This is a genomic window from Rhizobium sp. BK275 (genome assembly GCF_014193555.1).
GTDB lineage: Bacteria > Pseudomonadota > Alphaproteobacteria > Rhizobiales > Rhizobiaceae > Rhizobium.
This window is the reverse complement of sequence record NZ_JACHZL010000002.1, coordinates 622,107-679,777: the sequence shown is the minus strand read 5'-3', so window position 1 is coordinate 679,777 and position 57,671 is coordinate 622,107. Positions and strand designations below refer to the sequence as shown.

General features: G+C 59.6%; 47 protein-coding genes and 1 tRNA gene (1 of these 48 only partly in view). 19 read left to right on the top strand and 29 right to left on the bottom strand.

Translation table 11 applies throughout. The features are described from left to right. The 5 genes from FHT82_RS09220 to FHT82_RS09200 all read right to left on the bottom strand — a co-directional run. Positions 1-397, bottom strand: partial view of an ABC transporter substrate-binding protein gene (locus FHT82_RS09220; RefSeq protein ID WP_183728771.1) — the start only. Its footprint begins 1,199 nt before the window's first position; only the first 397 of its 1,596 coding nucleotides appear in the window; its start codon is at positions 395-397; the stop codon falls past the left edge of the window. A gap of 347 nt (positions 398-744) precedes the next feature. After that, positions 745-1,224, bottom strand: coding sequence for an iron-responsive transcriptional regulator RirA (gene rirA / locus FHT82_RS09215; RefSeq protein ID WP_183728768.1), 480 nt, complete (start codon positions 1,222-1,224; stop codon positions 745-747). Between the two features lie 111 nt (positions 1,225-1,335). Continuing rightward, positions 1,336-2,391: a M48 family metallopeptidase gene (locus tag FHT82_RS09210; RefSeq protein ID WP_183728765.1), complete on the bottom strand. Its 1,056-nt coding sequence runs from the start codon at positions 2,389-2,391 to the stop codon at positions 1,336-1,338. After that, on the bottom strand, positions 2,381-3,439 hold the full coding sequence (locus FHT82_RS09205; protein ID WP_183728762.1) for a DUF898 family protein: 1,059 nt from the start codon (positions 3,437-3,439) through the stop codon (positions 2,381-2,383). The genes FHT82_RS09210 and FHT82_RS09205 overlap by 11 nt, the downstream gene beginning before the upstream one ends. 167 nt (positions 3,440-3,606) lie before the next feature. After that, positions 3,607-5,103, bottom strand: coding sequence for a CoA-acylating methylmalonate-semialdehyde dehydrogenase (locus FHT82_RS09200; RefSeq protein ID WP_183728759.1), 1,497 nt, complete (start codon positions 5,101-5,103; stop codon positions 3,607-3,609). Positions 5,104-5,276: 173 nt separating this feature from the next. On the opposite strand from FHT82_RS09200, the gene FHT82_RS09195 reads away from it, so the two are divergent. Then, positions 5,277-5,588 carry a putative quinol monooxygenase gene (locus FHT82_RS09195; protein WP_183728756.1) on the top strand — a complete coding sequence of 104 codons (312 nt, stop codon included), beginning with the start codon at positions 5,277-5,279 and terminating at the stop codon, positions 5,586-5,588. Then, a complete protein-coding gene (locus tag FHT82_RS09190) occupies positions 5,588-6,469 on the top strand; it encodes a LysR family transcriptional regulator (protein ID WP_183729231.1) in 882 nt (293 codons plus the stop codon). Before FHT82_RS09195 ends, FHT82_RS09190 begins: the two co-directional genes overlap by 1 nt. Here the strand turns inward: FHT82_RS09190 and FHT82_RS09185 are convergent. From FHT82_RS09185 to FHT82_RS09165, 5 genes are all read right to left on the bottom strand, one after another. Beyond that, complete coding sequence (locus tag FHT82_RS09185; RefSeq protein ID WP_183728753.1) at positions 6,466-6,636, bottom strand: hypothetical protein; 171 nt, start codon at positions 6,634-6,636, stop codon at positions 6,466-6,468. The two genes, FHT82_RS09190 and FHT82_RS09185, sit on opposite strands and share 4 nt — an antisense overlap. 30 nt (positions 6,637-6,666) lie before the next feature. After that, complete coding sequence (locus FHT82_RS09180; RefSeq protein WP_183728751.1) at positions 6,667-7,104, bottom strand: DUF4174 domain-containing protein; 438 nt, start codon at positions 7,102-7,104, stop codon at positions 6,667-6,669. 113 nt (positions 7,105-7,217) lie between these two features. After that, positions 7,218-7,457, bottom strand: a complete 240-nt coding sequence (locus tag FHT82_RS09175) for a helix-turn-helix transcriptional regulator (RefSeq protein WP_183728749.1) — start codon at positions 7,455-7,457, stop codon at positions 7,218-7,220. Between the two features lie 224 nt (positions 7,458-7,681). Next, a tRNA-His gene (locus FHT82_RS09170) sits at positions 7,682-7,758 on the bottom strand. Positions 7,759-7,889: 131 nt separating this feature from the next. Further along, positions 7,890-8,339, bottom strand: coding sequence for a phasin (locus FHT82_RS09165; protein ID WP_183728746.1), 450 nt, complete (start codon positions 8,337-8,339; stop codon positions 7,890-7,892). A gap of 213 nt (positions 8,340-8,552) precedes the next feature. Between FHT82_RS09165 and FHT82_RS09160 the strand changes: the two genes are divergently transcribed. Continuing rightward, positions 8,553-12,287, top strand: coding sequence for a PAS domain-containing sensor histidine kinase (locus tag FHT82_RS09160; protein ID WP_183728743.1), 3,735 nt, complete (start codon positions 8,553-8,555; stop codon positions 12,285-12,287). A gap of 276 nt (positions 12,288-12,563) precedes the next feature. Here FHT82_RS09160 and FHT82_RS09155 read toward each other — a convergent pair whose 3' ends face one another. Next, a complete protein-coding gene (locus FHT82_RS09155; RefSeq protein ID WP_183728740.1) occupies positions 12,564-14,516 on the bottom strand; it encodes an acetoacetate--CoA ligase in 1,953 nt (650 codons plus the stop codon). A gap of 162 nt (positions 14,517-14,678) precedes the next feature. Here FHT82_RS09155 and FHT82_RS09150 point away from each other — a divergent pair, with 162 nt between their 5' ends. Further along, on the top strand, positions 14,679-16,577 hold the full coding sequence (locus tag FHT82_RS09150) for an AsmA-like C-terminal region-containing protein (protein WP_183728737.1): 1,899 nt from the start codon (positions 14,679-14,681) through the stop codon (positions 16,575-16,577). 119 nt (positions 16,578-16,696) lie between these two features. Here FHT82_RS09150 and FHT82_RS09145 read toward each other — a convergent pair whose 3' ends face one another. The 5 genes from FHT82_RS09145 to FHT82_RS09125 all read right to left on the bottom strand — a co-directional run bounded on the left by FHT82_RS09145 (position 16,697) and on the right by FHT82_RS09125 (position 22,286). Continuing rightward, positions 16,697-17,515, bottom strand: coding sequence for an ABC transporter permease (locus tag FHT82_RS09145; protein WP_183728734.1), 819 nt, complete (start codon positions 17,513-17,515; stop codon positions 16,697-16,699). A 3-nt stretch (positions 17,516-17,518) separates the two neighbouring features. Then, on the bottom strand, positions 17,519-18,430 hold the full coding sequence (locus FHT82_RS09140; RefSeq protein WP_183728731.1) for an ABC transporter permease subunit: 912 nt from the start codon (positions 18,428-18,430) through the stop codon (positions 17,519-17,521). A 4-nt stretch (positions 18,431-18,434) separates the two neighbouring features. Then, positions 18,435-19,577: an ABC transporter ATP-binding protein gene (locus FHT82_RS09135; RefSeq protein ID WP_183728728.1), complete on the bottom strand. Its 1,143-nt coding sequence runs from the start codon at positions 19,575-19,577 to the stop codon at positions 18,435-18,437. Between the two features lie 88 nt (positions 19,578-19,665). Continuing rightward, positions 19,666-20,763 (bottom strand): polyamine ABC transporter substrate-binding protein, encoded by a 1,098-nt coding sequence (locus tag FHT82_RS09130; protein WP_183728724.1) that lies wholly within the window; start codon positions 20,761-20,763, stop codon positions 19,666-19,668. A 128-nt stretch (positions 20,764-20,891) separates the two neighbouring features. Beyond that, positions 20,892-22,286: an XRE family transcriptional regulator gene (locus FHT82_RS09125; RefSeq protein WP_183728721.1), complete on the bottom strand. Its 1,395-nt coding sequence runs from the start codon at positions 22,284-22,286 to the stop codon at positions 20,892-20,894. A gap of 180 nt (positions 22,287-22,466) precedes the next feature. Here FHT82_RS09125 and aceA point away from each other — a divergent pair, with 180 nt between their 5' ends. The 3 genes from aceA (at position 22,467) to FHT82_RS09110 (ending at position 25,210) form a co-directional block, all read left to right on the top strand. Then, positions 22,467-23,756 carry an isocitrate lyase gene (aceA, locus tag FHT82_RS09120; protein ID WP_183728718.1) on the top strand — a complete coding sequence of 430 codons (1,290 nt, stop codon included), beginning with the start codon at positions 22,467-22,469 and terminating at the stop codon, positions 23,754-23,756. Positions 23,757-23,769: 13 nt separating this feature from the next. Continuing rightward, positions 23,770-24,006, top strand: a complete 237-nt coding sequence (locus FHT82_RS09115; RefSeq protein ID WP_183728715.1) for a hypothetical protein — start codon at positions 23,770-23,772, stop codon at positions 24,004-24,006. Between the two features lie 106 nt (positions 24,007-24,112). Then, positions 24,113-25,210, top strand: a complete 1,098-nt coding sequence (locus tag FHT82_RS09110; protein WP_183728712.1) for a helix-turn-helix transcriptional regulator — start codon at positions 24,113-24,115, stop codon at positions 25,208-25,210. 7 nt (positions 25,211-25,217) lie between these two features. Here the strand turns inward: FHT82_RS09110 and FHT82_RS09105 are convergent, their stop codons facing one another. Continuing rightward, complete coding sequence (locus tag FHT82_RS09105) at positions 25,218-26,087, bottom strand: LysR family transcriptional regulator (protein ID WP_183728709.1); 870 nt, start codon at positions 26,085-26,087, stop codon at positions 25,218-25,220. A 14-nt stretch (positions 26,088-26,101) separates the two neighbouring features. Here FHT82_RS09105 and FHT82_RS09100 point away from each other — a divergent pair, with 14 nt between their 5' ends. Continuing rightward, entirely contained in the window at positions 26,102-26,419 is a 318-nt protein-coding gene (locus FHT82_RS09100; RefSeq protein WP_246698103.1) for a hypothetical protein, read from the top strand. Here FHT82_RS09100 and FHT82_RS09095 read toward each other — a convergent pair. From FHT82_RS09095 to FHT82_RS09080, 4 genes are all read right to left on the bottom strand, one after another. Next, complete coding sequence (locus FHT82_RS09095; protein WP_183728707.1) at positions 26,392-28,233, bottom strand: methyl-accepting chemotaxis protein; 1,842 nt, start codon at positions 28,231-28,233, stop codon at positions 26,392-26,394. The two genes, FHT82_RS09100 and FHT82_RS09095, sit on opposite strands and share 28 nt — an antisense overlap. 257 nt (positions 28,234-28,490) lie before the next feature. Then, positions 28,491-31,019: a HAMP domain-containing methyl-accepting chemotaxis protein gene (locus FHT82_RS09090; RefSeq protein WP_183728704.1), complete on the bottom strand. Its 2,529-nt coding sequence runs from the start codon at positions 31,017-31,019 to the stop codon at positions 28,491-28,493. A 308-nt stretch (positions 31,020-31,327) separates the two neighbouring features. Then, positions 31,328-31,471 (bottom strand): hypothetical protein, encoded by a 144-nt coding sequence (locus FHT82_RS09085; protein ID WP_183728701.1) that lies wholly within the window; start codon positions 31,469-31,471, stop codon positions 31,328-31,330. Between the two features lie 166 nt (positions 31,472-31,637). Further along, positions 31,638-32,819 (bottom strand): NAD(P)/FAD-dependent oxidoreductase, encoded by a 1,182-nt coding sequence (locus FHT82_RS09080; RefSeq protein ID WP_183728698.1) that lies wholly within the window; start codon positions 32,817-32,819, stop codon positions 31,638-31,640. Between the two features lie 129 nt (positions 32,820-32,948). Between FHT82_RS09080 and FHT82_RS09075 the strand changes: the two genes are divergently transcribed. From FHT82_RS09075 to edd, 5 genes are all read left to right on the top strand, one after another. Further along, positions 32,949-34,385 carry a glutamine synthetase family protein gene (locus tag FHT82_RS09075; RefSeq protein ID WP_183728693.1) on the top strand — a complete coding sequence of 479 codons (1,437 nt, stop codon included), beginning with the start codon at positions 32,949-32,951 and terminating at the stop codon, positions 34,383-34,385. Positions 34,386-34,394: 9 nt separating this feature from the next. Then, positions 34,395-35,690 carry an FAD-binding oxidoreductase gene (locus tag FHT82_RS09070; RefSeq protein WP_183728690.1) on the top strand — a complete coding sequence of 432 codons (1,296 nt, stop codon included), beginning with the start codon at positions 34,395-34,397 and terminating at the stop codon, positions 35,688-35,690. A 135-nt stretch (positions 35,691-35,825) separates the two neighbouring features. After that, on the top strand, positions 35,826-37,301 hold the full coding sequence (gene zwf, locus FHT82_RS09065; RefSeq protein ID WP_183728688.1) for a glucose-6-phosphate dehydrogenase: 1,476 nt from the start codon (positions 35,826-35,828) through the stop codon (positions 37,299-37,301). Positions 37,302-37,318: 17 nt separating this feature from the next. Continuing rightward, positions 37,319-38,017, top strand: coding sequence for a 6-phosphogluconolactonase (gene pgl / locus FHT82_RS09060; protein ID WP_183728685.1), 699 nt, complete (start codon positions 37,319-37,321; stop codon positions 38,015-38,017). Between the two features lie 68 nt (positions 38,018-38,085). Continuing rightward, positions 38,086-39,912: a phosphogluconate dehydratase gene (gene edd, locus FHT82_RS09055; RefSeq protein WP_183728682.1), complete on the top strand. Its 1,827-nt coding sequence runs from the start codon at positions 38,086-38,088 to the stop codon at positions 39,910-39,912. Between the two features lie 76 nt (positions 39,913-39,988). Here edd and FHT82_RS09050 read toward each other — a convergent pair whose 3' ends face one another. Next, positions 39,989-40,402, bottom strand: a complete 414-nt coding sequence (locus FHT82_RS09050) for a hypothetical protein (protein ID WP_183728680.1) — start codon at positions 40,400-40,402, stop codon at positions 39,989-39,991. A gap of 513 nt (positions 40,403-40,915) precedes the next feature. Here FHT82_RS09050 and FHT82_RS09045 point away from each other — a divergent pair. The 5 genes from FHT82_RS09045 to FHT82_RS09025 all read left to right on the top strand — a co-directional run bounded on the left by FHT82_RS09045 (position 40,916) and on the right by FHT82_RS09025 (position 46,469). Further along, positions 40,916-41,230: a helix-turn-helix transcriptional regulator gene (locus FHT82_RS09045; RefSeq protein WP_183728677.1), complete on the top strand. Its 315-nt coding sequence runs from the start codon at positions 40,916-40,918 to the stop codon at positions 41,228-41,230. Between the two features lie 180 nt (positions 41,231-41,410). Continuing rightward, positions 41,411-43,156, top strand: a complete 1,746-nt coding sequence (locus FHT82_RS09040) for a type I secretion system permease/ATPase (RefSeq protein ID WP_183728674.1) — start codon at positions 41,411-41,413, stop codon at positions 43,154-43,156. 3 nt (positions 43,157-43,159) lie between these two features. Then, positions 43,160-44,509: an HlyD family type I secretion periplasmic adaptor subunit gene (locus tag FHT82_RS09035; RefSeq protein ID WP_183728671.1), complete on the top strand. Its 1,350-nt coding sequence runs from the start codon at positions 43,160-43,162 to the stop codon at positions 44,507-44,509. 116 nt (positions 44,510-44,625) lie between these two features. Continuing rightward, on the top strand, positions 44,626-45,465 hold the full coding sequence (locus tag FHT82_RS30535) for a hypothetical protein (protein ID WP_183728668.1): 840 nt from the start codon (positions 44,626-44,628) through the stop codon (positions 45,463-45,465). Between the two features lie 179 nt (positions 45,466-45,644). After that, a complete protein-coding gene (locus FHT82_RS09025) occupies positions 45,645-46,469 on the top strand; it encodes a calcium-binding protein (protein WP_183728666.1) in 825 nt (274 codons plus the stop codon). Between the two features lie 515 nt (positions 46,470-46,984). Here FHT82_RS09025 and ugpC read toward each other — a convergent pair. The 5 genes from ugpC to FHT82_RS09000 all read right to left on the bottom strand — a co-directional run bounded on the left by ugpC (position 46,985) and on the right by FHT82_RS09000 (position 53,506). Then, entirely contained in the window at positions 46,985-48,085 is a 1,101-nt protein-coding gene (ugpC, locus tag FHT82_RS09020) for a sn-glycerol-3-phosphate ABC transporter ATP-binding protein UgpC (protein ID WP_183728663.1), read from the bottom strand. A gap of 21 nt (positions 48,086-48,106) precedes the next feature. Next, entirely contained in the window at positions 48,107-49,759 is a 1,653-nt protein-coding gene (locus tag FHT82_RS09015; RefSeq protein ID WP_183728660.1) for an alpha-glucosidase, read from the bottom strand. A 35-nt stretch (positions 49,760-49,794) separates the two neighbouring features. Further along, complete coding sequence (locus tag FHT82_RS09010) at positions 49,795-50,958, bottom strand: carbohydrate ABC transporter permease (protein ID WP_183728657.1); 1,164 nt, start codon at positions 50,956-50,958, stop codon at positions 49,795-49,797. Between the two features lies 1 nt (position 50,959). Then, positions 50,960-51,973 (bottom strand): sugar ABC transporter permease, encoded by a 1,014-nt coding sequence (locus tag FHT82_RS09005; protein ID WP_183728654.1) that lies wholly within the window; start codon positions 51,971-51,973, stop codon positions 50,960-50,962. A 171-nt stretch (positions 51,974-52,144) separates the two neighbouring features. Then, a complete protein-coding gene (locus FHT82_RS09000; RefSeq protein WP_183728652.1) occupies positions 52,145-53,506 on the bottom strand; it encodes an ABC transporter substrate-binding protein in 1,362 nt (453 codons plus the stop codon). Positions 53,507-53,801: 295 nt separating this feature from the next. Between FHT82_RS09000 and FHT82_RS08995 the strand changes: the two genes are divergently transcribed. Beyond that, positions 53,802-54,827 (top strand): substrate-binding domain-containing protein, encoded by a 1,026-nt coding sequence (locus FHT82_RS08995; RefSeq protein ID WP_183728648.1) that lies wholly within the window; start codon positions 53,802-53,804, stop codon positions 54,825-54,827. Here the strand turns inward: FHT82_RS08995 and folD are convergent, their stop codons facing one another. After that, a complete protein-coding gene (folD, locus tag FHT82_RS08990; RefSeq protein WP_183728646.1) occupies positions 54,828-55,727 on the bottom strand; it encodes a bifunctional methylenetetrahydrofolate dehydrogenase/methenyltetrahydrofolate cyclohydrolase FolD in 900 nt (299 codons plus the stop codon). 121 nt (positions 55,728-55,848) lie between these two features. Then, positions 55,849-57,621: a succinoglycan biosynthesis protein exop gene (locus tag FHT82_RS08985; protein ID WP_183728641.1), complete on the bottom strand. Its 1,773-nt coding sequence runs from the start codon at positions 57,619-57,621 to the stop codon at positions 55,849-55,851. Between the last annotated feature and the right edge of the window lie 50 nt (positions 57,622-57,671).

Below are 57,671 nucleotides of genomic sequence, written 5' to 3'. Positions count from 1 at the left end.
CTTCGACATATTTGTTCCACGGATTGTCCGACTTGATCTGGCGCTCGAACGAGAAAACCACGTCGTCGGCGGTGAGATCACGCGAGGGGGTGAAGAAGTCGGTCGTCTGGAACTTCACGCCGGGATGCAGCTTGAAGGTATATTCCTTGCCGTCGGGAGAAACCGTCCAACTGTCAGCGACACCCGGCTCGATCTCCGTCCCGCCGTGCTTGAATTCAACGAGGCGGCTATAGACCGTACGCGAAGACGCGTCGAAGGTCGTGCCTGCCGTGTAGAGGCTCGGATCGAAGCCTTCCGGCGATCCTTCGGCGCAATAGACAAGCGTCTTGGAATACGCGGCGGTAGCCATGACCGAGGCCAGGGCTGTCGCTGCGAGCAGGACAGAGAACTTTTTCATGATGTCGTTTCCCAGGTTTGTTCTTTTTTGATCTTTAGAGATCGGGCGCTCATTACCCCGATCGCCGGGCCGATGGAACGATATTTATTTGCTGAAAGCAACGGGATCCGCAGAAAATTTTTCCAGAAAAGCAATTTTAGAAATTTTCGGTCAAAAATAGGCCAAAATTTGCAAGATTGAGGCAGATTTAATCCGATTCTCGTCGCTTTTGGTATAATTTCGCGTCGTGAAACGACCTTGAAAACGGTTTCAAGGCACCTGATATATCAACAGTCCGTGAGCACCAATGAAAAACCACGGCCATCGAAAATGACCGTGGTCTATGAGGGTATCAGAGCATTCCGATATCAGGCGGCCGGCGCCGGAACAGCGGGCTTACGATGATCGTGGTCGCCGGTGAGGCCGAGCAGGAAATTGATCTGCGGCCGCGCCTTGACGAGGTCGTCGATCGAATATTCGGTCAGCACATCGAAAAAAGCATTCAGCGCCTTGCGCAGTGCCGAGTTCAGGCCGCAGCTGTCAACCAGCGGGCACTCGATCGCGCCGTCTTCAAAACATTCCGCCATGGCGAAGCTGTCTTCGGTAACCCTCACCACGTCGAAGAGGCTGATATCGGTCGCCGGCTTGCCAAGGCGCACACCGCCATTGCGGCCGCGCACGGTTTCGACAAGGCCCGCCTTGTTGAGCGGCTGCAAAATTTTGAAAAGGAAGAGCTCGGAAACTCCGTATGCCCTGGCAATTTCCGGAATCCGGCTCAAATGTCCTTCATTGGCTGCACAATACATCAACATGCGAACCGCATAGTTGGTCTGCTTCGTCAACCGCATGCCAATCTCCTGAATCGTCTTTACAAAGTGTATATAGTGGCTTTCGCAGTTTTGAACAATTCCAAAATATGAAATTCACATTCAGCTTAACTGAGGCCGATTGCCGCTGGCTTATCGGCCTTCAAGGCTCTTCGCGTAATCAAGGATCGCCTGCCGGCGCTCGGGCGTTCCCGGATGCGTCGACAACATGTTGGTGCCGGAGTGATCTCCGAGCTTGTCCGCGAGCTTTTCAAAAAAACGCGCGATCGCCAGAGGATCCATCCCGCTTGCCCGCATCAGTTCAACCGAGCGCTGGTCGGCCTGGCTTTCGGCGCTGCGGGAATAGGAGAGCGCCAGCAGACCGCCGCCCTGGGTCATGATATCTTCGACACCGGAACCGACATCGCCGGCGATCAACATCACGAGGGCAGCCATGCCGGCTGCGCGATAAAGCTGACGAAGGCTGTGCTTGTGTTCGACATGGCCGATCTCATGAGCAAGAACGCCGGAGATCATCTCATCATCGCCATCGGCGAGTTCGATCAGCTGATCGGTAATGACGATATTGCCATCGGGAAGGGCAAAAGCGTTCGGACCGATCGCACCGCCATCGCGGAAATTCAGCATATAGCCCGCGGCACCCTCCTTCGTTGCGCTGGCAATGCGCGAGAAGCGTTCCTTAATTTCCGTTTGGCGCTCCGGCGGCACCTCGCTTTTCGACAAGACGGTCGTATCGAGCGTGTTGAGGGTACCCGACGACATCATCTGCGGCACGACAGGCGGGGTCACCAGAACGGCAATCTCGACTAGGAGCGGAAGAGCAAAGCGATAGATGCCGACGGCAAGAAGGACGACAATTGCGGCAAACACGAAGATGCGCGGATGGAATTCTTCAAGCCTGTGAATCCAGCCGGCATGCCGACGCCCGGTCTTTTGCACAAATGCATCGATGGCCGCATTGTCGGTCGTTTCAAAGAGCGAGCCGTCTGCGAAATTGATCCGGCGTGGAATATCGCCGACCCTTGCGCTGATCGACAGGCTGGCAAGCGCGCTGCTGGAAAGCGTGTTTCCATCGATCGAAACAGCGGAGATACTATCGGGATGCGAGACGAGGGTCGCGATGACGCGACCGCTCGACCCCGGCGGATACCAATCGCCGCTGGCGATGGTTTGGCCGTCAGAAGCCAAAGTCGAAACCTTCCATGCTCATATATTCCGAGCCGATCGCGCCGCCGCTCTGCTGGACTGCGGTGACGACATCACCGATATCGCCATCGACGGCAATTGCCGTGTGCTCCACGACATAACGCGTCAAACGCACCGCTGCCCATGGGCGCATCAAGCCAAAGGTGCAGATCGTTACCACCAGATTCGACAATGTAATCCAGGCGTAACGGCCGCGTGACAGATCGCTCCTCAAGCGGTGCCGGCCGTCGATCATCATGGACGACCAGACGATATTATGGACTGCCGCGCGGTAGACGATACCTGCCAGCGCATAGACAATCAGGACGCCGAAGGTAACGAAATAAATCGAGCCGATCAACATCATCCCGACCAGATTAGCACCGGCCTGGGCAGCGACGGCTGCAGCAATCAGTCCTCCCAAGATTACGAGGCCGATGATCGTGATAATCGCCGGGATCATGAGCGCGAAGTAGAGCGATCCAATACGGGGATCGACAAAGAATTTGCGATCGCCATAACGGAGATTGTTGAACACGTAACGGTTCAGCCACCGGCTGGCGAAGGGTGCCAGCAGGCCGAGCGAAATAGCTGCCAGAAAACCGCCGACCATGACAGCGACGAAGGCACCGCCAACCGTGCCGACAAAATCAAATCGGACGTTGCGATAGCTCGTCACCCGCGCATTGAAGCGGATACCGCGCATCACCAGCCACGGCATCGCTATCAGCGCGACGATCAACGTGACAAATCCGAAGAGAGGATGAAGGCTCGCCAGAATATTGAGAACGATAATAACGCCAAAGACGATCAGCCGACCGATGAAGATCTGCTTGCCGGTGGCGTGATATTCGAAGCTGCTGCCAAGCAGGACGGTGTTTCCATAGAAATACCGGTTGCGGCGAACCTTCGCCCAGGCCGAATAGATGCCGAGCGTAACGACCGTCAAAAGGATGTTGACGATCCAGATGCCGAAATATTCCGATGCACGGCCGTTAAATTTTGCGCGCTCAAATGAATTGACGGCAGGCTTCGCCGTTCCAAAGTCCATGATATTTCCCCAAACCCGGCATTCGCAAGTGCGCCACGGAATCAACCGCGGCACACCTTGCATGTGAACATGGTTTGAGAAGCAAAAATAGGCGGAATTAACAACCAGCAATCGAACAAAAAGAGGGCCTCCCGGCCCTCTAATTGCAAATTCATGTGGCTTTCGGATCACTTCATCGTCGGCATGACGAATTCGGCATCGCCCTTGATGCCCGAGGGCCAGCGCGCGGTAATAGTCTTTGTCCGGGTCCAGAACTTGATCGAATCCGTACCATGCTGGTTGAGATCGCCGAAGCTAGAGGCCTTCCAGCCGCCAAAGGAATGGTAGGCAAGCGGTACCGGGATCGGAACGTTGATGCCGATCATGCCGATATTGATGCGGGAGGCGAAGTCGCGGGCAGCGTCGCCGTCACGGGTGTAGATCGCAACGCCATTGCCGTATTCGTGCTTCATCGGCAGGGAAAGCGCTTCCTCATAATTATGGGCGCGGACGACGGACAGAACCGGTCCGAAGATTTCCGTCTTGTAGATCTCCATCTCGGGCGTGACGTTGTCGAACAGGCAGCCCCCGACGAAATAGCCGTCCTCATAACCCTGCAGCTTGAAATCGCGGCCGTCGACGACGAGCTTGGCGCCTTCTTCGATACCCTTGTTGATCAGGCCCTGAATGCGGTTATAGGCGTCCTTGGTGACAACCGGACCCATATCTGCCTTGTCGTCCGTATAAGGACCGATGCGCAGGGATTCGATCTTCGGCACCAGCTTCTCGACGAGGCGGTTAGCGGTTTCCTCGCCGACCGGTACGGCAACCGAGACGGCCATGCAACGCTCGCCGGCCGAACCGTAGCCGGCACCCATCAGGGCGTTGACGGCCTGATCCATATCGGCGTCGGGCATGATGATCATGTGGTTCTTGGCGCCGCCGAAGCACTGGGCGCGCTTGCCGTTCATCGCAGCCGTTCCATAGACGTAGCGGGCAATCGGCGTGGAGCCGACGAAGGAGACGGCGCCGATGTCTGGATCGGTGAGGATCGCGTCGACTGCGGTCTTGTCGCCGTTGACGACATTCAGGATGCCTGCCGGCAGGCCAGCTTCGATCATCAGTTCAGCAAGGCGGATCGGCAGGGACGGGTCGCGCTCGGAGGGCTTCAGGATGAAAGCGTTGCCGCAGGCGATTGCAGGGGCAAACATCCACATGGGGATCATGCCCGGAAAGTTGAAGGGCGTGATGCCGGCGCCGATACCGACGGGCTGGCGCAGCGAATACATGTCGATCGCCGGGCCGGCGCCTTCGGTGAATTCACCCTTGGCAAGATGCGGGATGCCGCAGACGAATTCGCAGACTTCGAGGCCGCGGATGACATCGCCCTTGGAATCCTCAACCGTCTTGCCATGCTCGCTGGAGAGCAGCGTTGCAAGCTCATCCATGTGCTGGTTCAGGAGATCGACGAACTTGAAGAAGACGCGGGCGCGGCGCTGCGGGTTGGTGGCCGCCCACTTCGGCTGCGCAGCCTTGGCGTTTTCGACAGCGGCGCGCAGTTCCTCGACGCTTGCCAGCGCGACCTTTGCCTGTACTTCGCCGGTTGCGGGGTTGAAGACGTCGCTGCTGCGGCCGCTGGTGCCGGCGACCTTCTTGCCGCCGATGAAATGACCAATCTCACGCATGAGTGTTCCTCCTGATCTCTTTTGGATGGCACAACAATCGCACTTCAATTTACACAAATCAATGCGCTGGAATAAGCAACCGTTGTGCGTATATTATAGTTCTTTCGCTTTGGCGTGCGCTACTGCATCAAAACTGGAGCCGCACGCGGACAAGTCAAAGGGAGGTCGAACCGATGAGCGGGAAACCTGTCGTCAGGATGGCGGAACTGGAGATCGATCCGGGCACGATCGAAACTTATCGCGCGCTGCTGACCGAGGAAATCGAAGCATCCATCGCGCTGGAAGACGGTGTGCTTTCGCTGAATGCCGTTTCCATCAGAGATCATCCGAACAAGATCCGCATCCTCGAAGTCTATGCCAACAGGGAAGCATATGAAGCTCATCTGCAGACGCCGCATTTCCTTAAATACAAAATCGAGACGGCCGGAATGGTGAGAGCGCTGACCCTCATCGACGTCGATCCGATTGCGATGCGTTCAAAGTGATGAACTGGGATGACGTTCGCATTTTCCTAGCCGTCGCCCGCACCGGGCAGATCCTCGCTGCGTCGAAGAGGCTGGGGCTCAATCACGCCACGCTCTCGCGCCGGCTGACGTCACTGGAAGAGGCGCTGAAAACGCGGCTTTTCATCCGCCGGACGAATGGCTGCGAACTGACCGCCGAAGGCGCAGTCTTTCTTGCGTCGGCAGAACGGATGGAAACGGAAATGCTCGCCGCGCAGGCCAATCTCGGCCACACGGATACGGCCATTGCCGGAACGGTGCGCGTCGGCGCACCCGATGGGTTCGGAGTCTCCTTTCTTGCGCCGCGCATGGGCCGGCTGATCGAGCGCCATCCGGAATTGAAGATCCAGCTCGTGCCGGTACCGCGCTCCTTCTCGCTGTCTCAGCGTGAGGCAGATATCGCCATCACGCTGGAACGGCCGGAACAGGGACGGCTCGTCTCGTCCAAGCTGACCGATTATACGCTCGGCCTCTACGCATCGGGGGATTATCTGGCGCAGCGTGGAAAGCCCGAGGATATCGATGCCTTGAAGGCCCATCCGCGCATCGGCTATGTCGAAGACCTGATCTTCACTGCTTCCCTGAATTTCTCTGGCGAGGTGATGCGCAGCTGGGATGCGGGGTTCGAGATCTCGACTGCGATCGGCCAGACCGAGGCCGTGCGCTCCGGCGCCGGCATCGGTATCCTGCACGACTATATCGCCCGGCAATACCAGGAACTGGTGCGCATCCTGCCGCAGGTATCCATCCGGCGCGCCTACTGGACGACCTATCACGAAAGCGCGCGCGATCTGGTGCGCGTGCGCAGCGTCATCGACTTCCTTCGGGAACTCGTCGATGAGGAAAGGCAGATCTTCCTCTAAAAATGGTTTTCCAGATGCCTTGCCGGTTCCTCGTTCTCATCAGGATTGGGAAGCGGCGTTTCATCCGGCAGGCGATCAGGTTCCGGCTCCTTGATCGGCGGTTCCGGCTTCCAGCCCGGCGTAGGCATCGGCGGCTGGTCGGGGATAGGTTCGTTCGGGACGGACATGGCCGGCTCCTTTACGATTGCAATATTGAATTACTGGTCTTGTCTGACGGCTTCGGCAGCGCGCACCGGCATGCTGTCGATGATGGCGAAAAGTTCGCCTGCGCTGATTGGCTCGCTGACCTTCAGCTTCACGGTGCCATCCTTGCCAAGCAGGAAGGCTGCAAATTCGCCTGTGTCCGGCGCGTCCAGCTCCTGTCGGAGCGCCTCGCCGTTCAGCCCATCGCCGCTTCCGAAGAGCGGCTTTATGCTCGATCCGGCAAGCCTGAGAATAACCATATCCCGTTCCTCAAGAGCGACGCGATCGGCAAGCAGCTGGTTTTCCTGACGGGCGGCGCGGGAATTGTCCCGATCGGCAATCACAATGAAGACGCGGTTCTTCCATTGGAACCGTTCGAGACTTGCGACAGCCGCATAGGCGGCATTCGTCTCATCGATCTTGGTTGCGCCGTAAAGAAGGGTCTTGGACATACACATACTCCCGTCGACCGTTGAACGGCGCGGGAGGCGCAAGAGTTCCAACCATGTCCCGTAAAAAGGGGACGACGGCCGATCAGAAAATGCCGATCGGCCCTGTCGCCTCGTCAGATATGCAGAAAGGCGGAAATCGGAACCTGCAGGGCTGCAGCAATACGCCTCAGCTTTGCCGGATCGGCACTTTCGCCATTTTCGATTTCGAGGATTTCGCCATTGGCCAGACCGCAGGTCACTGCGAGATCTTCAATGCTGTAGCCAACCGCACTGCGCGCGCCCTTAACCGCAGCTGCCACGTCGATCGGGGAAACAGCGGTCGATTCCTCTATGTTCTGAACAGAAATGGACATCAAATTCTCCTTAATGCCTCGGTGGATTGTCCCTACCCCCAGGCGGCAGGCCGCCAGCATTTCGCAATGCAACGAAAACATTGGGCAATTGCTGCATCGCACCGCACATAAATAGGTAAACGAATGTTAACGGCAATAGCAAAATGCGAGCAGGCGTCATTTTGGCATCAAAAAGCGCCGATGCCGTGCATTGCCGAACAGGAAAACCAACTTATGGGAGAGAATGGTACGGTTGGGGGGTCTCGAACCTCCGACCTCAGGTGCCACAAACCTGCGCTCTAACCAACTGAGCTACAACCGCACAATGTCACGCTCGGCGCGACGGGGGTCACATACGAGGACTTGAACTTTAATTCAAGCCCCGATTTGCACTCAATATACAAAAAGGCTGAACGCGCAGTCCAGCCTTTATTGCCTATCGAGCATAGGAGATCAGGCGACCTTGAAGGATGCCATGACCTTTTCAGCAGCTTCCTTGGAAGGCTTTGCGACCTTCTCGGCAACCAGCTTGGTGGTTTCCTGCAGCGACTTCGCCTGCTCGACGGTCAGTTCAGCCTGCTTGCGCAGGAAAGAGGTCTGCAGTTCGACGAATTCGGCGACGGACTTGACGCCGAGAAGCGCTTCCATGTGGGAGAGCGAGCTTTCGGCATTGACGCGGAGCGCGTCGATCGCCTTGAGGCCGATTTCAACGCTGCCGGCCTGCGCGGTCTGTACCGTAGCTTCCAGCGTCTTGCCGGCTTCTTCGCCTGCGGACTTCAGCTTGGCATAGGCTTCCTTGGACTGCTGAGCACCCTTTTCGGCAAAGTCGCGGAAGGACTCAGCCAGCTTGCTCGGGTCGAAAGAGGCAATTGAAAAAACGTCGTCGGTCTTTATGGTAGCCATCGGATAGCGTCCTTTGAGATGGGCAGATCCCCTGCCGCAATAAATTGGATAAATCTTATATAGCGCATCTTATTGTGCATTGCAACATCATTGTGCGCTGCACAATACGTTAACCTTGCCGGCCGAAAGCTCCCCGCTCTTCTGGACCGGTCGCAGACCTGCAGTTATTAATAAGCAGTTAATTTCAAGAGGCCGAAAGCGACAGGTTCGATCATGCCCGCAGTCCAGTATCCGTTCATCGACATTGCTGTGCATGCGCGGGTGCGTGAACGATTCTCGCGTGGCGAGGCCATGGTGCTTTTCTCTGCAGATCTCACACGTTTGCTCTGGGCGAACGGTGCCGGCGCCGAGCTGTTTGGCCATGCAGCGGTTTATGACCTGCTCGATCAGGGCGTCGGCCATGCCGACATCACCTTCCGCCAGCTCGAGGCGGCTGCCCGCCAGCTTGGCGAGATCGGCGACCAGAAAACCTTCATCATCCGCATCGCCAAGGGCTTTCAGCGCGTTCAGGCGCCGGCGTCATCGGAGCTCATCCGTCTCGCTTCGGGCGAGAAGGCCATCCTGTTTTCCGTTCCGGTCTCCGCGCACTCGCTGACGGCAGGCGCAAGTGCTGCGCAGATGCTTCAGGGCCTCGATGACCCGGATACACATATGGCCGTGATCGGAGCGGAAGGCGAAGTCATTGCCGCTTCGCCAGGTTTTGCCTCGCTCGGCATCACACAGCAGGCGGCAAGGACGCTCATCACGCTTGCCGGCGCCCAACCGGACCGCCTGGTGAAGCGCCCGGTTGCGACCGGCCGTGGTTATTTGCCGGCTGCCGTTGGTAAACTCAACGACGAGCCGGCACTCCATCTTCTCTTCGCGGTCGAAACGGTGATCGGTCACCTCGACCCGATCGAACCCTCTGCCAATACTGAAGAGACTGCGCCGCAGGAAACTGCACCAGCAGAAGCCGCAGCGCATGAAATTCCTGGTGTTGCAGCACCTGTGGCAGGCTTTACGGAAGCGGAGGCCATCGACGCAGTTTCCGGCATTGAAGAGGTTGAGGAGACGCTGGAAGAGATCACCGGCGAGACCGGGGACCCGGTTGAGGTGAGCGAACCAGTCGAAGCCCAGTCCGAGCAGCCGGCAAATCAGGCCATTTCCGAACCTGAAACAGTCGTCGTCGAGGACGCCGGCGAGCAGGTCGAGCAGCCGACCGAAGCGTCTGTTCCCGAGGAAGAAACCGTAGAGGCAAACGCAGAGGTTCCGGTTGCCGAACAGATTGAGCCGGCCGCTTCCGTTGCCGAAAACTTCGCAGCGGCACCTGTCGTGCCGGAAGAGCCTGCAACCGCCCCGAAGAAGAGCAGCTTCGTCTTCAAACCGAACAGCCGTGCCACCCGCTTCGTCTGGAAGATCGACGCGGAAGGCCGCTTCAGCGAAGTTTCTCATGAATTTGCCGAGGCCGTCGGCCCGCACGCGAGCAACATCATCGGCAGCGCTTTTTCCGATGTCGCCGCCCTCTTCAACCTCGATCCGGAAGCCAAGCTTTCCGAGGCCTTAGCGCGGCGCGATACCTGGTCCGGCAAGACGATCTACTGGCCGATCGAGGGCACAAGCCTCGTGGTACCCGTCGATCTGGCCGCCCTGCCGACCTATACGCGCAACCGCGACTTCGATGGTTTCCGCGGCTTCGGCGTGGTACGCCTGTCGGACGCCCAGGAAGATCCCCTCGCTCTCGGCCTGACGCTCGGACCTGACGGCATCGGCCATGATGTATCCCATCTTGGCCTGGCCAATGAAACTGCGTCGGAAGAGATCGCACAGGAAGCGCCTGAACAGCCGGAGGAGCAGACTGAAGTCATTGCCGAAGCTGCGCCGCAGGCCGAAGAAGCGGTGAATCCGGAACCTGTTTCCGAAGAGTATACCATACCGCAAGTGGAAGCGGCGACGGAAGTAACCTTCCCGGAAGAGACGGCAGCACCGGAACCTGCCGTCGGATATCAGTCCGCCTCCGAGCCCGATCTCGCCGAGCAGCAGGAAGAGCTGCAGCCGCGGAATACCCAGGACGAACCGCCGGCCCTTCGCATTTCCGAAACGCCCAACCGCCGCTTCACCGACAAGATCGTGCAGCTTCACGGCGCCGGCAACGGCCTGACGGCTGCCGAGCAGGCGAATTTCCGTGAGATCGCCAAGCGCCTCGAAGCCTTCGGTGCGCGTGGCGATGAGCCGGTCGTCGCATCGCAGCCGGAACCTGATGTCGAGAAAGCATCGGTCGTAGAAGAAACCGCTGCCGAAACGCCTGTCACTGAGCAGACAGCTCCGCAGGGAGCGATTTTCGAGGCTGCGGAGGAAGCTGATGCAAAGGCCGAGGAGATCACCGTAGCCGAAGACGACGTGACCGAGGGTCTGCAGGAGACGGTCAGCCAGATCGAGGTTCTGACCAGCTTCATTCCGCCGCGTGTGAAGATGACGGACGGCCTTTCGGCTGCGACGGTCGATCTGCTGCCTGTTGCCGTGCTGATCCATGCCGGCGACCAACTGATCCATGGCAATCCGGAATTCCTGCGGCTGACGGGCTACGATTCCGTCGAAGCCCTCTCCGAAGTCGGCGGCATCGATGCATTGCTGCAGCGCCACGACCTCGAAAACGGTTCGGGCACGATGATGCTCGTCAAGGCCGATGACAGGCTTGTGCCGGTCACGGCACGTCTGCAATCGGTTCGCTGGGAAGATTCCAACGCCCTGATGCTGGCGCTGATGCCGGTCGAAAACCGGGAAGAAGGCAGAGGCGAGGTTATCCGCCTCGACCAGCGCTCCGACCGGATGGTGGAGAAGGTCGCCAAGCTGCAGGTCGAGGTGGAGGAGCTGCGCTCGATCCTGGAGACGGCAACCGACGGCGTCGTCGTCATCGGCACGGAAGGCGATATCCGCTCGATGAACCGCTCGGCAAGCGCCCTCTTCAACTACGACGAGGAGGAAACGCGCGGCAAACCCTTCGTCATGCTGTTTGCGCATGAGAGCCAGAAGGCGGTGCTCGACTATCTGCACGGGCTTTCCGGCCACGGAGTGGCAAGCGTGCTGAACGACGGACGCGAGGTAATTGGCCGCGAGGCCGCCGGCGGTTTCGTGCCGCTGTTCATGACCATGGGCCGCCTGACCTCATCCAACGGCTATTGTGCCGTCATCCGCGACATCACCCAGTGGAAGCGCACCGAAGACGAGTTGCGCAATGCCAAGGGTGCAGCCGAAACCGCCAATGCCCACAAGACGGATTTCCTTGCGCGTGTCAGCCATGAGATCCGTACGCCGCTCAACGCCATCATCGGCTTTTCAGATATGATGGCGAGCGAACGCTTCGGGCCGATCGGCCATCCGCGCTATATCGAATACGCAAACGACATCGGCCGCTCCGGCCGGCATGTCCTCGACATCGTCAACGACCTGCTCGATATTTCCAAGATCGAAGCGGGCGAGATGGATCTCGACTTCGCCTCCGTCGGCCTCAACGACGCGATCTCTGAAGCAGTGGCACTGGTGCAGCCGCAGGCAAACAGCCAGCGAGTCATCATCCGCACTGCCCTTTCGCAGTCGGTGCCCGATGTCGTTGCTGACCTGCGCTCGATCAAGCAGATCGCACTGAACATCCTGTCGAACGCCATCCGCTTTACGCCATCAGGCGGACAGATCGTCGTTTCCACCTCCTATGAGGCGAACGGCAGCGTGGCGATGCGGGTGCGCGATACCGGCATCGGCATGACGCGCAGCGAGCTCGATCAGGCGATGAAACCATTCCGCCAGGTTTCGTCCACGCAGTCGCGCCATCGCGGCGACGGCACCGGTCTCGGCCTGCCGCTCACCAAGGCGATGGTCGATGCCAACAGGGCGATTTTCTCGATCAATTCCGCGCCGAACGAAGGCACGCTGGTGGAAATCACCTTCCCGTCGCAACGCGTGCTGGCGGGCTGAGGCATCTATTTTCACGCGTTCCGGACGCAAAACCGCTGGACACTTTTGCCGGAATTACTCTTCAAAGAAAAGGCAGCCAATGGCTGCCTTCGAGAGTTGGTGCTGGTAAAACAAGAGCTTAGTCTGATAACGTCATGTTTCGGGAACCGCAGTTCCAGACCATCTCTTCATGTATGGTCTCCAAGTTGGCTTCACCTTTGACAAACCTTTCTTAACGAAAGGTTTCCAAAGGACAGAATTGATCAACGACAAAAGCTTGTAGTTTAGCAGCCGCTATCAAACCTTCAGCTCTTCCAGCCCGGCAAAGAGCTCGAGCGCCTCGGGATTGGCGAGTGCCTCCTGATTTTTCACCGGCCGGCCGTGGACGACCTCGCGCACGGCAAGTTCGACGATCTTGCCGGACTTGGTGCGCGGGATATCGGCGACCGCGATGATCTTGGCCGGAACGTGGCGGGGAGAGGCGCCGACACGGATGCGAGTCTTGATCGCCTTTACCAGATCCTCGGTGAGCGCCACGCCGGACGCCAGACGGACGAAGAGCACGACGCGCACGTCGTCATCCCAGTCCTGGCCGATGCAGAGTGCCTCGGCCACTTCGTCCATCTGCTCGACCTGATTGTAGATTTCCGCCGTGCCGATGCGCACGCCGCCGGGATTGAGCGTCGCATCCGAACGGCCGTGAATGATCAGGCCGCCATGTTCGGTCCATTCGGCAAAATCGCCGTGGCACCAGACATTGTCGAAGCGCTCGAAATAGGCGGCGTGGTACTTGGCACCGTCAGGATCGTTCCAGAACATGACCGGCATTGATGGGAAGGCCTTGGTGCAAACCAGCTCGCCCTTTTCCCGACGGACCGGCCTGCCTTCGTCATTCCAGACATCGACGGCAAGACCGAGGCCTGCTCCCTGGATCTCACCGCGCCAGACAGGCTGAAGCGGATTGCCGAGCACGAAGCAGGACACGATGTCGGTGCCACCCGAAATCGAGGCAAGCTGAACGTCTTCCTTGATCCCTTCATAGACGAAGGCGAAACCTTCAGGCGACAGCGGCGAACCGGTGGACGTGATCAGCCGCAAGCTCGACAGATCATGGCTCGTGCGCGGCGTCAGTCCACTCTTGCGCACGGCGTCTATATATTTGGCCGAGGTCCCGAAAATCGCGAATTTCTCCTCGGCCGCATAGTCGAAGAGCACATTGCCATCAGGCGCGAAAGGCGATCCGTCGAAAAGGCAGAGCGTGGCACCGGAGGCAAGGCCGCTTGCCAGCCAGTTCCACATCATCCAGCCGCAGGTGGTGAAATAGAAAAGCTTGTCCCCCGGCTGCAGGCCACAGTGAAGGCGATGCTCCTTCAGATGCTGGAGAAGTGTACCGCCGGCCGAATGCACGATGCATTTCGGCACGCCTGTTGTGCCCGAGGAAAACAGAATATAGGCCGGATGGGCGAAGGGCAGCTGCACGAAGTCGATCTGCATCGGCTCGTAGGGAGCGATGAATTCGGCAAGCGTCTTGCCACCGGCGGTCTCGCGCGCGACCTCTTCGGCATCGCCGGCATAATGAACGACAATGGTCGGTGCGCCGAGACTCTTTGCGACGTTTGCCACCTTCTGCTTCACGTCCTGGAGCTTGCCATTGTACCAATAGGCGTCGCAGGCGATGAACAGCTTCGGCGCGATCTGGCCGAAACGGTCCAGTACACCCTGCTCGCCGAAATCGGGCGAACAGGAGGACCAGATGGCGCCGATCGAGGTTACCGCGAGTATTGCTGCTATCGTTTCCGGCATATTCGGCATCATGGCAGCGACACGGTCGCCCTCGCCGATGCCGAGTACGCGAAAACCCTGCTGGAGCTGCGATACAAGCGCGCGCAGGCGATCCCATGACCAGCGGTCTTCGACCTTGTCCTCACCGCGGAAAACGATGGCATCGCCCGGCCCGCTTGCGCTCAGCAGGTTTTCGGCAAAGTTCAGGCGCGCCTCAGGAAAGAAGCGCGCTTCCAGCATGCGGTCGCCATTCACGAGAATATCCGCGCCGCGCTCTCCCTTCACGCCACAGAAATCCCACAAGGCCGACCAGAAACTCTCCCGATCGGCGATCGACCAGGCATGCAGATCCTCAAAGCCTTTCAAGGCGAGACCGAAGTCTCCATTGCAGCGCTGCATAAAAGCATGGATCGGGCTATTTTCGATCCCATCTTTCGTGGGCTTCCAAAGCGGCTGATTTTCCTGCATTCAATCCTCCTCCCCAATGCGGAACTTATAGCATGCTGCATTGCATTATAAAGTGTGCAGCGACGCGATCCGCCGTGCGTGGGATTTGCATATGCCCGGTATTTCATATATCCGGCAAAATCAGAAAATAACGGGTAACCGGCTGAAGTTCCGGCGGAGCTCATGGGTACGTCAAGACAAGGCAGATGGCGAAAAAGGATCGGCCCCGTCTCACGCTGGCTGCCGGCATTTGCCCGTGTCTCCACCATCATATTGTTAATCGGGCTTGCCTTCTTCCTCGCGCTCAGGATCGCCGCTCCCTATCTTATTTCCACCGGCTTCGTGCGCTCGGGCATCGAGGATGCCCTATCGAAATGGACGGGCTATCACGCGGAGATCAAGGGCAATCCGGTCCTCGAATTCTGGCCGACGCCACGCATTACGCTCAACGACGTCACTATCCGCCAGCCGCGCGGAAGCGGCGACAAATTGCTCGGCCGCATCGAGAGCCTTTCAGCCGATTTCAGCCTGATCGATGCGCTACGCGGCCGCACCCGCTTCCACGAATTTCACCTGCTGAGGCCCAACCTCTCGCTGACGCGTGACGAGAACGGCCTGATCGACTGGAGTTATGCCGGCCTTCTGGCGCGGGCCATCGCAGGTGTGCAGGACAACAACGGCACCGAGATTCTTGCTCCGAAGTTCGACGCCGATATCGGCGCCGTGACGGTGGAAGACGGCACGCTGACCCTGACCGACACACGGACGGGCAATATCTACCACTTCGACAGCGTCGCAGCCGATATCGCCTGGCCGAAGCTGTCGAGGCCAATTTCGGCTGTCCTCATCGCCCGTTTCAACGGCCAGGACCTGAAGGTCGATTTTGCCTCGGCCGCACCACTGCTCGTCTTCGCCGGCAGGAATGCCGAGATGAAGGCCTCGATCGCTTCCAACCTGATGACCGCGCGTTTCCAGGGCGTCGGCAGCATGGTGAGCCTCTCCTCGGTCTCCGGCAATATCAACGCCAGCTTTCCGGATGTGCCGGCCCTCCTGAAATGGTCCGGCAGATCGATCCCGGGGATCGAGTCGTTGAAGAGTGCTTCGATGACCTCGGATGTGTCGTCAGTATCAAACGGCTTCCGCTTCAACAATGTCAGCATGACGCTGAACGATGCGAGCGCCACCGGCGTGATGGATTTCACCGTCGCGACCGGCAAGCGGCCGAAGATCGGCGGAACGCTTGCCTTCGACCAGATGAACCTCAAGCCGTTCCTCGATGCTTTTGCGCTCCGACTTGCCGCCGGCGGCCTGGGCGACATGCTGCTACCGAGCCCTCTCGGACCGCTGCAGCTTCTCGATCTCGATGTGCGGCTTTCGGCGCGACAGGCGCAGATGGGTATCTTCTCGCTTGCTGATGTCGGCGCCAGCGTGATCGTCGCCGGCGAGGAGGCGAAGTTCGATATCGGCGAAAGCCAGTTCGAGGGCGGCGAAATGACTGCCCATCTGGAGGCGACCCGCCGCGATTTCGATGGTGGCGGCAAATTGCAGCTTTCGATCCGCAATGCGGACTTCAATGCGCTGGCCGAGAAATTGCAGCTCAAGGGGCCGCTGCCGCATGCGATCGGCTCCCTCGACCTTTCGCTGGAGACGCCGAAGGCGATCTGGACGACGGGACTTGCCGATGTAACCGGCAAGCTCCGGTTCTGGACGGCAGCGGGCTCCATTCCCGGTGTCGATGTCTACGCACTCCGCACCCAGGCAGCGCAGAAGCCGTTCTTCGCGCTAAGCTCCACTGGAAACGGATCCTTCGCCTTCAGCAAGCTCGATTTTCGGGCCGACTTTGCCAATGGCACAGCGGAAATCCACGATGCGCGATTTGCCGGCTCCGATCAGACGCTGACGCTATCAGGCGTCATCACTTATCAGTCGAACGGACTTGCGCTGTCAGGCGTGCTGGAGGCGATCGATCCGGCAAAAGCGGTCGATCTGCCGCGCCTGCCCTTCTTCATCGGCGGCTCGTGGCCGAACCCTGTCATTTCGCCGGTGCCGCTGTTCAACGCACCCACGAAAACCCAGCCTTAGCGCTTTCCTGGTCAGTTCTAGAGTATCTCCGTTTTTCTTCGAAACACGCAGATGCTCCGTCCCTTTGTCTTCACGCAATTCCGGACGCAAAACCGCTACACGCTTTTGCTGGAATTACTCTACGCGGTCGCCGCCGCAGCCCTCTCATCGCGCTCGCGCTGCACTTCGCGACGCTTGGTGACGACAGATGCGCAGATGACGCCAACGGCCACGACGGCGATCAGGATGGTGCAGACCGCGTTGATTTCGGGCGTCACACCGAGGCGTACCTGGCTATAGATCTTCATCGGCAGGGTGGTTGCGCCCGGTCCTGACGTGAAGCTTGCGATCACGAGGTCGTCCAGCGACAGGGTGAAAGCCAGGATCCAACCCGAAAAAACGGCCGGAGAGATGATCGGCAGGGTGATTTCGAAGAAAGTGCGCACCGGCGGTGCGCCGAGATCCTGGGCTGCCTCCTCGATCGACTGGTCGAAGCTCAGAAGCCGTGACTGGACGACGACGGCGACGAAACACATGGTCAGCGTCGTATGCGCCAGCGTGATGGTCCAGAAGCCGCGGTCGAAACCGATTGCAACGAAGAGCAGCAGCAACGACAGGCCGGTGATGACCTCCGGCATGACGAGTGGTGCATAGACCATGCCCGAGAAGAGCATGCGCCCCCGGAAGCGCGTGTAGCGCACCAGCGTCAGCGCTGCCATGGTGCCGAGGATGGTTGCGAATGTGGCCGATAGCAGGCCGACACGGATCGTCACCCAGGCTGCATCGAGCAAGGCCTGGTTCGAGAGCAGCGAGACATACCATTTGGTTGAGAAGCCGCCCCAGACGGTGACAAGCTTCGACTCGTTGAAGGAGAAGACCACCAGAAGCACGATCGGCAGGTAGAGGAAGGCAAAACCCAGCACGACAGAGATGATGTTGAAACGGGTCCATCTCAGCATGGCTTATTTCCCCCGCTCTTCGGCCTTGGCCTGAGCATTCTGGAAGAAGACGATAGGGATCACCAGGATCAGCAGCAGGATGGTGGCGACCGCCGAGGAGACCGGCCAGTCCCTGTTGGCATTGAATTCGTTCCAGAGTGTCTTGCCGATCATCAGCGTTTGCGAACCACCGAGAAGATCCGGGATGACGAATTCACCGACGGCGGGGATGAAGACCAGCATGCAGCCTGCAATCACGCCGGGGATCGATAGCGGGAAGGTGACACGCCAGAAAGCTTGAATCGGCGTGCAGCCCAGATCCTGGGCCGCCTCGATCAGCGTGCCGTCCATCTTTTCGAGCGCCGAATAGAGCGGCAGCACCATGAAGGGCAGGTAGGAATAGATAATGCCGATGTAGACGGCCGTGCTGGTGTTGAGGATGATCAGCGGGCTGTCTATGACGTGTAGTGACAGGAGAAGCTGGTTCAGCAACCCCTCAGGCTTCAGGATGGCGATCCAGGAATAAACGCGGATCAGGAAGCTCGTCCAGAAGGGCAGGATCACGAGCATCAGCAGCGTCGGCCTGATCGTGCGAGGCGCCTGCGCCATGCCGTAAGCGATGGGATAGGCGATCAACAGCATCAGGAAGGTGGAAATCGCCGCGATGATGACGCTCGACAGATAGGCGTTGAAGTAGAGCGGGTCGTCGATCAGATAACTGTAATTGTCGAAGGAGAAGGTCGCGACCTTGCCCCAGAAACCGCTCCAGCCGTCGGCAAATGAGAAAACCGGCTCATAGGGTGGTATTGCGATCGCCGTCGTCGACAGCGAAATGCGGAAGACGATGAAGAACGGCGCGAGAAAAAAGAGCAGCAGCCAAGCATAGGGAATGATGATGACGAGGCGGCTGTAGAAGCGCGATGCGAGGGTCTGCATGGGCTCAATCCTTCAGCAGCACGCCGGCATCCTCATCGAAAGAGACCCAGACTTCCTGATCATAGGTGAAGGGGTCGTCGACGGAACGCTGTGCGTTGAGGGAAGAGGCTCTGACGAATTTGCCGCTCGGCAGCTTGATATGGAAGACGGTCATGTCGCCGAGATAGGCGATATCCCAGATCTCGCCCTTGGCGGCATTGACCGAGGCATTGGCCGGTGCTGCGCGTGTGACGCGGATCTTTTCCGGGCGAATGGCGAAACCGACTGTGCTGCCAACAGCCCGGCTTTCGTTGCCCGCAATGCGGATCGTGAAGCCGCTTTCGACGGCGATTTCGATTGCACCATTCTCTGCCGCAGCCACCTTGCCATCGAAGATATTCACGTCGCCGATGAAGTCAGCCACGAAGCGGGAGTTCGGCGCCTCGTAGATTTCAGCCGGCGTTGCGACCTGCACGACCTTGCCGTGGCTCATGACGGCGATGCGGTCGGCCATGGTCATCGCTTCTTCCTGGTCGTGGGTGACGACGACAAAGGTGAGGCCGAGGTTCTGCTGCAGGTCCATCAGTTCGAACTGGGTTTCCTCGCGCAGCTTCTTGTCGAGCGCACCGAGCGGTTCGTCCAACAGAAGCACTTTCGGGCGCTTGGCGAGCGAGCGGGCCAGCGCCACACGCTGGCGCTGACCGCCGGAGAGCTGGTTCGGCTTGCGGGAGGCGAATTGCTCCAGCTTCACGAGCTTCAGCATCTGCAACACGCGCTCGGCTATCTCGTCCTTCGGCATGCCATCCTGCCGGAGGCCGAAGGCAATGTTCTTCTCGACCGTCATATGCGGGAAAAGAGCGTAGGACTGAAACATCATGTTGACCGGCCGCTTGTAGGGCGGCGTACCCGACAGGTCCGTGCCGTCGAGAACGATCTCGCCCGCCGTCGGCTGTTCGAATCCGGCGAGCATGCGCAACAGCGTGGACTTGCCGCAGCCGGACGCGCCGAGCAGTGCGAAGAATTCGCGATGATAGATATTCAACGACAGATCGTTGACGGCGGTAAAATCACCGAAGCGCTTGGTGACATTCTTGAAAGCGATAAAGGGTTTTGCAGACGGATCGGTCCAAGGCGCAAAAGCGCGGCGGATATTACCGAGAGACTTCATATTATTCCCCGAATACAGGTTTCAGCCGGCCTCCACCCGGGCCGGGAATTGAAAGGCCCGGACGTTTCCGTCCGGGCCTGGTATCGACTTACTGGCCAGTGACGACCTTGGTCCAGATTCGCGTCGCCGTGCGCTGGGTCTTCGGATCCCACGGCCGCACCGTGAAAAGACCCTTCATCACCTCATCCGTCGGATAGATGGCCGGATCCTCCAGCACGTCCTTGCTGACGAATTGCTGCGAGGCCTTGTTGCCGTTGGCATAGAATGTGAAATCGCTCGCCTTGGCGATGACTTCCGGCTTCATCATGTAATTCAGGAATTCATGTGCTTCGGCCACATGCTTGGAATCGGCAGGGATCGCCATCATGTCGAACCACATCTGCGCACCCTGTGTCGGGATTGAATAGTTCACTTCGACGCCGTTATTGGCTTCGGACGCACGGTCGCGTGCCTGCAGCATGTCGCCGGAGTAGCCAAAGGCGATGCAAATATCGCCGTTGGCAAGGGCGTTGATATATTCGGACGAATGGAATTTGCGGATATAGGGACGAACGGCCGTCAGAAGATCCTCAACCTTCTTGAAATCCTCCGGCTTGGTGGAGTTCGGGTCGAGGCCGAGATAACGCAGCGCCGTCGTCATTACATCCTTCGGCGTGTCGAGCACGTAGATGCCGCAGTCCTTGAACTTTTCGGCCACCTTCGGATCGAAGATCACCTCAAGGCCGGGCTTGACATCGGGACCGAGGATTTCGGCGACCTTCTTGACATTGTAGCCGATACCGTCGGTACCCCACATGTAGTCGACAGCATATTCATTGCCCGGATCATATTCGCCGGTGCGCTGCTGAATCACGTCCCACATGTTGGAAAGGTTCGGCAGCTTGGACTTGTCGAGCTTCTGGAAGACGCCGGCCTGGATCTGGCGCTGCAGGAAGTCGGCGGTCGGAACGACGACGTCATAACCGGTGCCGCCGGCAAGCAGCTTGGTTTCTACGGTTTCGTTGGAATCGAACGTGTCGTAGACAACCTTGATGCCGGTTTCCTTGGTGAAGTCCTCAAGGATCGAGTTGTCGATATAATCGGACCAGTTGTAGACGTTGACCACACGCTCCTGGGCGAAGGCCGGCGCGGCGGCAAGGAGAGCAACGACGGCAACTGCCGTCAGATTGGCTATTCTTGACCTCATGATATCTCCTGTTTTTTTAAAGGCATCGCGCCCCCGGACGCCTCTTCTTCCCTCTGGTTACGTTGCAGATTAAGAAGGATTTTCAGCGCCTACAAGCGCAAAATCCTGCAGTGTCAATGATTTCACAATCACTGAAAATCGAAGGCTCCGAGGCCGGCAGCGGTCTCGTCCAGAGCGAGCGGACGGGTGAGCGGCGGCTCGGCGCGCGAAAGACAGCCTCGCCTCTCGCAGAGGCGGCAGGCAGGACCGATCATGATCGGCGAAGCATCGCTTCGGCCGTAGACCAGACTGTCGCGCAGGGCGGCATCGCAGCCGAGCAGCAATGCCGTGCGCCGCACCCGTTCGCCGAATTCCACAACCGGCCCTTCAAGCGTGCGCGCCACCGTCAGAAAGGTTGAACCGTCAGGCATGGCGACCGTCTCGGCCAATATCCTGCCCGGCTCCAGAAAGGCCGCGTGGATATTGAGCTTCGGACAGTTGCCGCCGAAGCGCGCCTGCGGAAAACCCTGCGCTCCAGCCCTGCGGATGACATGGCCTGCCGCATCGATCTCCACGAGGAAAAATGGAATGCCGCCGGCACCGGCACGCTGCAGCATGACGAGGCGCGCCGCAGCCTGCGCGAAGGACACGCTGAAACGGGCGCGGATCAGATCGATATCATAGCGGGTGTTTTGCGCCGCCAGAAGAAAGGCGCCATAGGGCATCGTCAAGGCCAGAGCGGCATTGCGCGTCAGCTCGAAACGGGCAATGCGCCGCGCCTCGTCGGATGACAGCGGCAGATCCTCGAGTTCGGCTTCGATCTGCTGGCGCAGAGCGAGCCTTGCCACCTCGATCGCGATTTCCTGCGCCTGTTCGGTCGCCGAAAGCCGTTCGGAGAGGAAAAGACGCATCGAGTGGCGATCGAAACGACGACGCAGATCCGGCATGACATGGACGGGCAGGACGCGGACACTGATGCCGCGCTCGCTTTTCAGCCAATCCTTCAGACTGGCTCCCGCGACAAGTCCGTTGGTGAAGCTTTCCGCCGCCGCCTCGATATCCTCGAAATAGGCGGAGCGGCGCTCCAGCACCTCCCTAACCTCGTCCAGAGGCAAGCGGCCGGGAGCGACAGGTGCACCCCCCTCCCCGACCATCAGGGCCGTCAGATCGGAAAGCCGGGCGGCCTGTTCGCGATAGGCGCGATAGAGCTTGATCATGCCGCTTGCCGCATTTGGCGCGGCATCGGCCACTTCGACAAGCTCCTGATCGCCCGGCAGCTCACCTGACAGCAACGGATCGGCAAACACCTCCTTCAACTGGCCAAGGCCGCCGGCGGTTTCGCCCTGCAACTCCTCCAGATCGATACGGTAGACGGCCGAGAGCTTCAGCAGCAACTGTACTGTTAGAGGGCGCTGGTTGCGTTCGATGAGGTTCAGGTAAGAGGGGGAGATTTCCAGCGCCTCGGCCATGGCGGTCTGCGTGAGCGCCAGCGCATTGCGGATGCGCCGGACCTTTGGCCCCGCGAATATCTTTCGTTCAGCCATGTCACATCCTTTACATCGTTTATTTACAATCTTTTACAAAATTACAAAATGAGCCTGTAAATCCTCTTCATCTTAACCCCTTTTCTTGCCTGAAATCAAAGGTTCTTCTGGCCAATTGGCCAAATTTTGTAAATCCTGTCATCAGCGCTCAAGCGTTGGAAAGCTAAAGAGGAGATTGGCATGACAGATTTTTACAAACTGATCCGCAATACACCTGACGGACGTTTCGACGGCATCGAGAGGCCTTATTCGCCTGAGGAAGTCGAACGGCTGCGCGGCTCGGTGACGCTGCGCCACACACTGGCAGAGATGGGAGCTGCGCGGCTCTGGCAGCTTCTGCATGAGGAGAATTTCGTCAACGCGCTCGGCGCGCTCTCGGGCAACCAGGCCATGCAGATGGTGCGCGCCGGGCTGAAGGCGATCTATCTCTCCGGCTGGCAGGTCGCGGCCGACGCCAACACGGCATCATCGATGTATCCGGACCAATCGCTCTATCCGGCCAATGCCGGGCCGGAGCTGGCAAAGCGCATCAACCGCACGCTGCAGCGCGCCGATCAGATCGAGACGGCTGAAGGCAACGGGCTTTCGGTCGCGACCTGGTTCGCGCCCATCGTCGCCGATGCCGAGGCCGGCTTCGGCGGCCCGCTCAACGCTTTCGAGATCATGAAGGCCTATATCGAAGCGGGGGCCGCCGGCGTTCACTTCGAGGATCAACTGGCGTCCGAGAAGAAATGCGGCCATCTCGGCGGCAAGGTGCTGATCCCGACCGCAGCCCATATCCGCAACCTCGATGCCGCACGGCTTGCGGCCGATGTCATGGGCGTTGCAACACTCGTGATTGCCCGCACGGATGCCGAGGCGGCGAAGCTCCTGACATCCGATATCGACGAACGCGACCAGCCTTTCGTCGATTATGATGCCGGTCGAACGGTCGAGGGCTTCTATCAGGTACGCAATGGGCTGGAGCCCTGTATTGCGCGCGCCGTTGCCTACGCCCCGCACTGCGACCTCATCTGGTGCGAAACGTCGAAGCCGGATCTGGAACAGGCGCGCCGCTTTGCCGAAGGCGTACACAAGGTGCATCCCGGCAAGCTGCTCGCCTATAATTGCTCGCCGTCCTTCAACTGGAAGAAAAACCTCGACGATGCGACCATCGCCAAGTTCCAGCGCGAACTCGGTGCCATGGGCTACAAGTTTCAGTTCATCACGCTCGCCGGTTTCCACCAGCTGAACTACGGCATGTATGAACTCGCCAGCGGCTATCGCGAGCGGCAGATGGAAGCCTATTGCGAGCTGCAGCAGGCGGAATTCTCCGCCGAGGCGCGCGGCTATACCGCCACCAAGCATCAGCGTGAAGTCGGCACGGGCTATTTCGACGCCGTGTCGCTGGCAATCACCGGCGGCCGGGCTTCGACCACGGCCATGGGGGAATCGACCGAACATGCGCAATTCAAACCGGCTGCCGAATAGAGGAGGAAACGCTATGGCATCCCTTGCACGCGTCCGCGAACGGACGGAAGAACAGGCAAGCAGCATGACAGACGACCAGCAGGCAGTGATCCGCATGCTCGCCAATGATCTGCACAGGCTGAATCTATCAGTGATGAAGGCAGTCGAGGCCGGTGTTTCGGTCGAGCTGGTGCGCTCTGCCCGGCATCACGGCGGTGACGGAAACTGGGGCGATCTGCTGATACCCGTGATCGTCGCCAACAGGAACTGACACCAGAGGTCCGGCGGCACAATCCGCCGGGCCTACGCTATTTGACGCAATTGTCACCACAGCGGAGTCGCGGCATAATTGAGCATCTCTTCGAACGGAACTGCATATGCCCGGTTCGCCGCACGCAAAACTCGAAGTTCTGACCGATCTGATCTACGGCGCGCTCTTTGGCGAGACGTCGTGGCAAGCCTTTCTCGATGCGCTGGCAGCGACAATGCCGGACGCCAAGTCCACGCTGTTTTTCCACGATGCCGTCGCGCGAGCAGGCGGGCTCTCGCTGTCCTCAGGTCTCGAAAACACGGAAACCGAGGCCTATAACCGCTATTACGCGGCCATCAATCCATGGATGCCGCGCGCCGCCACCCGGCCGATCGGCCTTGGCGTGGTCGCCGATCAGATGCTGCCGCGCGAGCAGCTTTTGAAGACGGAATTCTACAACGATTACATCAGATGGATAGGCTGCGAAAGCAGTGTCGGCGTGACGATCATGCGGGAACGCGGACGCTCCTTCAATCTTTCGACGCTGACCTCATCCGCAGATCCGGATTTCAACCGCAGCAATGCCGAGTTGCTCAGCGAGCTCGCACCGCATCTGCGCCGCGCCTTCGATTTCATCCGCCGCGAGCACCGCGATCCCAATAATGAAAACGGATTGGCGCTCTTCGACGCGATCGGCGTTGGTATCGTCTATATCGGCGAGGATCAGAATATCCGCTCGATTAACAGCGCGGCGGAGCGGATGATGGCCGAGGGCGAGGTGATCGGCGTGACCTCGACCGGGCGGATCATGATCAATGACGGAGAACTCGCCTCCCGCCTGTCTGCTCTGCTGCGCAACCGCTTGCAGACAGCTTCGCCGGCGACCACGCTGATCAGGATGAAGAACACCAGCTTCAAATGCACGCTGGTGAAAATGCAGTCGGATTTCATCACCGAATTTCTCGAGGGACCGACGGTGGCGATGATCATCGAGCGGGCGAGCCTGCCGTTGCGCCCCGATCTCAATGACGCCCTGCTGCGTATCGACCAGCTGACGGCAGCGGAAATGCGGATTGCCGCCGGCATCGCGGCTGGCCTGTCGCTGCGCGAAGTCGCACGAACGAACGATGTCAGCTACGAGACGGCACGCTCGCATCTCAAGAACATCTATTCGAAGCTCGGGGTGAACAGCCAGGTGGGGCTCGTGCGGCGGCTGATGCCGTAGCGCCAGATCATCCGCGACTGGCGCGCTTGCCGGCGAAGAGGTCGGTGTAGCTTTTCAAAAGCCTCGTCATGCGGTCGGCAACCGTGCGGATTTCCGGGCGGTGACGATCCTCGGCATTCATGACGATCCACTGGCGGTGACGCAGCTCCGGCAGTTCGCCACCGCATCGTTCCAGTTCGGGATCGAGATCGCCGACGAAACAGGGCAGCACCGCCTTTCCCGCCCCCGTACGCACCAGGTCCGGCAGGGAGCGCGGACGGTTGACCGTCGCGACGATCGCGGACGCAGCATTCTGATAAGGCCAGCGCAGATAGGCGGAGATCGCATCCTCCGCGCCGACGGCGATCCATCTGGCATCGTCCCGGCTGGCATTGCGCCTGACATAGACCGCATAGGCGACTTCGCCGAGCTGACGGGCGGCGAGATTGCTTTCGTCCGGCTCGAAGGCGCGGATGCCGATATCACTTTCCCGGTAATTCAGGTTCGCCCGCGCTTCGCCGATAACAAGGGAAATGGCAAACGTGTCCGCCGGCATGCGGATTGCCGAAAAATTCTCCGTCAACAGCCAGGAGATCCATGTGCCGGCCGTAATCCTGACGGTGCCCCCACCCTCGGAAGATTGCCGCCACGCGTCGACCTTCCGGGCGGCAGCCTCCATTTCCTGCAGATGATCGACGAGGATCTGGCCATCCGATGTCAGGCGGTAGCCTGTCTGACTGCGGTGAAAGAGTGTGCGGCCGAGTTCCTGCTCGAGCTCGAGCATGCGGCGGCCGATCGTCGCCGGGCTCAAAGCAGTGGCGGCGCTTGCGCCCGTCAGACCGCCAGTGCGGGCGACCTTAAGGAAAAGCTGATAGGAATCCCAGTTACTGTTTTTCATGAGTGAAAAACATAATGGGATTTCGCCTGTTTAAGAAGCGTTTTTTGATGTGTAGATCAATTGATGTCCACAAACGAAAGGACATCATGATGATCGAAAGTTTCCTGATCGCCGACATTGCTGGCCGGATGCAGCGGGCAAGATTGCTGCAGCGAACGAGACGCGACCGGATTAAAGACGAAGACGCGTTTTACAATACGGTCGCAAGCAGCCCCTTGGTGCGATTTGCCGCCTGGCTAACCGAGCCGAGAAATCGAGGCGCCGGGCACACGAAAGTGCAGCCCGGCAGAAATGAATGCAAATATCAAGCCGCCTGTCTCACGCGGCCATGACTGGCAGCGCCTTCGGCGAGGCGGAACTGCTCGATGAGCGCCATCAGCATGTCGGCCTCTTCCGCCAGCTGGCGGCTTGCCTGCGTGGCTTCGGCAACCATGGAGGCATTCTTCTGCGTCATCTGGTCCATGGCGTTGACGGAGCTGTTGACATCCTGGAGGGCGGCCGACTGGTCGCGGCTTGCCGTGGCGATGGTTTCGACATGACCGCTGATCGCAATGATCTCATGGCTGATCGAGGCGAGCACGCTGCCCGTCTTCTGCACAAGCTCGGAACCGGCATTGACCTCGCGCGTCGACTGGTCGATCAGCGCCTTGATTTCCTTGGCGGCGGTTGCCGAGCGCTGGGCAAGCTCACGCACTTCCTGGGCGACGACGGCAAAGCCCTTGCCAGCCTCACCGGCACGAGCTGCCTCGACGCCGGCATTCAGTGCCAGCAGGTTGGTCTGGAAGGCGATATCGTCGATGACGACGATGATCTGCTCGATGCGCTGCGAGGCGTCTTCGATGCGGCCCATCGCAGCGACCGCGTCACTGACGACGGCACCGGAACTGTCGGCCGTCCGCTTGGTTGCGGCAACGACATTGTTTGCCTCGTGCGCGCGCTCGGCGGAAGAGCGGACTGTGACGGTGATCTCTTCGACGGCGGCTGCCGTCTCCTCAAGGCTCGCGGCCTGGGATTCGGTGCGCTTGGAGAGCTCGTCAGCCGAGGCCGAAACCGAACCGCTGTTGCGTTGAATAGAAGCAGCGCTCGCCCGAATGCGCGTGAGCGTATCCTGGAGGCGCAGGAGCGAGGTGTTGAAGTCCATGCGGAGCTGTTCGAGCCGGCCGACGAAAGGCGTTTCGATGGTCTGCGAGACGTCGCCCTGCGACAGGCGTCCGAGACCGGCGGCAAGCTGATTGACGGCAAAATCGATTTGGCCGTCCAGCGTGCGCTTCTCCGCATCGTTGCGGCTGCGCTCGGCATCGTTCAGGGCGCGCTGTTCGGCGGCCTGCGTTTCCAGTTCCTGGCGGGCGACCGCGCTGTCGCGGAAGAGAGCGAGGGCACGGCCGATGTCGCCGAATTCGTTCTTCTTTTCGACGCAGGGAACGGCGCTGACGAGATCACCCGACGAAATGGCGCGCACGCTTGATGTCAGCGCCTGCATCGGCCTGACAGAACGGCGGATCGCATAGAAAGCGAGCACGCCGACGAGCAGCATCACCACGGCGCCGACACTGAGAACCAGCGTCTGCAGTTCGTTCATACGCTGGTAATAGACTTCCATGGGTATGCCGATGAAGAGGATGCCGATTGTGGCGCCCGAAGGATTCTTGACCGGGAAATAACCTGTCATGAACTTGCGGCTGAACAGGTCCGCCGGACCGTAATAGGCATTACCCTGTGCGAGCACAGGCTGGGCGGGATGATCCGCGGCAAGCTTGGTGCCGACGGCACGGTCGCCATTTTCCTTCTTCACATTGGTGGAGACGCGGACGTAATCGCCTCCCTGCTTTTCGAAGATGGTGGCGACGCCGGCGATCGATTGCGCCGTGCGATCAACAAGCGAATAGTCGCCGAAGGCCGGGATCTTGTCTTCGGTGACGCCGGACAGAACATTGTCCTTCAGATCGATGCGGACGTCAGCATCGCTTGCGCCATAGAGAACCGCCATCGAGCGGCTTGCATCCTTCGCGTCGGATACCGCGCTGTCCATGACATAGCTGCCGAGGTTGTAATAGGTCACGCCGACAATCGCTGCGGTGCTGACCGCAAGCAGAAGCAGCGTGATAGCAACGATCTGCCGCACGATGGATGTCGAAAAGAAACGCATCTGGAACCTCTGGCGAACACAACCTCTATGACGTTCATAAGACTGCGTTAGGGAAAATTTTCTCTTAACGCAGGGTTCGCGCTGCCCCTTTTTCTTGTCTTTTTTCAAATCCAGTATGACTTCATGCGTGCATCATCCGTCATCAAGGCGGAAAAATTTCAATCCGTCTCTTTTTTCACAACCTTAGCATGTTTTGATCGGTGAATAAAAATGGCCCCGAAAACGGGGCCATTTGCATTGCGGATGGAAGGCTGGAATCAGGCGGCGCGGTAGATGTGCATGTCGCTGCCGCCATCGATCTTGAACTGCTGCACGAGATGCAGCAGCGCATCCGCCTCGTTTGCCAGCTCGCGGCTTGCGGCAGTGGTTTCTTCTACCATCGCAGCGTTCTGCTGGGTCATCTGGTCCATCTGGTTGACGGTGGAATTGACCCCCTGCAGCGCGCTCGACTGGTCGTGGCTGGCGCGGGCGATCATTTCGACGTGCTGGCTGATCGTCACGATCTGGGCGCTGATCTTGGCGAGAACCGTTCCGGTTTCCTGTACGAACTGCGAACCGGAATTGACCTCGCTCGTTGACTTGTTGATGAGACCCTTGATCTCCTGCGCGGCAGCGGCAGAGCGCTGGGCAAGCTCGCGGACTTCCATGGCGACGACGGCGAAGCCCTTGCCGGCTTCACCGGCACGGGCGGCTTCGATGCCGGCATTGAGTGCCAAAAGGTTGGTCTGAAAGGCGATCTCGTCGATGACGCCGATGATCTGCTCGATCTGGCGCGACGCATCCTCGATGCGTCCCATGGCGTCGATCGCATTGTTGACGACGACAGCCGAGTCATCGGCACTGCGCTTGGCCTGACGGACGATCTGGTCGGCATCCTTGGCGCGCTCGGCAGACGAGCGGACGGTGACGGTAATCTGGTCGACGGCGGCGGCGGTTTCTTCCAGCGACGCGGCCTGCTGCTCAGTGCGCTTGGAGAGATCCTCGGCGGACTGGGCCATCTGGTTGCCGTTGCCCTGGATCATCTGCACATTGTCGCGGATCTGGCTCATCGTGGCCTGAAGGCGCATCATCGAGCCGTTGAAATCCTGACGGAGTTGTTCGAGGCGACCGATGAAGGGCGTATCGATCGTCGTCGAGATATCGCCCTGAGACATGCGCTCAAGACCGGCGGCAAGCTGGTTGACGGCATATTCGATCTGCCTGTCCATCTCGCGCTTTTCAGCATCGTTGCGCTGGCGTTCATGCTCGGCGGCCTGACGCTCTTCGTCACTCTGCTCCTCGATACGGATCTTGGAGATGGCATTTTCCTTGAAGATGCCGAGCGCGCGAGCAATATCGCCGATTTCATCGGAACGCTTCTCGCCGGAGATGTTGGTGTCGAGCGCACCTTCCGCAATGCGGCGCATGGCTGCGGTGATCTGGGCGATCGGCCGCTGCAGCGTCAGCACCAGCGCAATGCCGCCGATGATGGACACCAGGATGCCGAGCGCAGTCGTGCCGACGGAGATGCTGTTGGCCTGATCGCGCTCTGTACCGGCGGTCTGCTTCTGCACTTCCGCGAAGCTCGTCAATTGGCGCCAGACGCCATCAAGCTGCTGTCGTGCTGCGGCATAATCGGTCGTGCGCTGATTGATCACATCGACGAGGGACTGTGCGCCCTTGTCCATCGAGACGAGAGCCGGCGAAATCGCGTCGACAATGTCCCCGGCGAAATTCATACCCTTGGCACTTGCCTGAAGGGTGTTCAGCATGGTGTTGAGCGTGGCGATTTCCTGGTTCAGACGAACGCGATTTTCCTTGTTCGGCTTGGCATTGAAATCGGCAAGCACGAGCTGCAGCGAATAGATGGAGCTTTCAAGGCGCCGCGTATCCTCCAACACCGAGTTGGTCTGGGCGATGCGGCTGTCGAGCTCCACGAAGGTCGTCGTTGCCTCGCGCATCATCTGCGTGGCGGTGAGCTGCGTGTAAGTCGACATCTGGCGGAAGCGGGAAACGAGACGGCCGAGATTGGCAACGCCCTCATCCGTGCCAGCCTCCGGCGCCGCCACCTGAGCCTTCAGGTCGCTGACGGTCTGCGCCATCGACTGCGTCATGCTCTTCTGGTTCTGCGGTACGGAGATCTCGATCATGCGCTGCGCCTTGATGATCTGAGGCAGCGCATCGGTCACGACCTTCAGCTTGTCAGGCGAAGTCTGCGCCTTATTGAAATCATTCATGGCGGCTGCAAGCGTATCGCCGCCCTTCAGCAGACGATCAGCAGCGCGCAGCGTTGCCGTCGCGTTGCCTTCGTCGGTGCGGACGTTCTCTTCCAACTGCTTGGCGTCGTAGCTGACGTTGAAGCGGTTGGTGATCATCACTTTCTGGGCGTCGTCGATCTGCTTGCGGAGGGCTACTTCCTGCTCGTGCAGGGTCCAGAGCTTGCCGACCGTATCCGAAATGCCGTTCGTGCCCTCGATGGCAGCCTGCAGGTTGTCATGACCGGCATTGTCGCCGATCTGCGCCATGGTGGCGTTCAGCGTCTGCCCCTGGGTCTTGATATCGGCGTAGAGCTTGTCGCGCGCCTGCTCGTTGGTCGTCTGCAGGAAGTCGTCCATCGACGCGTAGAGATCCTTGAACCCGCTCAGCGACTGGAGAACGCTGTTGGAAATCTCCATCCGGCCCTGCAGCAGACCGGAGGCATAAAGACCAGTCAGACCGACGGCGGAAATGGTGATGACGAATGGCAGAACAAAAATCAGAACCTTGGTCTGAATCTTGAAACGAGAAAGAATCTTGTCAATGAACATGGCGCGCCGTGCCTTTCATACACCACTCCTCCCGCCGGCAGCCTTCTGGCGCCAGCCGGGTGCATATCGAGCTGATCTACTAACAGTTGGGAAAACCCTGGAGCGGGCGGCAATCATTGCCAGTTCATCTCCGGCAAGACCGGAAACACCCAAATATTCGTCTACAATGTGTCGGATTATATATTAATTTTCGGATAAGCGGTGAGAACGCGTTAGCCGTGATCGCACAATAGTTGCAAATTGCACGGTGCGGAATCGCGATATATCAGTCGCGAAACCGAGCATTTCCATTTCAAGCTGCGAAAAGATCAGATGAAGTGGGAAAGAAGAACAGCAATGCTGGCGGCGGTCGCGCCGGCGGCGAGCATCAGATAGCGCAGAGTTACGAGCTTTGCATCAGGCTTTGCCTGGGCGATTGCGATGGCGCGGGCGCGTCGAGTGTTTCTGTTCATTGCGAAACCTCACTTCTGTCTAAATACAACAATCCAACAAAACAGCTTGCCGGTAAAGCTTAATTTAGGAACGGCTTTGCCAACCTGCCATTGAGACAGGATGGCGCAGCCAACCTTAAGAAGTCTTGAATCGCCCGAAAGGTTTCGCGTCTATAAATATTAGCGTTTACAATGTCTCACCGGCCGCAAAACCGGATGCCCAGGCCCACTGGAAATTATAGCCGCCGAGCCAGCCGGTCACATCCACGCATTCGCCGATGAAATAAAGACCGGGAACGGCCTTGGCCTGCATGCTGCGGGAATCGAGCGCCGTGGTGTCGATGCCGCCGAGCGTGACTTCCGCCGTGCGGTAGCCTTCGGAACCGGAGGGCCTGACGGACCAGTTCTGCGCCGCGTCGGCAAGCCGGGTCAGCAGCTTGTCGGAGAGGTCGGCCATATTGCCGCCGATCGCCTCGCGTTCGACGATATATTGCGCCAGGCGCTTCGGCAGGATTTCGCCGAGTGCGGTCTGCGCCGACTGGCGTCCGTTCGTCTGCTTGGCCTTCTTCAGATGGGCGGCGATATCGACATCCGGTTCGATATCGATCGTGATGGCATCGCCTTCCCGCCAGTAGGAGGAAATCTGCAGGATGGCGGGGCCGCTGAGACCGCGGTGGGTGAAGAGCAGGGCTTCGCGGAAAGCGGTCTTTCCGTGGCGGATCTCGGCTGGCGCGGAAATACCTGACAGTGGCGCGATGCTTTCAAGCAGGATCGGGTCGAGCGTCACGGGCACGAGGCCGGGGCGCGTTTCGGTGAGAGCAAGACCGAACTGCTCGGCAATGCGATAAGCAAAGCCCGTCGCCCCCATCTTGGGAATGGATTTTCCACCGGTTGCGATGACGAGCGAGGAAGCTTCGAAGAGGCCTTCCGATGTCGAGACACGGAAGCCGCTTTCGGTCTTCTCCACGCCCGAGATTTCGATGCCGAGATGCCAGGCGGCACCCGCCGCGCGCATCTCGTCGAGAAGCATGAAGATTATGTCCTTGGCGCTGTTGTCGCAGAAGAGCTGCCCGAGCGTCTTTTCATGCCAGGCGATCCCATGACGGTCGACCATGGCGATGAAATCCGCCGGCGTGAAACGGGCCAGCGCCGATTTGCAGAAATGCGGATTGGCGGAAAGGAAGTTCTTCGGGCCGGCATTGATGTTGGTGAAATTGCAACGGCCGCCGCCGGAGATGCGGATCTTCTCACCCGGCGCGCGCGCATGGTCGAGCACGGTGACCGAACGGCCGCGCTGCCCGGCGCGAATGGCGCACATCATGCCTGCGGCACCCGCCCCGATGACGATCACATCGCTCTTACGCTGCAAAATCCGTTTTCCCTGCTGAAATCGCGTCTTCTTTTTCCATCAAAGGGCTGATGTCAACGCCTTACACCCCCTCGCCAATTGCCAAACTCCGGTTATGATGGCGTCACGATCAACACAAACCGGTGTGTCATGTCCCCAAAAAAGACGACGCTGAAGCCTGCCAGAAACGTACCCGCCTCAAAGAAATCCCCTCCCGATCCCGGATCTCTGCGCGGTGTTGCGAACTGGATGGAAGCGGCGCAGTGGCTGAGGGCACGCGGGATCGAAGACATCGAATGCATCACGCCGGACCTTGCCGGCGTGCCGCGCGGCAAGATGATGCCGTCCTCCAAATTTACCTCCAACACATCGCTCGCACTGCCTTCGGCGATCTACCGCCACACGATATCAGGCGAATATCCAGAGGAGACCGAAAGTTTCCGCTACGAGCCGCGTGACAGCGACCTGAAGCTCGTGCCCGACCTTTCCACCCTATCCGTGGTGCCTTGGGAAACCGACCCGACCGCGCAGGTCATTTGCGACATCGTCAACTCCGACGGACAGGAAGTTCCCTATACGCCGCGCAACGTATTGAAGCGCATTCTCAGCCTCTATGCCGAACGCGGTTGGAAGCCGATCGTGGCGCCGGAAATCGAATTCTACCTGGTCGCCACGAATGACGACCCGGACTATCCGCTGCATCCGCCCAAGGGACGTTCAGGTCGTTCGATTCTCGGCGGCCAAGGCTATTCGATCGCCGGCATCAACGAGTTCGACGAACTGATCGACGACATCTACCACTTCTCGGAAAAGCAGGGCCTCGAGATCGATACGCTGATCCACGAGGAAGGACCGGCGCAGCTCGAGATCAACCTCCGTCACGGCAATCCGATCGAACTTGCCGACCAGGTGTTTCTCTTCAAGCGTACGATCCGCGAGGCGGCGCTGAAGCACGATATCTACGCCACCTTCATGGCCAAGCCGATGCAGGGGCAGCCGGGTTCGGCGATGCATATCCATCAGTCGGTCGTGGATATCGCCACGGGCAAGAATGTCTTCTCGAACAATGACGGTTCGGCCTCGAAGGAGTTCTTCCATTTCATCGGCGGCATGCAGAAATACGTGCCGAGCGCGCTTGCCATGCTGGCGCCCTATGTGAACTCCTACCGCCGCCTGCAGCCGGACATGTCCTGCCCGGTCAACAATGCCTGGGGTTACGACAACCGCACGACGGCCTTCCGCGTGCCGGTTTCCGATCCGCAGGCGCGGCGCGTGGAAAACCGCCTGCCGAGTTCGGATGCCAATCCCTATCTCGCGCTTGCCGCCTCGCTGGCCTCAGGCCTACTCGGCATCCAGAAAGAGATCGAGCCGACGGCGCCGACCGAGGATTCGGCCAATGAAGGCTCGATCGACCTGCCGCGCGGCCTTCTTGAAGCCGTGGCGCTGCTGGAAGACGAACCGGCCTTCGAAGAAGTCTTCGGCTCGGAGTTCATCGGCCTTTATGCCGGCGTGAAGCGTGGCGAATTCGAAACCTTCATGCAGGTGATCAGCCCCTGGGAGCGGGAATTCCTCCTTCTGAACGTGTGAGGGTTCGCCATGACGAAAGAGACATGGCAAAGCCCCATCGCACCCGGTGTATCCTGGTATCAGGCAACAATCGACGAGCGCCCGGACTATCCGGCGCTCGACGGCTCAAGGCAATGTGACGTCGCTGTTATCGGCGGCGGTTATACGGGTCTGCAGGCCGCTTATAATCTCGCCAAAGCCGGGGTCTCCGTGACGCTCATCGAGGCCAACAGGCTCGGCGACGGCGCCTCGGGACGCAATGGCGGGCAACTTGGCACCGGTCAGCGCTGGTGGCCGGAAGAGCTGGAAAAGGAGATCGGTTACGAGCGCTCCAGGGCGCTTTTCGGTCTCGCCGAGGACGCCAAGCGGCATCTCATGGATTTTGCGACCGAGCACCAGATCGACTTGGATTATGTGCCCGGCCAGCTCAATGTCGCCCACAAGGAAAGCTACAAGCGGGAATACTACGAGAATGCGGAGATCGCGGCCCTCCGCTATGATTACCCGCATATTCGCTTCATGGACCGCGAGGAAACGCAGGAGCGGCTCGGCTCCAAACGCTTCTATTGCGGCGTTCGCGATACCGGCACCGGTCATATCCATCCGCTGAAGCTGCTGGTCGGCCTTGGCCGGGTGGCTGCCAATGCCGGCGCCGATATTTTCGAAATGACCAGGGCAAAGTCGATCGGTCAGGGCAGCGGCAGAGTTATCATCGAAACCGAACGAGGCACGATCACCGCCGACCGGGCGCTGATTGCCTGCAACGGGTATATCGGCAATCTGGAACCGGTCACAGCAAGCCATGTGATGCCGATTCGCTCCTTCATCGGTGCGACCGTGCCGCTTGAGCGGTTTCCCGATGTGTTGCCGGGCGGCGAGGCGGTGGCGGATTCGCGCTTCGTGGTGCGCTATTTCCGCAAGTCGAAGGACGGGCGGCTGCTCTTCGGCGGGCGCGAGGCTTATACTTCGGACAATCCGCGGGACATTACGCAACATATCCGCCGGCAGATCGCCGAAATCTATCCCGCCTTGAAGGATATCGAAATCACCCATGCCTGGGGTGGCTCGGTCGGCATCACCATGCCGCGCCAGCCTTTCGTGCGCGAGGTGATGCCTGGCGTGACCTCGATCGGCGGTTATTCCGGCCACGGCGTCATGCTGTCAAATTACTGTGGCAAGCTCTACGCAGAAATGGTGCTGGGAAAATCGGCCGATCTCGATCTCTTCAAGGCGCTCGATATTCCCGCCTTTCCGGGCGGCGCGCGCATGCGGGCGCCGCTGCTTTTCCTTGCCCTGTCGTGGTTTGCCCTCCGCGACAAGTTTTAGTTCGATTGCGGATTTCCTCTCCGGGAAATTCGCTTTAAAACCGATGACCGACAGATTCATTGCACCGCACACTGGCTTTTTTAAATCGATTAGATTAAAACGGCCGCCAACCAAGCCTGATTGAGAGACAAGCTCATGAGCAGCCAGATCATTCCCGTTGAGCCTTTTGATTACGTCGTCTTCGGCGGCAGCGGCGACCTTGCCGAGCGCAAGCTTCTGCCCGCGCTGTATCATCGCCAGATCGAAGGCCAGTTCTCGGAACCGACCCGCGTCATCGGCGCTTCGCGCAGTCCGCTTTCGCATGAGGAATATCGCAAATTCGCCAAGGACGCGCTCAAGGAGCACCTGAAGAAGGGCGAATATGACGAAGCCGAAGTCGAGAAGTTCTGCGCCCGTCTCTACTACGTTTCCGTAGATGCCCGCACCGACACCGGTTGGGATCATCTGAAGAAGCTGCTCGATGACGGCAAGGACCGCGTGCGCGCCTTCTATCTCGCCGTCGCTCCGGGCATCTTCGGCGACATCGCGCAGAAGATCCACGAGCACAAGCTGATTACCAAATCGACCCGCATCGTCGTCGAAAAGCCGATCGGCCGCGATCTGGCTTCGGCCCTGCAGCTCAACGACAATATCGGCCGCGTCTTCAAGGAAGAGCAGATCTTCCGCATCGACCACTATCTCGGCAAGGAAACGGTGCAGAACCTGATGGCGCTGCGCTTCGCCAACGCGCTCTATGAGCCGCTGTGGAACGCCAATTATATCGACCACGTGCAGATTACCGTTGCCGAATCCGTCGGCCTGGAAGGCCGCGCCGGTTATTACGACACGGCCGGCGCACTGCGCGACATGGTGCAGAACCACATCCTGCAGCTTCTCTGCCTCACCGCGATGGAAGTCCCCTCCTCCATGGATTCGGAAGCCGTTCGCGATGAAAAGCTGAAAGTTCTGCGCGCGCTGAAGCCGATCAATGCTTCCAATGTCGAGCAGGCGACGGTTCGCGGCCAGTACCGCGCCGGCGCTTCCGGCAGCGGCCCGGTCAAGGGCTATCTGGAAGAGCTGGAAGGCGGCGTTTCCAACACGGAAACCTTCGTCGCCATCAAGGCCGAGATCAACAACTGGCGTTGGGCTGGCGTTCCCTTCTACATCCGCACCGGCAAGCGTCTCGCCGGTCGCGTTTCGGAAATCGTCATCACCTTCAAGTCGATCCCGCACTCGGTCTTCGACCAGGCCGCCGGCCGCATCAGCCAGAACCAGCTGATCATCCGCCTGCAGCCGGACGAAGGCGTCAAGCAGTCGCTGATGATCAAGGATCCGGGTCCGGGCGGCATGCGCCTGCGCAACGTCTCGCTCGACATGAGCTTCGCCCAGGCCTTCAACGTCCGCAATCCGGACGCCTACGAGCGCCTCTTGATGGACGTCATCCGCTCCAACCAGACGCTGTTCATGCGCCGCGACGAAGTCGAGGCCGCATGGCAGTGGGTCGACCCGATCCTCAAGGGTTGGGAATCGACCGGCCAGCAGGTGCAGGGTTATACGGCCGGCACCTGGGGTCCGAGCCAGGCCATCGCGCTGATCGAACGCGACGGCCGCACCTGGCACGACGACATCTAGTCCAAGGGTCTGAAGATATGGCATCGACACTGCATTCCTTCGCAAACGCCGCCGAACTCGCCGCCAACCTTGCAGACAAGGTTTCCGGCGCCCTTTCGGCAGCTATCGCAGCCCGTGGAGAGGCAAGCATTGCCGTTTCCGGCGGTTCCACGCCGAAGGCCTTCTTTCAGGCGCTTTCGACGCGTAATATCGACTGGGCCAAGGTGACGATCACGCTTGTCGACGAACGCTTCGTACCTGCCGACAATCCGCGCTCGAACCATCTGCTGGTCGATGCCAATCTTCTCCAGAACAAGGCGAAGGCGGCGCGTTTCGTGCCGCTTTACCAGCCGGCGGCCTCGGTCGAGGAGGCTGCAAAGCTTGCGACGGCAAAGAGTGCGGAGATCGGCATCCCCTTCGATGTCGTCATTCTCGGCATGGGCGGCGACGGCCATACGGCCTCATTCTTCCCAGGCGGCAACAATCTGAGCGTCGCGCTCGACGCAAAGACGCCGCGTGGCATCATCACCATGGACGCGGAAGGGGCCGGCGAACCGCGCCTGACCTTCACCTTCTCCGCTCTCGAAGATGCCAAACTGCTCATTCTCCACATTGAGGGCGAAGGTAAAAAAGACGTTCTCGCCAAGGCAGAAGGTACAGGCGAAGAGGCAGAAATGCCGATCCGCGCCATTCTGCGCCGGGCCACTTCCCCGGTCGAGATTTACTGGGCTTCCTGATACGGCCTGACAGGCCGCCGGAGCCGGCGAACAGATACAGACGAACCAGAACAAGGCAGGGATTTTCCATGTCCGCTCACGCACGCATTGCTGCGATTACGAATCGCATTGTCGAACGCTCGAAGCCGACCCGCGAGCGCTATCTGGAGCGCCTGCGCGCTGCCGCCTCTCAAGGCGTCAACCGTTCGGTTCTCGGCTGCGCCAATCTCGCCCACGGCTTCGCCGTCTGTTCCCCCGCCGAGAAGGATGCACTTGCGGGCGACCGCGTGCCCAATCTCGGCATCATCACCGCCTATAACGATATGCTCTCGGCTCATCAGCCGTTCGAGACCTATCCGGCTGTTATCCGCGAGGCGGCGGCGCAGGCCGGCGGTATCGCCCAGGTTGCCGGCGGTGTGCCGGCCATGTGCGACGGTGTCACCCAGGGCCAGCCCGGCATGGAGCTGTCACTGTTTTCGCGCGACCTGATTGCCATGGCGGCCGGTGTGGGCCTGTCGCACAACATGTTCGATGCCGCCCTCTTCCTCGGCGTCTGCGACAAGATCGTGCCCGGCCTCGTCATCGCTGCACTTTCCTTCGGCCATCTGCCGGCGATCTTCATCCCGGCCGGGCCAATGACGTCAGGCCTGCCGAACGACGAGAAGTCGCGCGTGCGCCAGCTGTTTGCCGAGGGAAAGGTCGGCCGCGCCGAACTGCTGGAAGCCGAATCCAAGTCCTATCACGGCCCCGGCACCTGCACCTTCTACGGCACCGCCAATTCCAACCAGATGCTGATGGAGATCATGGGCTTTCATATGCCAGGCTCCTCCTTCATCAATCCCGGCACGCCGCTGCGCGAAGCGCTCACGCGCGAGGCCGCCAAGCGCGCGCTCGCCATTACCGCGCTCGGCAACGAGTTCACGCCGGCGGGCGAAATGATCGACGAACGCTCTGTTGTCAACGGCGTGGTCGGCCTCCATGCGACCGGCGGCTCGACGAACCACACGATGCATCTCGTCGCCATGGCACGCGCCGGCGGCATCGTGCTCACCTGGCAGGATATTGCCGAGCTTTCAGAACTGATCCCGCTGCTTGCCCGCGTCTATCCGAACGGTCTTGCCGACGTGAACCATTTCCAGGCAGCCGGCGGCATGGGCTTCCTGATCAAGGAACTGCTGAAGCAGGGTCTTGTGCATGACGATGTGCGCACCGTCTTCGGCCAGGGTCTCGAAGCCTATACGGTCGATGCGCAACTCGGCGAAAACGGCGCGGTCGTGCGTCAGCCTTCGCCGGAAAAGAGCCACGATCCGAAGGTGCTGGCCAGCATCGAGACGCCCTTCCAGGCCAATGGCGGCCTGAAGATGCTGCGCGGCAATCTCGGCAAGGCGGTCATCAAGATTTCCGCCGTCAAGGCAGAGCGCCATATCATCGAAGCGCCGGCCATCGTGTTCCATAGCCAGCAGGAGCTGCAGGACGCCTTCAAGGAAGGCAAGCTGAATCGTGACTTCGTTGCCGTCGTGCGCTTCCAGGGACCGAAGGCCAACGGCATGCCGGAATTGCACAAGCTGACCCCACCACTCGGCGTACTGCAGGACCGCGGTTTCCGCGTGGCATTGCTCACCGACGGGCGTATGTCCGGCGCATCCGGCAAAGTGCCGGCGGCGATCCATGTCACGCCGGAAGCCGTCGATGGCGGGCCGATCGCGCGTATCAAAGACGGCGATATCATCCGTCTCGACGCCATCAGGGGTACGCTTGAAGTTCTGGTCGATGCCGCCGATATGGCCGAACGCGAACCTGTGACCATCGATCTCTCGGACAATGAATTCGGCATGGGCCGCGAGCTCTTCGCGCCGTTCCGCCATGCGGTCGGCCCGTCCGACCAGGGTGCCAGCGTGCTCTTCCACGCCCACTGACATCCCCTCATCGATGCAAAAGAAAAACCCGCGGCCGGAACCGCGGGTTTTTCATATCCAGCGAGACGCGAGACTGTTACGCGCGGATATCGAGGACATAATCCTTGTGAGCCGGGTGCGTGCTGTAGACGAAGATCTTGTTCAGCTCCTTCTGCGTCAGCAGGCGCAGGAAGCGAACTTCGATCGTGTTGTTCGGGAAGGTCTTCATCAGCAGGCAACCCACCTTGGTAATGCGGGCGTCCGGAATATCCAGATAGAACTGCTTCGGCAGCGTATACTGCGTGAGGATCGCGAGGATCGCGCTGCTCATGGATATACGGACGATATCGCAGCGGCGCGAGGCGGCGTGCATGACGCCCTTTTCCGTATATTCGATGCGCGCCGCGTTCATCGTGTCTTCCATCTTGAACCGCGATTCGCGGTCGTACATGAAAGATTCTTCCTTCGCCAGGAAGTGCGATTTCGGAGGTGTTGGATTCGATGCGGCCATGGCCTTAGTCCCCTCAGTCTTGATTGGGAAAAGGCTAGCACCGCATGTTTAACAGAAAGTGAGAATCCTCCCTCTCCACAGCCTCAGGAAGAAGGATTCCACCAAAAATGGATGGTCATTTCTTAGATTCTGTCTTGGCTAGCTTGCAGCATTCTATTGGGTCAAAACGGAATCGGATGTTCGAACGGCTGGCGGGGGTAGAGTGCTGAAGGTTCTGCAAATTTCCTAAAGAGGGCGGCCATGGCAGACTGGTGATGTTCAACGTCACCTATTCCCCGGAGGGAAAGGCGCCATGACCAAGACCGATGGTAAGACAGCCAGTGCCTCGGCATGACGGCCGTCAGGGAGGCGCAACCGACTGCCTCCGCCCGTGCGCTCAGCTTTTACACCTTCGCCGGCGGAAAGCCCGTTTAACGATACGATCGTGAATAATAGTCATTCATAAGTTGCATTGCGCATGCTATCTCCGGTAGTCCAAATAAAGCATCTCATCCGTAGCGCAGGAGAAAATTCATGACTGGACTGCAAACTCTTCACGATAAAAAGCCCGCAACTGGCGGCGAACAACTCAGCCGTCAGGAGCGGCGATGCCTCCAACTCTACTTGAATGGACTCAAGGATGCGGAGATCGCAAGGAGGCTGGGCCTTTCGATACATACCGTACGCATGCATCTCACCCGCGCACGTCAGCGCTTACGCGCTCAGTCAAGAGTTGAGGCTGCCGCCAAAGCTCTCAGAAGCGGAATGATACACGCCAGCTTTCTACTTCTACTGAATTTATCGTTTTCTGTTGGCACGATCCTCGACGAAATAAGTCCTGTGATTTGATGAACGGAAGAATGAAATCCCAAATTTCGGAGAAACCCATTTTTGAGAAAATCTCACTTAGCGTATAAAATCATACAATTAACCTCGAAAATACATGACTCCTCATAGATTGCATGCCAGAAAGATTCGCCTAAAGATTTAATTCTACCTCAAAGAGGAATGAGAATTTCGGGGACGGGCATGCCAATTCACGATCGCGAAGTTCCCGGCGGAGCTCTCGGAATCCTTTCATGGCCTATTGCCGGCGCAGCGGTCTTTTCGGGAATCATCAATATTCTCGGCTTCACCGCTCCGCTTTTCATGCTGGAGGTTTACGACCGCGCCATCCCGAGCGGTAGCATCCCCACCCTGATCGCCTTGATGCTACTTGCCGGCGGTCTTTATGTTTTTTCAGGTCTTCTCGACATCATCCGCGGCCGCGCGATGAATCGCATCGCCGGGACGCTGGATGCGAAGCTCACGCAGCGCGTATTTGCCATCGTTGCAGGATCGCCATTGCGTCTACGCAATGGCGGCGATGCGTTGAGACCTGCCCAGGAAGCCGACCAGATACGGGCTTTTATGGCCGGTCCCGGCCTTGCCGCCCTTTTCGATCTCCCCTGGATCCCCGTGTACCTCTCCGTCTGCTTCTTGTTACATCCAACGATCGGATGGCTTGCCGCTGGCGCCATGATCGTTCTGACAGGGCTGACCGTTCTGACAGATTGGCGAACCCGCTCGTTGACGAGACAGGCCGCGACAGCCGTCGCGCGGCGTAACCGCTTTGGCGAAGCCTCGCACGCCAATGCGGAGGCAATGGCCGCAATGGGAATGACGAGCCGGGCCGCGACGCGATGGGATGAGGCACACCGACATTACACGACTATCCAGCGTCAGATAGGCGATATCGCCGGTCTGTTTTCGGGGATGTCGAAAACTGTACGTTACATTGTTCAATCAGGGTCGCTGGCGCTCGGCGCTTATCTGGTGATCCAGGGAGACATGTCGGCTGGATCAATCGTCGCTGCCTCGATTATCGTCTCCCGCGCGCTATCGCCGATCGAACAAGTCATCGGCAACTGGAAAGGCCTCTTGGCCGCACGGCAGGCTTGGCTTCGGCTGAAAGAGGCGATGCTCTTGTTTCCCCAGGAGCAATCACGGACCACGCTTCCTCCTCCGTCGTCGTCGCTCACGGTTGATGCGGTTTTCACGTCGCCGCCCGGCGACCGCCGCATGACCGTGCAGAGCGTGACGTTTCGCGCTGATCAAGGAACGGTTGTCGGTATCATCGGACCGAGCGCTTCCGGAAAATCGACGTTGGCACGGGCGATCACAGGCGTTTGGCCCTTGGCACGGGGAGCCGTCCGTCTGGATGGCGCAAGCCTTGATCAATGGCCGGATGACGAACGTGGCAGGCATATTGGCTATATGCCTCAAAGCTCCAATCTCCTTCCCGGTACCATCGCGGACAATATTGCGCGCCTGGAACCTGAGCCGGACCACGCTGCGATTGTCGCAGCAGCTCAGGCCGCCGGTGTCCATGACATGATTGTCAGACTTCCGAACGGTTATGAGACAGAGGTCGGCGATGGCGGTCTCAATCTGTCGGGCGGCCAGCGCCAGAGAATTGCGCTCGCTCGCGCTCTCTATCGCGACCCTTTCCTGGTCGTGCTGGACGAGCCGAATTCTAACCTTGACGGAGAAGGCGATATTGCCCTTGCCAAGGCCATAGCAGGCGTCCGCGCCCGCGGCGGGATCGTGCTGATCGTCGCTCATCGAAGCAATATTCTCGCGCTCGTTGACCTTCTGCTCGTCATGGAAAACGGCGTCGCAAAGGGTTTCGGACCTCGTGATGCGATTCTCAAATCGATCCAGCAACGTCAACCAAAGCCGCTGCGTTCAGCCCCCGGCCCGGCCTTGACGCTCATTGATGGCGAGGGGGCATAAGATATGCGTGGCGTTACGCGGCTCGGTACCATCTCCCACCGCCCGAAACCAGACGATGTTCATTCCCTCTCGCGGTCGCTGCGTCGGCATCTGGTCGCCGGCCTCGCCACGGTCGGCCTCCTATGCGGTGGGCTCGGTGGCTGGGCGGCGACGACGGAACTTTCCGGCGCCGTAATCGCCTCGGGGCGTCTCGTCGTTGAAGGCAACGTGAAGAAGGTTCAGCATCAGGTTGGGGGCACTGTCGCCGAACTACTGGTACGGGAAGGGCAAGTCGTCGAGGCCGGCGAAGTTGTCGTTCGCCTCGACGCCACGGTCACGCGCTCCAACCTTGCGGCCGTCTCCGCCAGCCTGAATCAGCTTTATGCGCGCAAGGCCCGTCTCAAGTCCGAACTTGACGGAGTTTGGCATGTGGAGACCCCGCTGGAGTTGCATCAGCGGCTTTCGCCCGAACAGGCCGAAGCCGCAATGGCGACGGAACGGAGAGTGTTTCAGGACCGCGCCGCGGCACGTGACGGGCAGAAGGCGAGATTGCGCGAACAGACCGCACAACTCCGGGAGCAGATCTCCGGGCTGGATATGCAGCAGCAAGCCAAAACACGAGAGATCGCGCTCATTGGCAAGGAGCTGGAGGGTCAACGCCGACTCTTTGACATGGGCCTCACCTCGATGAACCGGGTCAACAGCCTCGAACGCGATGCCACGCGGCTTGAGGGCGAGCGCGGCCAGCTCATCGCATCAATCGCAGCGACGAAGGGCCGTATCGCTGAAATCGAGTTGCAGTTGCTTCAGGTCGATCAAACCATGCGGGCGGACGTGGCAACCGAGTTGCGGGACATCGAAAGCAAAGAATCCGAGTTGATCGGGCAAGAAGTGGCTGCGCTCGACCAGCTCAAGCATATCGATGTAAAGGCGCCGATCGCAGGCACCGTCCATCAACTCTCGGTTCATACCATCGGTGGCGTCGTTACTCCGGCCGAGACGCTGATGGAGATCGTTCCGCGCGAAAGCCTGCTTACAGTTGAGGCCAGAATCCCCCCTCAGGACATCGACCAGGTCGCACCGGGCCAGCCCGCAACCCTCAAATTCACGGCGTTCAACAGGAACACGACACCTGATCTGAGAGGTTCCGTCCTGCGGGTTGCGGCGGACCTAGAGACCGATGACAGGACGGGCGTCAGCTTCTACCGGGCGGCTATTTCCATTCCGGCATCAGAACTGAGCCTCCTTCATGACTTGAGGCTCATACCGGGCATGCCCGTAGAAGCCTTTGTCCGGACCGACGATCGTACCGTGGTGTCGTATCTCATCAAGCCAATTCGCGATCATGCCGCTCGCGTCTTCCGCCACGATTAGCCAATCGGCTGTCCCGGCAGTGGGATAGCCCCAAAATATCCGAGCGAGGAAATATCTCTTCGCAACGATGAGCAGGGCTGTCGATGCCCATCCCAAACTTCAAGGAGTAAGAAAGAATGGCATATATAACCGGCACAAATAGTGCGAATTCACTTTCGGGAACGAGCAGCCCGGACCTGATCTATGCCTATAACGGCAACGACACGGTTTTCGGCGGCGACGGCGGCGACTATATCAATGGCGGGCGCGGGAACGATAACCTCTATGGTGAGCTCGGCGATGATATCTTTGAGATCGGAGGTTCCGGCAGCGATATGGACCTCAGCCCCGCAGGCGGCCTCAACAACGGTTGGGACAACTTCTTCGGGGGGGACGGCTATGACACGATCCGTATCTTGCCGACGTCCGGCTATTCCTGGACGGCGATCATGGTCAATTCGCTCAGCAGCATCGAGGCGCTCGACAATACCAGCGGCGGTCCCGGCTATGTCTTCTTCCAGGGCACGGTTGATTTCTCGTCCGTCGTTTCGATGACCAACATCACCCAGATGCAGGGCACGATCGGCAATGAAACCTACATCGGCGGAGGGCTCGCTGAAACGGTGTTCGGCGACGCCGGCAACGATACGTTGAGGGGCAATGGCGGCGATGACTACCTTTCCGGCGACGACGGGAATGACAAACTTTACGGCGGCATCGGGAATGATGACCTGCATGGTGGAAATGGCACGGACGAGTTCTGGTTCCAGGTCGGCGAAGGCACCGATATCATCTATGACTATGTGGATGGGGTAGACAAGATCGGCGTCGGAACGTCCATAGCAGGGATCAACCTGTACAACTACAATGGATCAGCGTTGCTTGAATTCGTCGCCACAGGCGCTGCATCCACCTTCGCGCTGCTGAATGGTGTAGCCCCAACCGCAATCGACGGTACGGATTTCCTGTGGGCTTGAAGTGATGGAGAGGTCGCCGCCAATAAGGTTTTGGCGGCGACTTTTATTCGCGCGGCGATTGCATATCAATATTATATTAATGTTGCCGTTGCATTCTGACGATACTTAATGACTCACGTTCGTCATGATGACGATCTCCAACGCCGCCTCATGAGGGGGTGCTCAACAGAGAGGACATCATGGTTTCCGTTTTATCTTCCACGGCTTCCGGCAATTCAACGGCGCTAGCCCTGCTTAAGGGTTCCGCCAAGTCGGCAGCGGCAGCTACAAAGCAGTCAGCCGCCAGCCAGATTCTATCATCCATTTCTGACGTGCGTCCCGATCCGCTAAAGCAGGCCGAAGACCAGATCACCAGCATTCTGCTTCAGAATGGCGGACGGTTCATCGTCGGCGGTGTGTTCTCGAACATTACCGGCACCGACAAGGACGACGTTATACGGGCCGGGCCGAACAGCTCGGTGAATGCTGGCGCCGGCGACGACGATATCAGCGGCAGCTTTCTCATGAATATCAACGGCGGAGCAGGCAATGATAGGATTTCTGTCGGCTCCGGTAGCACGGTCGATGGCGGCGACGGCGATGACACGCTCTTTATCGGGATCAGCAACACCGTGAACGGCGGTGCCGGCGACGATACGATCTCCGCCGGGATTGGAAACACGATAGTTGCCGGAGCCGGTAACGACAAAATCACGATTGGCGGCAATCAGGCAAATCTTGGCTCTACTGTCAAATTTGCAATCGGAGATGGACAAGACTCCATTACTCTTCTGCGATCGTCGTCGACCCTCGAACTGGGCGAAGGCTTCACTGCGGCAAACACCAAGGTGACGATCAGCGACAACAAGGCAACGATCTCATTCGACGGCAACGAGAACGATGGGATCTCGGTCGATTTCTTCCTGGGCAGTGCGCTGACACTGTCCTTTGCCGATGGCAGCACCGTGGAGGTCAAGCCTGCCGAAACGGCGCCCAGCTTAGTGTCATCATACGGAAAAATTTGACGAAGAAGTTCGCTGACAAGGTGATGCGCCGCAAAAGAAGCGGCGCAACATCCCTAAAGCCGGTATGGCTTTCCTATAGTTCAACGATATGGTGGAACAAGGTTCGGAATAAGTAACTCCCCACTGGAAAGGCCCGGCGCGAACCACGCCGGTGATCGGGAAATGCGACCCAAGCCCTCTCCTCGCCTATAAGGATCTCACTCATCTCGAACGCAGGTGACGAACCCGATCTATCCGCCTTCAGCCGGCGTGCGTTGTAGCCTAGATCTATGGCCAAGCCGACGGTTGATCAGGCGGCCCGCTTCAGTCAACCCTCCCGCAGGTTTGCGCAGCAAATCTGCAAGACTTTGAAACGCCGGACGCACATGTCGCTTCGCCATGCGAAGTGGTGCGGCCGGTGGGCCAAGCATCTTTCCGCCAGGATTAAAGGCTATCGGCTCGGACCTACCTTGAGGTATGCCCTTTTCGATCAGCCTTTGCCCTGACGAAACCATGCTCCGGCAGAATGCCGCAATCTAACCAGGAAAAGCTCTATAGGTGTGACCCGCCGCGTCGAAGAGGTGCAGCTTTTGCCTGTCGGCGACGAAATGCATCTTCTGGCCCCTCTTCACGTCATAGATGCCGGGCAGCTTGACGATGATCGGCTCCCCTTGAACAAGACCTTCGATATAGAGAAGCGTCACTTCGCCGAGCGCCTCGACGATCGAGACTTCACCTTCAAATAGGTAATCCTCGTTGGGATCCGCGACGCGCAAATCCTCCGGGCGAACGCCGAAGCTTGCCTGCTTGCCCTTCTCGGAAGCCGCTGTGGCAATATCGAGCGTCACAGACTTTCCGCCAGTCAGCGTCACCGTCGTGTTCTCACCGGCGTCGGTGATCGTTGCGGGGATGACGTTCATGGCTGGAGAGCCGATGAACTTGGCAACGAAAAGGTTCGCCGGGCGCTCATAAAGCTCCAGCGGCGCGCCGACCTGCTCAATATTGCCGGCCGAGAGAACGACGATGCGGTCCGCGAGCGTCATCGCCTCGACCTGGTCGTGTGTGACATAGATCATCGTCGTGTCGGCCATCTGCTCGTTGAGCCGCGCGATCTCGATGCGGGTCGCAACGCGCAGTGCCGCATCGAGGTTCGAGAGCGGCTCGTCGAAAAGGAAGACCTTCGGGTTGCGGCAGATGGCTCGGCCGATCGCCACGCGCTGCCGCTGGCCGCCGGAGAGTGCCTTGGGCAGGCGGTCGAGATATTTTGTCAGTTGCAGGCTGTCTGCTGCTGCCCGCACGCGGCGGTCGATCTCCTGCTTGCTTTCGCCCGCGATTTTCATGCCGAAGGCCATGTTGTCGAAGACCGTCATGTGCGGATAGAGCGCATAGGATTGGAACACCATGGCGATGCCGCGCTTGGAGGGCGGCACGTCGTTGACCAGCATGCCGTCGATATACATCTCGCCGCCGGTGATGTTTTCCAGGCCGGCGATCATCCGCAGAAGCGTCGACTTGCCGCAGCCGGAGGGGCCGACGAAAACGATGAATTCGCCCTGGTTGATTTCCAGGTCGATGCCGTGGAGCACGTCCACGGAGCCATAGGATTTGCGGATATCCTTAAGCGTCAGTCCAGTCATTTTCCTCTCCCCTCCTGATCCTTAAGCGAGGCGGGCGAAATACGCCCCCCAAGCCGGAATATCGATCCTGTCGCCGTAATTGTTGCTGTTGAAGCCGTGGCCCGTCAAAGCCTGCCATTCGCCCGCAGGCAGGGTGACACTGGCTTCTGCCGGTCCCATGTTGAAGATGCAGAGCAGCGTCTCATTGCCGTATTCGCGCGTGAAGATCAGTGCGTCATCCTGCGGATCCTCGAACTCGATCTCGCCCTTGGCGAAAGCCGGGTACAGCTTGCGGAAGGCGATGAAGCGGCGGTAGTGTTCGAGCACGGAATTCTCGTCGCCCTGCTGCACACTGACGGCGCGCAATATGTGTTCGACCGGCACCGGCAGCCAGGGTTTCACCGTCGAAAAGCCGCCCTGGGCAACCTGGCTGTCCCAGACCATTGGTGTGCGGCAACCGTCACGGCCCTTGAATTCGGGCCAGAACTGGATGCCGTAGGGATCCTGCAGGTCCTGATAGGCGAGATCGGCTTCGGTGAGGGCAAGCTCTTCGCCCTGATAGAGGCAGACCGAACCGCGCAGCGTCATCAGCAGCGACGCATAGAGCTTGGCGAAGGCATCGTGATCGGCAACCAGCGAGCCCCAGCGGCTGACATGGCGCATGACGTCATGATTCGAGAAGGCCCAGCAGGCCCAACCATCGGGAGCCGCCGCACCAAAATCCTTCATGACTTCCTCGACGCGCTCCGGCGTGAGCGGATCGGGCGCCAGGAATTCAAAGGCGTAGCACATATGCATCTTGTCGTTGCCGGACGTATATTCGCCGACGATTTCGAGACCCCGCTGACTGTCACCAACTTCGCCGACCGCAGCGATTGCCGGAAACTCCTCGAGAACCGCGCGGAAACGCTTCAGGAATTCGAGGTTTTCCGGGCGGTTCTTGTCGTAGAGGTGCTCCTGGAAGTTATAGGGGTTCACGGCCGGAGCCGTCGACGCATTGCGGCGTTCCGGAGCGAGCGCCGGATTGTCGCGCAAGAGCTTGTCGTGAAAATAGAAGTTGATCGTATCGAGGCGGAAGCCATCGACGCCACGCTTCAGCCAGAACCGGACGACATCGAGCAGTCGGTCCTGCACTTCCGGATTGTGCAAGTTCATGTCCGGCTGCGAGGTCAAGAAGTTGTGCATGTAATACTGCATGCGCGTTGGATCCCACGCCCATGCGGAGCCGCCGAAGATCGACAGCCAGTTGTTCGGCGGCGTGCCATCCGGCTTGGCGTCGGCCCAGACATACCAATCGGCCTTGGCATTGGTCTTGCTCGAGCGGCTTTCGACAAACCATGGATGCTGGTCGGACGAGTGCGAGATGACAAGGTCGATCATCACGCGGATACTCAGGCGATGGGCTTCAGCAATCAGCGTGTCGAAATCGACAAGCGTGCCGAAGATCGCATCGACGTTTTCGTAGTCCGAAACGTCGTAACCGAAGTCCCGCATCGGCGAGGTAAAGAAGGGCGAAATCCAGATCGCGTCAGCCCCGAGGCTTGCCACATGCGGCAGGCGGGCGGTGATGCCCTTGAGGTCGCCGATGCCGTCACCGTTCGAATCCTGGTAGGAGCGCGGATAGATCTGATAGATCACCGCGCCGCGCCACCAGTCCTTGTCGGCGGTCAGAATGGATTGGGAAGCCACGCTCATGGAATATCCTGTTTGAAATTACGTCTTGGGATGGATCAGCCTCCCTTGACCGATCCCGCCAGCAGGCCGCGCACCAGATAGCGCTGCAGCCCGAAGAAGACGAGCAGCGGTATGATGATGGTGACGAAGGCTGACGCCGTCAGGATTTCCCAGTTGCCGCCGCGTGAGCCGAGCAGCGCATTCAGCGCTCCCGTCAGCACGAGGTGATCCTTGTCGGTGCCGAGGAAGACCATGGCGACGAGCAGGTCGTTCCACACCCACAGGAACTGGAAGATCGCGAAGGAGGCGAGCGCGGGGAAGGACAGAGGCAATACGATGCGCGTGAAGATCTCGAAGTCGCTGGCGCCATCGACGCGGGCGGATTCGATGATCTCCTTGGGCAGGCCGGCAATATAGGCCCGGAGCAGATAGATGGCGAGCGGCATGCCGAAAGCCGTATGTGCCAGCCAGATGCCGGGATAGGTCTTCGACGGCTGGCCGATCGCTGTGCCGATCTCGTTATAGAGGCGCAGCAGCGGGATGAGCGACATCTGCAGAGGCACGACGATGAGGCCGACGACGAGTGCAATCAGCAGCGCGCGGCCCGGAAACTCCATCCAGCTCAGCGCATAGGCTGCGAAGGCGGCGATCAGGATCGGGATGATGGTCGCCGGAATGGTCACCGTCAGCGAATTGATGAAGGACTGACCGATGCCCTCGCTCGTCAGAACGGTTTTATAGTTCGCCAGTGTGAATTCCGGCGGAGCCGATGCCGCGACATAGATGCGACGCGGGCGTTCGTCGGGCGCGAAGGCGACATTCTTCATGTAACGGTAGCTGCCGTCGCTGTTGATGAGCAGGCTTGCGCCGTCACCGAGATCGGCGGTCTGACCGGCCTCGAAGGCCGAAGGCTGTTGCACGCGTATGCCGAAGGCCTTGACCGAGCGGCCCGGCTGGTCTGCCAGCACATTGCCTGTGATAACGAAGATATCGCCTTCCTGCTTCTGCTGGTCGGGCGTGCCGAGGCGTGCGGCCACAGTCTGCGTGGAGCCGGCAAAGGCGGTCCACCAGCCGGAAACGGTGATCTGGTCCCTGTCGCGCAGCGCGCTGACAAAGATGCCAAGCGTCGGCACCAGCCAGATGATGACGATGACGAGAACGCAGAAGTGGACGAAAAGACGGGCGGGGCCGATCTTGAAGTAGCGCGTGGCTGTCGTCATCTCAGCGTCCCCTCAGTTCGGCATTGGCACGGCGCACGTTCCACACCATGATCGGCGTGACGGCGAGCATGATGATGATGGCGATGACAGCACTTCGGCCGGAATCGCCGCCGCCGCGGAATAGCCAGTTGAACATCAGGTTCGCCAGCACCATGGTCTGCCACTGGCCGTTGGTCATGGTGAGCACGATGTCGAAGACCTTGAGGACGAGGATGGTGATGGTCGTCCAGACGACGGCGATCGTGCCCCAGATCTGCGGCACCATGATGCGCCAGAAGATCTGCCAGCCATTGGCGCCGTCGATGACAGCAGCCTCGATCGTCTCTTCCGGGATGCCGCGCAGGGCGGCCGAGAGGATGACCATGGCAAAGCCGGTCTGGATCCAGACCAGGATCACCATCAGGAAGAAATTGTTCCAGAAGGGAACGGAGATCCAGACCTCCGGCGTGCCGCCGAATGTCTGGACGATGGCATTCAGGAGGCCGATCTGCACATCGTTGCCGCCGCGGTATTCGTAGATGAACTTCCAGATGACGGAAGCGCCGACAAAGGAGATCGCCATCGGCATGAAGACGATGCTCTTGGCGATATTGCCCCACCAGATGCGGTCGGTCATCACGGCGATGACGAGGCCGAAGAAGGTGCAGCAGGCGGGCACGACGGCGAGCCAGAGAATATTGTTGAAGATCGACTGGCGGAATTCGCGGTCGTTCAAGGCCCACAAGTAATTCGTCGCGCCGACGAACTCGTTGCCCGACCGGTCGTAGAAGGACAGGATGAAGGTCGCGACAACAGGATAGACGAGGTAGACGATCAGCAGGAAGAGCGCCGGGCCGAGGAACAGCCAGGGGCGGATCATCGCGCGCCGGTTCAGATTGCGCGAGGCCTGACGGATATCTCCGTCCTTCACCGGCAAGGCGAGATCGAGGATCTTGTTCGAGAAAAAGAAATAGGCCGAGCATGCAAAAACGGCGGCGACCACGACGCCCAAAGCGGACACTATCTGCAACAGCATTTCGTCCCTCCCCTGCTTCCCTGTCTTATTTTGAAGGGTTAACGCCGGATACCGTCAATAGAGCTTGTGTGTTTGACCACAGGATCCGACACGACCGGGCTCCCCCTCCGGAGCCCGGTCGCTCATTCCGGCAATGCCGCCGGCTGCCCGGCGGCATGAGCTTAAAGGAAATTACTTGATGCCGTCCCAGGCGCTCTGGATTTCGGCTGCGGCGTCCTGAGCGGACTTGCCGCCGACGAAATCGACCATGCCGGTCCAGAAGGCGCCGGCGCCGATCTTGCCGGGCATCAGGTCGGAACCGTCGAAGCGGAAGGTGGTGGCCGAGGTCAGGATCTCGCCTTCCTTCTTCATCTGGTCATTGGCGTAAGCATCGACGTTGACGCCCTTATAGGGGGTCAGGAAGCTCGACTGCGCCATCCAGAGCTCATGAGCAACCGGCGTCTTCAGGAAGTCGACGAAGGCGCGAGCCGTCGGAGAATCCTTGGCGATGGTAACGAGCGTGCCTGCGCCCAGAACCGGCTTGCCGAGATCGGCATGTGCGGCATAGGTCGGCATGTAGAAGAAGTCTGCATCAGTGCCGAGCTTCGTGCCTTCAGGGAAGAAGGACGGGATGAACGAAGCCTGGTGGTGCAGGTAGCACTTCGGCGGAACGGCGAAGAGGCCCTTCGGGCTGTCGCGGAAGTCGGTCGAAGCAACGGCTGCAACACCGCCATCGACATACTTCCCGTTCTTGGCGAACTTGCCGAATTCGTCGATCGCAGCAACGACGGCCGGATCGGTGAACTTCACTTCATTGGTGGTCCACTTGTCGTAGACATCAGGCTTCTGCATGCGCAGCATGATATCTTCGACCCAGTCGGTTGCGGGCCAGCCGGTCGCGCCGCCGGAACCGAGGCCGATGCACCACGGAACGCCGCCATCCTTGACGATCTGGTCGGTCAGGGCGTGCAGCTCTTCCATTGATGTCGGGATCTTGTAGCCTGCTTCCTCGAAGTTTTCAGGAACATACCAGACGAGCGACTTCACGTCGGCCTTGTAAGGGAAGGCGAAGAAGGCGTCCTTGCCGTCCTTGCCCTTGTAGGTGCCGTAACCAACCCAGCTGTCGCCGGCGCCGTAGTTGTCCTTGACCCACTTGGAAGTATCGTCGCCGAGCGGCGTCAGATAACCTTTGCTGGCGAGATCGGCCAGCAGACCGGGCTGCGGCAGGATGGCGATATTCGGCGGGGAGCCTGCCTGTGTATCGATGACGATCTGCTGCTCGTAGTTTTCAGAAGAGGAATACTTTGCGTCGACGCCGGTCGCCTCGACGAAGTAGGCAAGAATGCTCTGGAAGAAGGCTTCGTCTTCACCGCGCCAGGGACCGAAGATCGTCAGCTGCTGTCCCTTCAGGTCGGCATGGGCAGACTTGAAGTCATCATAGCTCTTCCAGTTGAACTTGGAGTCCTGGCCGGGCGGGAACTTCAGATCCGCGGCCGACGCAGCGCCGGCAAAAAGCGCCGCAAGTGCAACGCCCATCAAGAATGACTTTTTCATGTGATCAACCTCCCATCACAATCCGATAGCGCAGAATTTCATTCAAAGGAAATCTCAAAGCGCTTTGACAACGCAACTCATTCACTTTCGGTGGAATGAAGTCAAGCCATTTCACGAGAGCGGCTGGAATACAGGCCTGATATCGCGTTGCAGCAAGGCTTGGTGGGGAATATGGAGCGATTTTTCTTGAGTCAAGCGCAGCAGATGCTACATATTTTAAAGCGCTTTGGAAGCCACTGGGAGGCGGCGGCCACTATTTGACGGCCATAGGGCAGGCCGGGAGGAAGCATAGCAGGTGAATCTCAAACAGCTATCGGAATTGCTGGGGCTTTCGCAGACAACCGTGAGCCGCGCGCTCAACGGTTATCCCGAGGTCAACGAGGCGACACGGGAACGCGTGCTCCGGGCAGTCAAGGAAACAGGATACCGGCCGAATAAGGCAGCCCAGCGGCTGGCGACCGGCAAAGCCGGGTCGATCGGCCTCGTGATGCCGACCGCGCCCGGCCATCAGTCGGACGTGCATTTCGGCGAGTTCCTGACAGGTCTCGGCGAGGAAGCGGTGCGCCATGATTTTCACTTCGTCATCATGCCGGCGGACCCGGACGATGAGGTCGCAGCACTGCGGCGCCTCGCGATCAGCGGCAATGTGGATGCACTCTTCGTAGCCTATATGCGCGGTCACGACCCGCGTCTCGCCATGCTGAAGTCGCTCTCCATGCCCTTCGTGGTGCATGGACGTTCCTTCGGTACCGAGCCCGACTATCCTTATCTCGATATCGACAACGAGGCCGCCTTCTACGATGCGGCGCGGCTTCTGCTGCAGCTCGGCCACACGCGCTTTGCGCTGATGAACGGGCCGGCGCATCTCGACTTCGCCATTCGCCGCAGGAACGGCCTCATTGGCGCACTTGGCGAACGCGGGCTGGAGCTTACGGAAGACTGTACGAGCCATACTGTGATGTCGGATGAAGAAGGGCTGATCGCCATGGAGCGCTTCCTGCAGCTTGCCGAGCGGCCGACCGCCATCCTATGCTCAAGTACGGTGCTTGCGCTCGGCGCGATCCGGGCCGTCAATCAGGCCGGACTGAAACTTGGTGAGGATATCTCGCTGATCGCCCACGACGACGTGCTGCCGCTGTTGAAGCCCGAAAACTTCTCGGTGCCGCTGACAACCACCCGGTCGTCACTGCGCGCTGCGGGCGTGCGTATCGCGCAACGGCTCATCGGCACGGTCAAGCAGGCTGGCCCCTTCCCGGAGCAGGAACTCTGGAAGACGGAGCTGATCGTCAGGGCCTCGACAGGCCCTGCCCCGCAAAGCTGATCAGAATGCCGGCGGCGCAAGCCCTGCCGAGCGATGGGCGGCAATCACCGTATTGGCCATCAGCATGGCGATCGTCATCGGGCCGACGCCACCCGGCACCGGGGTGATGACGGCGGCAACCGGGGCGACCTCGGCAAAGGCGACATCGCCGACAAGGCGGGTTTTGCCCTCGCCCCGCTCGGGTGCGGCGATGCGATTGATGCCGACATCGATGACGGTGGCACCGGACTTGACCCAGTCGGCCTTGACCATTTCCGGACGGCCGACGGCCGCCACCAAGATATCGGCGTTGCGGCAGATGCCGGCCAGGTTCTTCGTGCGCGAATGGGCGATGGTGACCGTCGCATTGGCATTGAGCAGAAGCTGCGCCATCGGCTTGCCGAACAGGTTGGAGCGACCGATGACGACAGCGTTCAAGCCTGAGAGGTCCTCGCCGTGGGTGCGGCGGACGAACACCATGGCGCCGGCCGGCGTGCAGGAGACGAGGCCGGTCTTCAGGTCGCCGGTCGCAAGCTTGCCGGCATTGACGACGCTCAGGCCGTCGACATCCTTCTGCGGCAGGATCGACTGGATGATCGGCTCACTGTCGAGATGTTTGGGCAGCGGCAGCTGCACGAGAATGCCGTGGATCGAGGGATCGGCATTGAGCGAAGCGACGAGGGCTGCAAGCTCCTCCTGGCTCGTCTCGACCGGCAGCGTGTGCTGGACGGACTTGAAGCCGCATTCCTTGGCCATTCGGCTTTTGGAGCTGACATAGGTGTGGCTCGCCGGATCGTCGCCGACGATGATGACGGCAAGACCCGTCTGGACGCCCTTGGCGGCTTCAAGCGCAGCATTTGCCGATTTCACGGTTTCGATTACGGAAGCGGCAACCTGCTTGCCATCGATTACTGTCGTCACGCGTCTTCTCCGCCCAATTTCGCGCCAGTCTATTCGCCCGCGGCGGGAATGATTTCCCGATAACGCCCTATCCCGTTTAAAAACGGCAAATGCAAGAGCAATCTGCGGTCGGGGCGTTCGCTTACCGCGAGGTCTGGTGAGCGTGAAAGCGATCGCGCAAGCTGGCGATCTGCGAGCGCAGCGCATCGACTTCGTCAGCTGCCTGCGTGACCAGTGCCTGCTCTGGAACCTGCACAAGTTCGGGCACGGGGGCAAGGATTGGAGCCTGGATGGAAACTTGGAGCGGCGCCTGTTCTGGCTGCCGGCGGAAGAGACGCGGCAAGAAAGTGAGACCGAGGCCCACCGCCAAACCGGCAAGACCACCCATCAGCGAATGGACACCGAAACCGTCGTCGCCGGAAGCCGGCAGCGCAAGGGCGGGTTTGCGAACCGTGACTCGGCCATCGCCGATGGCACCTGTCGTGGAAACCTCCTCTTCCAAGCGCGAGCGGGCGGCGGACGCCTTTTCCCGCAGTTCGGTCAGCTTGGCGAGATCGACGCCGGTATCACGGCTCTGGGCAATCAGCGCGTTGCGGCGATCGCTGAGTTGCTTGCGCGCATCGACGGCAGTCTTGGCTGCTGCATGTGCGTTCTGGGCGAGGCGCGCCAGCTCCTTGCCGATGTTATCCTTCAGACCATCGACCTCGGACTGCTGTTGGAGCAAGCGCGGATGGCGTGGGCCGAGGTCCGCCGAGAGCTGTGCCAATGCGGTCTTGGCGATCGCGTATCTGTCACGCAGATCCTGCAGGGCGGGCGAGATCATATCTGGAGCGAGCGAGCCGTCCAGCACGTCCGCGAGCTTGGCGGCCTTCAGTCTGTCGGCCTGCTCCTTGGCGGCCAGAATATTATTGTCGGCATTCTTCAGATCGGCATCGAGCCCGGTGATCTGGCGCTGCAGTTGCGTCGCAACCTTGACGTTGCCCTCGCCGTTTTTCTGACTGAAGGCCGTGAGCTCTGCCTGAGCCTGATCATTTTCCTTCCTCAAGGCGGTGGCCGTCTCGGCCGCCTTGCCTGCGGCGCTGCCGCCGGTCACGGTATCGGACAACCGCATGGCGATGCGCGTCGACTTGTCGGCATCGCCCGTCGTTACCATCAGACGGATCGTGCCGGTGCGCTCGTCGGGAATAACTGCCACGGCAGATTTCAGCGCGGCCTCTGCGCGCGATGCCGGATCGGCGGCTGCACCATTGCCGGAGAGAAGATCCAAGGCGACACCAAGCGCATCGGCGCTGCTGCCGGCAAATTCCGGATCGCGGTCCAGCTTCAGTGCCGTAACGGCAGAGGCGACGACAGGTACCGATGAGAGCCTTTTGACGGTATCGCCAACCAAGGCGGTCCGGTTGCCTGCGCCTGCATCCACGGCAAGTGTCGCCTCTGCGGTGTAAAGCGCGGGTGAGGATGGGGTCAGGATGGGGGTGGCAGCACCGCCGAACGAGAGGACAGCCACGATGAGAACGCTTCTGATCCAGTTCGGGCGCCGAACTTCACGCGAAACCGTCGAAATGGACGCTTTTTCAACGGGAGCGACTTCGCGAACCCGGGCGAATTGCGTCGTTGGCTCCGGCGCAGGGCGAGAGGGTTCAGGAGCGGGCGCGGCGGCGATATCGTTTGCAGCCTGCAGACGCGAGCCGAGGATCGTTTCGATCCGGTCCACCAGCGGTTCAGTCAGCCGCGCTTTCGCGCGCTGTTCGTCGAGCAGCCGGCCTATGGCGCGCAGCAGTTCGGCCTCGGAAGGGCGGATCTCCGGCGGCGGGCTTTTTCCGAGCGGAGGGCTCTTTTCGACACTTTGCCGCCGGCCGCGCGACGAGGTGGTTGCGCGATCATGGAAACTGTTTTTCGCCCTGGAATCGTGCATTGGCGTCACATCTCACGCGCATGATGGCCGAGTTCGCTCAACCGCGCCGA

What these genes read in the sequence shown, in the direction of transcription:
- rirA (WP_183728768.1), bottom strand. Translation starts at nt 1,224, where the DNA reads ATGCGGTTGACGAAGCAGACCAACTATGCGGTTCGCATGTTGATGTAT.
- FHT82_RS09205 (WP_183728762.1), bottom strand. Translation starts at nt 3,439, where the DNA reads ATGGACTTTGGAACGGCGAAGCCTGCCGTCAATTCATTTGAGCGCGCA.
- FHT82_RS09200 (WP_183728759.1), bottom strand. Translation starts at nt 5,103, where the DNA reads ATGCGTGAGATTGGTCATTTCATCGGCGGCAAGAAGGTCGCCGGCACC.
- FHT82_RS09195 (WP_183728756.1), top strand. Translation starts at nt 5,277, where the DNA reads ATGAGCGGGAAACCTGTCGTCAGGATGGCGGAACTGGAGATCGATCCG.
- FHT82_RS09190 (WP_183729231.1), top strand. Translation starts at nt 5,588, where the DNA reads ATGAACTGGGATGACGTTCGCATTTTCCTAGCCGTCGCCCGCACCGGG.
- FHT82_RS09185 (WP_183728753.1), bottom strand. Translation starts at nt 6,636, where the DNA reads ATGTCCGTCCCGAACGAACCTATCCCCGACCAGCCGCCGATGCCTACG.
- FHT82_RS09180 (WP_183728751.1), bottom strand. Translation starts at nt 7,104, where the DNA reads ATGTCCAAGACCCTTCTTTACGGCGCAACCAAGATCGATGAGACGAAT.
- FHT82_RS09175 (WP_183728749.1), bottom strand. Translation starts at nt 7,457, where the DNA reads ATGTCCATTTCTGTTCAGAACATAGAGGAATCGACCGCTGTTTCCCCG.
- FHT82_RS09165 (WP_183728746.1), bottom strand. Translation starts at nt 8,339, where the DNA reads ATGGCTACCATAAAGACCGACGACGTTTTTTCAATTGCCTCTTTCGAC.
- FHT82_RS09160 (WP_183728743.1), top strand. Translation starts at nt 8,553, where the DNA reads ATGCCCGCAGTCCAGTATCCGTTCATCGACATTGCTGTGCATGCGCGG.
- FHT82_RS09155 (WP_183728740.1), bottom strand. Translation starts at nt 14,516, where the DNA reads ATGCAGGAAAATCAGCCGCTTTGGAAGCCCACGAAAGATGGGATCGAA.
- FHT82_RS09150 (WP_183728737.1), top strand. Translation starts at nt 14,679, where the DNA reads ATGGGTACGTCAAGACAAGGCAGATGGCGAAAAAGGATCGGCCCCGTC.
- FHT82_RS09145 (WP_183728734.1), bottom strand. Translation starts at nt 17,515, where the DNA reads ATGCTGAGATGGACCCGTTTCAACATCATCTCTGTCGTGCTGGGTTTT.
- FHT82_RS09140 (WP_183728731.1), bottom strand. Translation starts at nt 18,430, where the DNA reads ATGCAGACCCTCGCATCGCGCTTCTACAGCCGCCTCGTCATCATCATT.
- FHT82_RS09135 (WP_183728728.1), bottom strand. Translation starts at nt 19,577, where the DNA reads ATGAAGTCTCTCGGTAATATCCGCCGCGCTTTTGCGCCTTGGACCGAT.
- FHT82_RS09130 (WP_183728724.1), bottom strand. Translation starts at nt 20,763, where the DNA reads ATGAGGTCAAGAATAGCCAATCTGACGGCAGTTGCCGTCGTTGCTCTC.
- FHT82_RS09125 (WP_183728721.1), bottom strand. Translation starts at nt 22,286, where the DNA reads ATGGCTGAACGAAAGATATTCGCGGGGCCAAAGGTCCGGCGCATCCGC.
- aceA (WP_183728718.1), top strand. Translation starts at nt 22,467, where the DNA reads ATGACAGATTTTTACAAACTGATCCGCAATACACCTGACGGACGTTTC.
- FHT82_RS09115 (WP_183728715.1), top strand. Translation starts at nt 23,770, where the DNA reads ATGGCATCCCTTGCACGCGTCCGCGAACGGACGGAAGAACAGGCAAGC.
- FHT82_RS09110 (WP_183728712.1), top strand. Translation starts at nt 24,113, where the DNA reads ATGCCCGGTTCGCCGCACGCAAAACTCGAAGTTCTGACCGATCTGATC.
- FHT82_RS09105 (WP_183728709.1), bottom strand. Translation starts at nt 26,087, where the DNA reads ATGAAAAACAGTAACTGGGATTCCTATCAGCTTTTCCTTAAGGTCGCC.
- FHT82_RS09100 (WP_246698103.1), top strand. Translation starts at nt 26,102, where the DNA reads ATGGGATTTCGCCTGTTTAAGAAGCGTTTTTTGATGTGTAGATCAATT.
- FHT82_RS09095 (WP_183728707.1), bottom strand. Translation starts at nt 28,233, where the DNA reads ATGCGTTTCTTTTCGACATCCATCGTGCGGCAGATCGTTGCTATCACG.
- FHT82_RS09090 (WP_183728704.1), bottom strand. Translation starts at nt 31,019, where the DNA reads ATGTTCATTGACAAGATTCTTTCTCGTTTCAAGATTCAGACCAAGGTT.
- FHT82_RS09085 (WP_183728701.1), bottom strand. Translation starts at nt 31,471, where the DNA reads ATGAACAGAAACACTCGACGCGCCCGCGCCATCGCAATCGCCCAGGCA.
- FHT82_RS09075 (WP_183728693.1), top strand. Translation starts at nt 32,949, where the DNA reads ATGTCCCCAAAAAAGACGACGCTGAAGCCTGCCAGAAACGTACCCGCC.
- FHT82_RS09070 (WP_183728690.1), top strand. Translation starts at nt 34,395, where the DNA reads ATGACGAAAGAGACATGGCAAAGCCCCATCGCACCCGGTGTATCCTGG.
- zwf (WP_183728688.1), top strand. Translation starts at nt 35,826, where the DNA reads ATGAGCAGCCAGATCATTCCCGTTGAGCCTTTTGATTACGTCGTCTTC.
- pgl (WP_183728685.1), top strand. Translation starts at nt 37,319, where the DNA reads ATGGCATCGACACTGCATTCCTTCGCAAACGCCGCCGAACTCGCCGCC.
- edd (WP_183728682.1), top strand. Translation starts at nt 38,086, where the DNA reads ATGTCCGCTCACGCACGCATTGCTGCGATTACGAATCGCATTGTCGAA.
- FHT82_RS09050 (WP_183728680.1), bottom strand. Translation starts at nt 40,402, where the DNA reads ATGGCCGCATCGAATCCAACACCTCCGAAATCGCACTTCCTGGCGAAG.
- FHT82_RS09045 (WP_183728677.1), top strand. Translation starts at nt 40,916, where the DNA reads ATGACTGGACTGCAAACTCTTCACGATAAAAAGCCCGCAACTGGCGGC.
- FHT82_RS09040 (WP_183728674.1), top strand. Translation starts at nt 41,411, where the DNA reads ATGCCAATTCACGATCGCGAAGTTCCCGGCGGAGCTCTCGGAATCCTT.
- FHT82_RS09035 (WP_183728671.1), top strand. Translation starts at nt 43,160, where the DNA reads ATGCGTGGCGTTACGCGGCTCGGTACCATCTCCCACCGCCCGAAACCA.
- FHT82_RS30535 (WP_183728668.1), top strand. Translation starts at nt 44,626, where the DNA reads ATGGCATATATAACCGGCACAAATAGTGCGAATTCACTTTCGGGAACG.
- FHT82_RS09025 (WP_183728666.1), top strand. Translation starts at nt 45,645, where the DNA reads ATGGTTTCCGTTTTATCTTCCACGGCTTCCGGCAATTCAACGGCGCTA.
- ugpC (WP_183728663.1), bottom strand. Translation starts at nt 48,085, where the DNA reads ATGACTGGACTGACGCTTAAGGATATCCGCAAATCCTATGGCTCCGTG.
- FHT82_RS09015 (WP_183728660.1), bottom strand. Translation starts at nt 49,759, where the DNA reads ATGAGCGTGGCTTCCCAATCCATTCTGACCGCCGACAAGGACTGGTGG.
- FHT82_RS09010 (WP_183728657.1), bottom strand. Translation starts at nt 50,958, where the DNA reads ATGACGACAGCCACGCGCTACTTCAAGATCGGCCCCGCCCGTCTTTTC.
- FHT82_RS09005 (WP_183728654.1), bottom strand. Translation starts at nt 51,973, where the DNA reads ATGCTGTTGCAGATAGTGTCCGCTTTGGGCGTCGTGGTCGCCGCCGTT.
- FHT82_RS09000 (WP_183728652.1), bottom strand. Translation starts at nt 53,506, where the DNA reads ATGAAAAAGTCATTCTTGATGGGCGTTGCACTTGCGGCGCTTTTTGCC.
- FHT82_RS08985 (WP_183728641.1), bottom strand. Translation starts at nt 57,621, where the DNA reads ATGCACGATTCCAGGGCGAAAAACAGTTTCCATGATCGCGCAACCACC.